The organism is Nocardioides pymetrozini, assembly GCF_046058985.1.
Classification (GTDB): domain Bacteria; phylum Actinomycetota; class Actinomycetes; order Propionibacteriales; family Nocardioidaceae; genus Nocardioides.
This window is the reverse complement of sequence record NZ_CP175556.1, coordinates 3,632,997-3,686,999: the sequence shown is the minus strand read 5'-3', so window position 1 is coordinate 3,686,999 and position 54,003 is coordinate 3,632,997. Positions and strand designations below refer to the sequence as shown.

General features: G+C 73.0%; 56 protein-coding genes and 1 tRNA gene (2 of these 57 running past the window's edge). 34 read left to right on the top strand and 23 right to left on the bottom strand.

Annotation, left to right across the window (positions count from 1 at the left end; translation table 11 throughout):
• Window positions 1-7: the end of an acetyl-CoA C-acetyltransferase gene (locus ACJ5H2_RS18080; protein WP_408896825.1), read on the top strand. 1,211 nt of this gene lie to the left of the window's left edge; 7 of the gene's 1,218 nt are visible here — the last part of the coding sequence; its start codon lies off the left edge, out of view; it ends in the stop codon at window positions 5-7.
• Between the two features lie 126 nt (window positions 8-133).
• Here the strand turns inward: ACJ5H2_RS18080 and typA are convergent, their stop codons facing one another.
• On the bottom strand, window positions 134-2,050 hold the full coding sequence (typA, locus tag ACJ5H2_RS18075; RefSeq protein ID WP_408896824.1) for a translational GTPase TypA: 1,917 nt from the start codon (window positions 2,048-2,050) through the stop codon (window positions 134-136).
• A 133-nt stretch (window positions 2,051-2,183) separates the two neighbouring features.
• Here typA and ACJ5H2_RS18070 point away from each other — a divergent pair, with 133 nt between their 5' ends.
• Complete coding sequence (locus tag ACJ5H2_RS18070) at window positions 2,184-2,885, top strand: aspartate/glutamate racemase family protein (RefSeq protein WP_408896823.1); 702 nt, start codon at window positions 2,184-2,186, stop codon at window positions 2,883-2,885.
• Window positions 2,886-2,902: 17 nt separating this feature from the next.
• Here the strand turns inward: ACJ5H2_RS18070 and ACJ5H2_RS18065 are convergent, their stop codons facing one another.
• The 4 genes from ACJ5H2_RS18065 to ACJ5H2_RS18050 are packed head-to-tail and all read right to left on the bottom strand — an operon-like array spanning window position 2,903 to window position 4,702.
• Window positions 2,903-3,187, bottom strand: coding sequence for a PqqD family protein (locus tag ACJ5H2_RS18065; RefSeq protein ID WP_408896822.1), 285 nt, complete (start codon window positions 3,185-3,187; stop codon window positions 2,903-2,905).
• Window positions 3,150-4,073: a hypothetical protein gene (locus ACJ5H2_RS18060; RefSeq protein WP_408896821.1), complete on the bottom strand. Its 924-nt coding sequence runs from the start codon at window positions 4,071-4,073 to the stop codon at window positions 3,150-3,152. The genes ACJ5H2_RS18065 and ACJ5H2_RS18060 overlap by 38 nt, the downstream gene beginning before the upstream one ends.
• Window positions 4,074-4,103: 30 nt before the next feature.
• On the bottom strand, window positions 4,104-4,535 hold the full coding sequence (locus ACJ5H2_RS18055) for a lasso peptide biosynthesis B2 protein (protein WP_408899648.1): 432 nt from the start codon (window positions 4,533-4,535) through the stop codon (window positions 4,104-4,106).
• Window positions 4,532-4,702, bottom strand: a complete 171-nt coding sequence (locus ACJ5H2_RS18050) for a hypothetical protein (RefSeq protein WP_408896820.1) — start codon at window positions 4,700-4,702, stop codon at window positions 4,532-4,534. Before ACJ5H2_RS18050 ends, ACJ5H2_RS18055 begins: the two co-directional genes overlap by 4 nt.
• A gap of 120 nt (window positions 4,703-4,822) precedes the next feature.
• On the opposite strand from ACJ5H2_RS18050, the gene ACJ5H2_RS18045 reads away from it, so the two are divergent.
• A complete protein-coding gene (locus ACJ5H2_RS18045) occupies window positions 4,823-5,926 on the top strand; it encodes a nucleotidyltransferase family protein (protein ID WP_408896819.1) in 1,104 nt (367 codons plus the stop codon).
• A gap of 12 nt (window positions 5,927-5,938) precedes the next feature.
• Here the strand turns inward: ACJ5H2_RS18045 and ACJ5H2_RS18040 are convergent, their stop codons facing one another.
• Window positions 5,939-6,679 carry an SDR family NAD(P)-dependent oxidoreductase gene (locus ACJ5H2_RS18040; protein ID WP_408896818.1) on the bottom strand — a complete coding sequence of 247 codons (741 nt, stop codon included), beginning with the start codon at window positions 6,677-6,679 and terminating at the stop codon, window positions 5,939-5,941.
• A gap of 154 nt (window positions 6,680-6,833) precedes the next feature.
• Between ACJ5H2_RS18040 and mshA the strand changes: the two genes are divergently transcribed.
• Genes mshA through ACJ5H2_RS18025 form a run of 3 tightly spaced genes read left to right on the top strand, consistent with a single transcriptional unit; the run spans window position 6,834 to window position 9,497 of the window.
• On the top strand, window positions 6,834-8,114 hold the full coding sequence (mshA, locus tag ACJ5H2_RS18035; protein WP_408896817.1) for a D-inositol-3-phosphate glycosyltransferase: 1,281 nt from the start codon (window positions 6,834-6,836) through the stop codon (window positions 8,112-8,114).
• Window positions 8,111-8,623: a YbjN domain-containing protein gene (locus ACJ5H2_RS18030; RefSeq protein ID WP_408896816.1), complete on the top strand. Its 513-nt coding sequence runs from the start codon at window positions 8,111-8,113 to the stop codon at window positions 8,621-8,623. The genes mshA and ACJ5H2_RS18030 overlap by 4 nt, the downstream gene beginning before the upstream one ends.
• A gap of 43 nt (window positions 8,624-8,666) precedes the next feature.
• Window positions 8,667-9,497 carry an oxaloacetate decarboxylase gene (locus ACJ5H2_RS18025; protein ID WP_408896815.1) on the top strand — a complete coding sequence of 277 codons (831 nt, stop codon included), beginning with the start codon at window positions 8,667-8,669 and terminating at the stop codon, window positions 9,495-9,497.
• 33 nt (window positions 9,498-9,530) lie between these two features.
• Here ACJ5H2_RS18025 and ACJ5H2_RS18020 read toward each other — a convergent pair whose 3' ends face one another.
• From ACJ5H2_RS18020 to ACJ5H2_RS18005, 4 genes are all read right to left on the bottom strand, one after another.
• On the bottom strand, window positions 9,531-10,358 hold the full coding sequence (locus ACJ5H2_RS18020; RefSeq protein ID WP_408896814.1) for a hypothetical protein: 828 nt from the start codon (window positions 10,356-10,358) through the stop codon (window positions 9,531-9,533).
• A 139-nt stretch (window positions 10,359-10,497) separates the two neighbouring features.
• Window positions 10,498-11,817 carry a hypothetical protein gene (locus ACJ5H2_RS18015; RefSeq protein WP_408896813.1) on the bottom strand — a complete coding sequence of 440 codons (1,320 nt, stop codon included), beginning with the start codon at window positions 11,815-11,817 and terminating at the stop codon, window positions 10,498-10,500.
• Window positions 11,818-11,935: 118 nt separating this feature from the next.
• Entirely contained in the window at window positions 11,936-13,117 is a 1,182-nt protein-coding gene (locus ACJ5H2_RS18010) for an RNA polymerase sigma factor (RefSeq protein ID WP_408896812.1), read from the bottom strand.
• On the bottom strand, window positions 13,114-13,527 hold the full coding sequence (locus ACJ5H2_RS18005) for a YciI family protein (protein ID WP_408896811.1): 414 nt from the start codon (window positions 13,525-13,527) through the stop codon (window positions 13,114-13,116). The genes ACJ5H2_RS18010 and ACJ5H2_RS18005 overlap by 4 nt, the downstream gene beginning before the upstream one ends.
• 176 nt (window positions 13,528-13,703) lie before the next feature.
• Between ACJ5H2_RS18005 and ACJ5H2_RS18000 the strand changes: the two genes are divergently transcribed.
• Window positions 13,704-14,690: a DMT family transporter gene (locus tag ACJ5H2_RS18000; protein ID WP_408896810.1), complete on the top strand. Its 987-nt coding sequence runs from the start codon at window positions 13,704-13,706 to the stop codon at window positions 14,688-14,690.
• On the opposite strand, the gene ACJ5H2_RS17995 is transcribed toward ACJ5H2_RS18000, so the two are convergent.
• Window positions 14,672-15,349 carry a response regulator gene (locus tag ACJ5H2_RS17995; protein ID WP_408896809.1) on the bottom strand — a complete coding sequence of 226 codons (678 nt, stop codon included), beginning with the start codon at window positions 15,347-15,349 and terminating at the stop codon, window positions 14,672-14,674. The two genes, ACJ5H2_RS18000 and ACJ5H2_RS17995, sit on opposite strands and share 19 nt — an antisense overlap.
• Entirely contained in the window at window positions 15,346-16,554 is a 1,209-nt protein-coding gene (locus ACJ5H2_RS17990; protein ID WP_408896808.1) for a sensor histidine kinase, read from the bottom strand. The genes ACJ5H2_RS17995 and ACJ5H2_RS17990 overlap by 4 nt, the downstream gene beginning before the upstream one ends.
• A gap of 122 nt (window positions 16,555-16,676) precedes the next feature.
• Here ACJ5H2_RS17990 and phoU point away from each other — a divergent pair, with 122 nt between their 5' ends.
• A complete protein-coding gene (gene phoU, locus ACJ5H2_RS17985) occupies window positions 16,677-17,330 on the top strand; it encodes a phosphate signaling complex protein PhoU (protein WP_408896807.1) in 654 nt (217 codons plus the stop codon).
• Window positions 17,331-17,455: 125 nt separating this feature from the next.
• Here phoU and ACJ5H2_RS17980 read toward each other — a convergent pair whose 3' ends face one another.
• From ACJ5H2_RS17980 to ACJ5H2_RS17970, 3 genes are read right to left on the bottom strand one after another with little or no spacing between them, the layout of a single operon-like run.
• Window positions 17,456-18,202: a phosphoglyceromutase gene (locus ACJ5H2_RS17980; protein ID WP_408896806.1), complete on the bottom strand. Its 747-nt coding sequence runs from the start codon at window positions 18,200-18,202 to the stop codon at window positions 17,456-17,458.
• Window positions 18,202-18,873: a hypothetical protein gene (locus tag ACJ5H2_RS17975; protein ID WP_408896805.1), complete on the bottom strand. Its 672-nt coding sequence runs from the start codon at window positions 18,871-18,873 to the stop codon at window positions 18,202-18,204. The genes ACJ5H2_RS17980 and ACJ5H2_RS17975 overlap by 1 nt, the downstream gene beginning before the upstream one ends.
• Before the next feature lie 53 nt (window positions 18,874-18,926).
• The gene (locus ACJ5H2_RS17970) at window positions 18,927-19,991 is read right to left on the bottom strand and encodes a UbiA family prenyltransferase (protein ID WP_408896804.1); all 1,065 of its coding nucleotides are present in this window, start codon (window positions 19,989-19,991) and stop codon (window positions 18,927-18,929) included.
• A gap of 231 nt (window positions 19,992-20,222) precedes the next feature.
• Between ACJ5H2_RS17970 and ACJ5H2_RS17965 the strand changes: the two genes are divergently transcribed.
• Together ACJ5H2_RS17965 and ACJ5H2_RS17960 are read left to right on the top strand one after the other, a co-directional pair.
• On the top strand, window positions 20,223-20,708 hold the full coding sequence (locus tag ACJ5H2_RS17965) for a CarD family transcriptional regulator (RefSeq protein WP_028654642.1): 486 nt from the start codon (window positions 20,223-20,225) through the stop codon (window positions 20,706-20,708).
• Between the two features lie 59 nt (window positions 20,709-20,767).
• Window positions 20,768-21,367, top strand: a complete 600-nt coding sequence (locus ACJ5H2_RS17960; RefSeq protein ID WP_408896803.1) for a 2-C-methyl-D-erythritol 4-phosphate cytidylyltransferase — start codon at window positions 20,768-20,770, stop codon at window positions 21,365-21,367.
• Here ACJ5H2_RS17960 and ACJ5H2_RS17955 read toward each other — a convergent pair.
• The 3 genes from ACJ5H2_RS17955 to ispF all read right to left on the bottom strand — a co-directional run bounded on the left by ACJ5H2_RS17955 (window position 21,364) and on the right by ispF (window position 23,769).
• A complete protein-coding gene (locus ACJ5H2_RS17955) occupies window positions 21,364-22,083 on the bottom strand; it encodes a 2-C-methyl-D-erythritol 4-phosphate cytidylyltransferase (RefSeq protein WP_408896802.1) in 720 nt (239 codons plus the stop codon). The two genes, ACJ5H2_RS17960 and ACJ5H2_RS17955, sit on opposite strands and share 4 nt — an antisense overlap.
• Before the next feature lie 25 nt (window positions 22,084-22,108).
• Entirely contained in the window at window positions 22,109-23,062 is a 954-nt protein-coding gene (locus ACJ5H2_RS17950) for an alpha/beta fold hydrolase (RefSeq protein ID WP_408896801.1), read from the bottom strand.
• Between the two features lie 209 nt (window positions 23,063-23,271).
• A complete protein-coding gene (gene ispF / locus ACJ5H2_RS17945; RefSeq protein WP_408896800.1) occupies window positions 23,272-23,769 on the bottom strand; it encodes a 2-C-methyl-D-erythritol 2,4-cyclodiphosphate synthase in 498 nt (165 codons plus the stop codon).
• Window positions 23,770-23,815: 46 nt separating this feature from the next.
• On the opposite strand from ispF, the gene ACJ5H2_RS17940 reads away from it, so the two are divergent.
• On the top strand, window positions 23,816-25,354 hold the full coding sequence (locus tag ACJ5H2_RS17940; RefSeq protein WP_408896799.1) for a molybdopterin-dependent oxidoreductase: 1,539 nt from the start codon (window positions 23,816-23,818) through the stop codon (window positions 25,352-25,354).
• 6 nt (window positions 25,355-25,360) lie between these two features.
• On the opposite strand, the gene ACJ5H2_RS17935 is transcribed toward ACJ5H2_RS17940, so the two are convergent.
• Window positions 25,361-26,611 carry a C39 family peptidase gene (locus ACJ5H2_RS17935; RefSeq protein ID WP_408896798.1) on the bottom strand — a complete coding sequence of 417 codons (1,251 nt, stop codon included), beginning with the start codon at window positions 26,609-26,611 and terminating at the stop codon, window positions 25,361-25,363.
• Window positions 26,612-26,715: 104 nt separating this feature from the next.
• On the opposite strand from ACJ5H2_RS17935, the gene cysS reads away from it, so the two are divergent.
• The 4 genes from cysS to ACJ5H2_RS17915 all read left to right on the top strand — a co-directional run bounded on the left by cysS (window position 26,716) and on the right by ACJ5H2_RS17915 (window position 30,891).
• Window positions 26,716-28,128, top strand: coding sequence for a cysteine--tRNA ligase (gene cysS / locus ACJ5H2_RS17930; protein ID WP_408896797.1), 1,413 nt, complete (start codon window positions 26,716-26,718; stop codon window positions 28,126-28,128).
• A 110-nt stretch (window positions 28,129-28,238) separates the two neighbouring features.
• Complete coding sequence (rlmB, locus tag ACJ5H2_RS17925; protein ID WP_408896796.1) at window positions 28,239-29,201, top strand: 23S rRNA (guanosine(2251)-2'-O)-methyltransferase RlmB; 963 nt, start codon at window positions 28,239-28,241, stop codon at window positions 29,199-29,201.
• Between the two features lie 8 nt (window positions 29,202-29,209).
• Window positions 29,210-30,712: a metallophosphoesterase gene (locus ACJ5H2_RS17920; protein WP_408896795.1), complete on the top strand. Its 1,503-nt coding sequence runs from the start codon at window positions 29,210-29,212 to the stop codon at window positions 30,710-30,712.
• A gap of 100 nt (window positions 30,713-30,812) precedes the next feature.
• Window positions 30,813-30,891, top strand: a tRNA-Gln gene (locus tag ACJ5H2_RS17915).
• Here the strand turns inward: ACJ5H2_RS17915 and ACJ5H2_RS17910 are convergent.
• The gene (locus ACJ5H2_RS17910) at window positions 30,880-31,515 is read right to left on the bottom strand and encodes a TetR/AcrR family transcriptional regulator (RefSeq protein ID WP_408896794.1); all 636 of its coding nucleotides are present in this window, start codon (window positions 31,513-31,515) and stop codon (window positions 30,880-30,882) included. The two genes, ACJ5H2_RS17915 and ACJ5H2_RS17910, sit on opposite strands and share 12 nt — an antisense overlap.
• Window positions 31,516-31,595: 80 nt before the next feature.
• Here ACJ5H2_RS17910 and ACJ5H2_RS17905 point away from each other — a divergent pair, with 80 nt between their 5' ends.
• The 13 genes from ACJ5H2_RS17905 to ACJ5H2_RS17845 all read left to right on the top strand — a co-directional run bounded on the left by ACJ5H2_RS17905 (window position 31,596) and on the right by ACJ5H2_RS17845 (window position 45,138).
• The gene (locus tag ACJ5H2_RS17905) at window positions 31,596-32,564 is read left to right on the top strand and encodes an amidohydrolase family protein (RefSeq protein WP_408896793.1); all 969 of its coding nucleotides are present in this window, start codon (window positions 31,596-31,598) and stop codon (window positions 32,562-32,564) included.
• Window positions 32,561-33,304 (top strand): SDR family NAD(P)-dependent oxidoreductase, encoded by a 744-nt coding sequence (locus ACJ5H2_RS17900; RefSeq protein ID WP_408896792.1) that lies wholly within the window; start codon window positions 32,561-32,563, stop codon window positions 33,302-33,304. Before ACJ5H2_RS17905 ends, ACJ5H2_RS17900 begins: the two co-directional genes overlap by 4 nt.
• Window positions 33,301-34,119 carry an enoyl-CoA hydratase/isomerase family protein gene (locus tag ACJ5H2_RS17895; RefSeq protein ID WP_408896791.1) on the top strand — a complete coding sequence of 273 codons (819 nt, stop codon included), beginning with the start codon at window positions 33,301-33,303 and terminating at the stop codon, window positions 34,117-34,119. The genes ACJ5H2_RS17900 and ACJ5H2_RS17895 overlap by 4 nt, the downstream gene beginning before the upstream one ends.
• Before the next feature lie 12 nt (window positions 34,120-34,131).
• Window positions 34,132-34,899, top strand: coding sequence for an SDR family NAD(P)-dependent oxidoreductase (locus ACJ5H2_RS17890; RefSeq protein ID WP_408896790.1), 768 nt, complete (start codon window positions 34,132-34,134; stop codon window positions 34,897-34,899).
• Entirely contained in the window at window positions 34,896-36,533 is a 1,638-nt protein-coding gene (locus tag ACJ5H2_RS17885; RefSeq protein ID WP_408896789.1) for a CocE/NonD family hydrolase, read from the top strand. Before ACJ5H2_RS17890 ends, ACJ5H2_RS17885 begins: the two co-directional genes overlap by 4 nt.
• 1 nt (window position 36,534) lies before the next feature.
• Window positions 36,535-37,335, top strand: a complete 801-nt coding sequence (locus ACJ5H2_RS17880) for an enoyl-CoA hydratase/isomerase family protein (protein ID WP_408896788.1) — start codon at window positions 36,535-36,537, stop codon at window positions 37,333-37,335.
• Entirely contained in the window at window positions 37,332-38,087 is a 756-nt protein-coding gene (locus tag ACJ5H2_RS17875) for an SDR family NAD(P)-dependent oxidoreductase (protein WP_408896787.1), read from the top strand. Before ACJ5H2_RS17880 ends, ACJ5H2_RS17875 begins: the two co-directional genes overlap by 4 nt.
• Window positions 38,088-38,155: 68 nt before the next feature.
• Window positions 38,156-39,673, top strand: a complete 1,518-nt coding sequence (locus ACJ5H2_RS17870; RefSeq protein ID WP_408896786.1) for an ABC transporter substrate-binding protein — start codon at window positions 38,156-38,158, stop codon at window positions 39,671-39,673.
• Between the two features lie 34 nt (window positions 39,674-39,707).
• The gene (locus ACJ5H2_RS17865) at window positions 39,708-40,694 is read left to right on the top strand and encodes an ABC transporter ATP-binding protein (protein ID WP_408896785.1); all 987 of its coding nucleotides are present in this window, start codon (window positions 39,708-39,710) and stop codon (window positions 40,692-40,694) included.
• Window positions 40,691-41,686 (top strand): ABC transporter ATP-binding protein, encoded by a 996-nt coding sequence (locus ACJ5H2_RS17860; protein ID WP_408896784.1) that lies wholly within the window; start codon window positions 40,691-40,693, stop codon window positions 41,684-41,686. The genes ACJ5H2_RS17865 and ACJ5H2_RS17860 overlap by 4 nt, the downstream gene beginning before the upstream one ends.
• Window positions 41,683-42,627: an ABC transporter permease gene (locus ACJ5H2_RS17855; RefSeq protein ID WP_408896783.1), complete on the top strand. Its 945-nt coding sequence runs from the start codon at window positions 41,683-41,685 to the stop codon at window positions 42,625-42,627. The genes ACJ5H2_RS17860 and ACJ5H2_RS17855 overlap by 4 nt, the downstream gene beginning before the upstream one ends.
• Entirely contained in the window at window positions 42,627-43,472 is an 846-nt protein-coding gene (locus ACJ5H2_RS17850) for an ABC transporter permease (RefSeq protein ID WP_408896782.1), read from the top strand. Before ACJ5H2_RS17855 ends, ACJ5H2_RS17850 begins: the two co-directional genes overlap by 1 nt.
• Window positions 43,473-43,533: 61 nt before the next feature.
• Window positions 43,534-45,138 carry an AMP-binding protein gene (locus tag ACJ5H2_RS17845; protein WP_408896781.1) on the top strand — a complete coding sequence of 535 codons (1,605 nt, stop codon included), beginning with the start codon at window positions 43,534-43,536 and terminating at the stop codon, window positions 45,136-45,138.
• Between the two features lie 20 nt (window positions 45,139-45,158).
• Here ACJ5H2_RS17845 and ACJ5H2_RS17840 read toward each other — a convergent pair whose 3' ends face one another.
• Entirely contained in the window at window positions 45,159-45,338 is a 180-nt protein-coding gene (locus ACJ5H2_RS17840) for a DUF5999 family protein (protein ID WP_408896780.1), read from the bottom strand.
• Between the two features lie 251 nt (window positions 45,339-45,589).
• On the opposite strand from ACJ5H2_RS17840, the gene ACJ5H2_RS17835 reads away from it, so the two are divergent.
• Genes ACJ5H2_RS17835 through ACJ5H2_RS17810 form a run of 6 tightly spaced genes read left to right on the top strand, consistent with a single transcriptional unit; the run spans window position 45,590 to window position 52,122 of the window.
• Window positions 45,590-46,330 (top strand): ABC transporter ATP-binding protein, encoded by a 741-nt coding sequence (locus tag ACJ5H2_RS17835; protein WP_408896779.1) that lies wholly within the window; start codon window positions 45,590-45,592, stop codon window positions 46,328-46,330.
• Window positions 46,327-47,661: an FtsX-like permease family protein gene (locus ACJ5H2_RS17830; RefSeq protein ID WP_408896778.1), complete on the top strand. Its 1,335-nt coding sequence runs from the start codon at window positions 46,327-46,329 to the stop codon at window positions 47,659-47,661. Before ACJ5H2_RS17835 ends, ACJ5H2_RS17830 begins: the two co-directional genes overlap by 4 nt.
• A complete protein-coding gene (locus ACJ5H2_RS17825; RefSeq protein WP_408896777.1) occupies window positions 47,658-48,899 on the top strand; it encodes a histidine kinase in 1,242 nt (413 codons plus the stop codon). Before ACJ5H2_RS17830 ends, ACJ5H2_RS17825 begins: the two co-directional genes overlap by 4 nt.
• Window positions 48,896-49,570 (top strand): LuxR C-terminal-related transcriptional regulator, encoded by a 675-nt coding sequence (locus ACJ5H2_RS17820; RefSeq protein WP_408896776.1) that lies wholly within the window; start codon window positions 48,896-48,898, stop codon window positions 49,568-49,570. Before ACJ5H2_RS17825 ends, ACJ5H2_RS17820 begins: the two co-directional genes overlap by 4 nt.
• Before the next feature lie 47 nt (window positions 49,571-49,617).
• Complete coding sequence (glmU, locus tag ACJ5H2_RS17815) at window positions 49,618-51,108, top strand: bifunctional UDP-N-acetylglucosamine diphosphorylase/glucosamine-1-phosphate N-acetyltransferase GlmU (protein ID WP_408896775.1); 1,491 nt, start codon at window positions 49,618-49,620, stop codon at window positions 51,106-51,108.
• 33 nt (window positions 51,109-51,141) lie between these two features.
• Window positions 51,142-52,122, top strand: coding sequence for a ribose-phosphate diphosphokinase (locus ACJ5H2_RS17810; protein ID WP_408896774.1), 981 nt, complete (start codon window positions 51,142-51,144; stop codon window positions 52,120-52,122).
• 118 nt (window positions 52,123-52,240) lie between these two features.
• Here ACJ5H2_RS17810 and ACJ5H2_RS17805 read toward each other — a convergent pair whose 3' ends face one another.
• A complete protein-coding gene (locus tag ACJ5H2_RS17805) occupies window positions 52,241-53,413 on the bottom strand; it encodes an ATP-binding protein (RefSeq protein WP_408896773.1) in 1,173 nt (390 codons plus the stop codon).
• An 85-nt stretch (window positions 53,414-53,498) separates the two neighbouring features.
• Window positions 53,499-54,003, bottom strand: the 3' portion of a protein-coding gene (locus ACJ5H2_RS17800; RefSeq protein ID WP_408896772.1) for a maleylpyruvate isomerase family mycothiol-dependent enzyme. 131 nt of this gene lie beyond the right edge of the window; only the last 505 of its 636 coding nucleotides appear in the window; its start codon lies beyond the right edge, outside the window; it ends in the stop codon at window positions 53,499-53,501.

Here is a 54,003-nt window from a genome sequence, read left to right as displayed (position 1 = left end):
CAGCTGAGGAGCGGCCCGCCGGCCGGTCCGTGCGCGCAGCGGGTCCCGAGAACGCCAGACCCCGCCCCGGGAAGCCCGAGGCGGGGTCTGGAAGGTGTGCGTCGGCCGGCGCGGCCGGGTCACCCGAGCCGGGTCACTTGTTCGCCTTGCGCGCGCGGCTCGCGATCTTGGCGCGCTCGTTGGCGTCCAGGATGACCTTGCGGATGCGGACGGTCTCGGGCGTGATCTCCACGCACTCGTCCTCGCGGCAGAACTCCAGGCACTGCTCCAGCGACAGCTTCTTCGGCGGGATGAGCTTCTCGAAGTTGTCGGAGGTGGCGGAGCGGATGTTCGTCTGCTGCTTCTCCTTGGTGATGTTGACGTCCATGTCGTCGGCGCGGGAGTTCTCGCCGACGATCATGCCCTCGTAGACCTCGGTCGCGGGCTCGACGAACAGCACTCCGCGCTCCTGCAGCGAGGTCATCGCGTACGCCGTCGCCGCGCCCGCCCTGTCGGCGACGAGCGAGCCGGAGTTGCGCGAGCGGATCTCGCCGGCCCACGGGAAGTAGCCCTCCGAGATGTGGTGGGCGATGCCCGTGCCGCGGGTCTCGGTGAGGAAGTCGGTGCGGAAGCCGATGAGACCGCGGGCGGGCACGACGAACTCCATCCGCACCCAGCCGGTGCCGTGGTTGGTCATGCCCTCCATCCGGCCCTTGCGGTTGGCGAGCAGCTCGGTGATCGTGCCGAGGAACTCCTCCGGCGCGTCGATGGTGAGCCGCTCGAAGGGCTCGTGCACCTTGCCGTCGATCTCGCGCGTGACCACCTGCGGCTTGCCGACGGTGAGCTCGTAGCCCTCGCGGCGCATCTGCTCGACCAGGATGGCGAGGGCCAGCTCACCGCGGCCCTGCACCTCCCACGCGTCGGGGCGCTCGGTCGGGAGGACGCGGAGCGAGACGTTGCCGATGAGCTCGGAGTCGAGGCGGTCCTTGACCAGGCGGGCCGTGACCTTGTGGCCCTTGCCGCCCTTGCCCACCAGCGGCGAGGTGTTGGTGCCGATCGTCATCGAGATCGCCGGCTCGTCGACGTGGATGAGCGGCAGCGCGACCGGGTTCTCCGGGTCGGCCAGGGTCTCGCCGATGGTGATGTCCGGGATGCCCGCGACGGCCACGATGTCGCCGGGGCCGGCGGACTCGCCGGGCTTGCGCTCGAGGCCCTCGGTGACGAGGAGCTCGGTGATCTTGACGTTCTTCACGCCCCCGTCGCGCTGCATCCACGCGACCTGCTGGCCCTTCTTGAGGGTGCCCTGCTTGATGCGCAGCAGGGCGAGGCGACCGAGGAACGGGGAGGCGTCGAGGTTGGTGACGTGCGCCTGCAGCGGCGCGCCCTCGACGTACTCCGGCGCGGGGATGGTCTCCAGGATGGTGCGGAAGAGCGGCTCGAGGTCGTTGCCCTCGGGCAGGCTGCCGTTCTCCGGCTTGGTCAGCGAGGCGATGCCGGCCTTGCCGGAGGCGAAGACGACGGGGAAGTCGAGCGCGTCCTGGCTGTGGTTCTCGTCGAGGAGGTCCATGAACAGCTCGTAGGTCTCGTCGACGACCTCGTCGATGCGGGCATCGCCGCGGTCGGTCTTGTTGACCACCAGGATCACGGGCATGTCGGCGTTGAGCGCCTTGCGCAGGACGAAGCGGGTCTGGGGGAGGGGGCCCTCCGAGGCGTCGACCAGCAGGACGATGCCGTCGACCATCGAGAGCCCACGCTCGACCTCGCCGCCGAAGTCGGCGTGGCCCGGGGTGTCGATGATGTTGATGACCATGCCGCCGGCGGCGTCCGCGCCGAGCATCTCCTGCGCCGAGGGGCCGCGGTAGTGGACCGCGGTGTTCTTCGCGAGGATCGTGATGCCCTTCTCGCGCTCCAGGTCGCCGGAGTCCATCACACGCTCGGCGACGCCCTCGGCCTGGTGCGCGGTGAACGCTCCGGCCTGGTGGAGCATCGCGTCGACGAGGGTCGTCTTGCCGTGGTCGACGTGGGCGACGATGGCGACGTTGCGGAGATCGGTGCGACGAGTCTGGGACACGACGGACCAGCCTATCCGCGAGCGGCCCTACTCCCCGCATCCTCAGCGGGACTGCGGGCCTCATCCTTCTCATCTGCTGAGCAGGACCCGGGGTGGCGTTGGAACCCGCGCGCGGGTGCGCGAGACTGCACCAATGCAGACCATCGGCCTTGTCGGCGGCATGTCCTGGGAGAGCAGCGCGGCGTACTACGAGGCGTTGAACCGCGGCGTCGAGGAGAGGCTCGGCGGACTGCACTCCGCGCGCACCGTGCTGGCGTCGGTCGACTTCGCCGAGGTCACCGAGCTCCAGGAGGCCGAGGACTGGGACGGCGTCGCGGCCATCCTGCGCGAGGCCGCGGTCTCCGTGGAGCGCGCCGGCGCCGACTTCCTCATGCTCTGCACGACCACCTTCCACCGGGTCGCCGAGCAGGTCCAGGACGCCGTCTCGATCCCGCTGCTCCACCTCGGCGACGTCGTCGCCGAGGCCTGCACGGCCGAGGGCGTCGAGAGCGTCGCCCTGCTCGGCACCAAGTTCGCGATGTCGCGGACCTTCTTCACCGACCGGATCGCCGGCCACGGCCTCGAGGTGCTGGTCCCCGACAGCAGGCACCACGACGAGCTCAACCGGATCATCTACGACGAGCTGGTGCACGGGAAGGTCGTCGACGACTCCCGCCGCGCCGTCGTCGGCATGATCAGCGAGCTGTGGGACGCCGGCGCCGGCGGGGTGATCCTCGGCTGCTCGGAGCTCGAGCTGCTCATCCGCCAGGCCGACTCCGAGATCCCCGTCTTCCCCTGTACGACGCTGCACGTGACCGCCGCGCTGGACCGGGCACTGGAGCGGGCGCTGGGCTGACGGTCACTGGTGGGCCGTCAGGACGCGGCCAGGACCATCCGCCGCTCGCGCAGCTGCCCGAGGAAGGCCGCGACGTCGTCGCGGCAGCCGTCGGCGCTGACGTCGTACTCCGCGGCGACCAGCGCGCACAGCTCGGCGAGGTCGTGCGGCTCGGCGAGATGGCGCCACAGGCTGGCGGCCACGCCCTTCACGGCGTAGTACTCGCCTTGGGCCAGGCCCATCATCACGAACTCCTCGCCCATCTCGACGGCGTGCAGGGCGGAATCACGCACCCACCGCTCGGGTCGTTCGGCTCGGCGCATGCTGGGTCTCCTCTCGGTCGATGTCGGCCAGGATCGCGTCGGCGGACGCGGCCACGCTGTCGATGCCGCGCGGGCGGTCGATCCGGCTGAGCCGCGCGGTGCGGGCCAGCGCGGCGCTGCGGGCGAGGTGGGTGCTCCGCAGGTCGCCGACGAGGATCTCGTTGCGGTAGCTGTGCTCGTGGAGGCTGGTGAAGACCGCCGCTCCGGTGACCGGTACGACGCGCAGCGGGCCGTCGTACCGGTCCAGGACGTAGACCCACCGGACCGGCACCGGCGCCAGCTCCGCCGCCCGCTCCAGAGGCACGTGGAACTTGGCGAACGCGTCGTCGACCCGGCGCAGGCCGGTGGAGGGCAGCCCGAGTCGGTCGAGGGCGTCCTGCCACAGCTTGATCCGCGGCCACCCGGGGAGCGCGCGACCCGCGTCGTCGACAGGCACGACGTCGTCGCTGAGCACGACGTGGCCGCGTCGGTGCATCTCGGCGGCGAGCGTCGACTTTCCCGCGCCCGAGCGCCCGAGGACGACGGCGCAGGAGTCGCCCACGACGAAGGCGTTGCCGTGGAGCACGAGGAGGCCGCGCTGCGTGAGGACCGCGCCCAGGGCCGAGCCGAGCAGGAACAGCCGCACGGCGTCGGCGGCCGCGCCGTCCACCGGCTCGACCGTGATGCGTGTGCCCCGCTCGCAGACGTAGCGGGCGACCCCGGGGACGTCGATGCCGATCCGGTCACCGTCCGCCCACAGGCCTCGCGGCAGCCGGACGGCCGTCGCGGAGGGCGGCTCGACCGCGCCGCGCCGGACCACGACGTCGGCGCGCCCGGGCGTCCGCACCTGGCCGAGCTCGGGCAGGGGGAGCTCGCTGTCGACGAGGAGTCCGTAGGCGGTGTACATGGCGGGTGCGTGGCGGGTTCTCAGGCGGGCTCAGGGCTGCCAGGTGAAGGTGCCGACCGGGGTCCAGGCGCGGGTGGTGCCGCCGGTGACGACGACCTCGCCGACCGTGACCCACGCGTGGGCCCGCAGCTCGCCGGCGTCACCCCGGCGCAGGCCGAAGACGACCGAGTGCGGCACCCGGGCGCCGCGCAGCAGGATGCGCGCGGTCAGGGCCTGCGGATAGCAGTCGGACGTCCAGGGAGTCCGTCCGGCGGCGTACCCGATGGCCCGGCCGACCGCCCCGGCGTGGGCGAGCTGGTCTCGCGTCACGTCCGGAGGCGCCAGGGGCCCCACTCCGCCCGGGGCGGCCGGCTCGCCCAGGAGGCGTCGTACCGCACCGAACGGCAGAGCGGCCGTCAGCAGCCGGGTGGCGCCCAGCAGGCACCAGGCGGCGGCAGCGGCACAGCCGAACCGGAGGGTCAGCTGCCCAGCCCGAGGGTGATGTCGATCTCGATGTCGGCACCGATGTTGATGTCCTGGGTGGCGGTCAGGCTCAGGGTCTCCAGGACGGGGGCAACGTAGGTGAGGCGCATGTGGGCTCCAGTGGGTTGCAGGACGGAGAGGAGGGAGTCGCCGAGTCGCTCCGTCATGGGTGCAACGCCACTGTGCGCCCGCAGGGCACGGTGCCGCAGGCGGTTCGCCGGAGATTTAACTTTCACCAACTGTCGGTTCCGCCGCACGGCGCGGGGGACGCGTGCCACGCTCGCGAGGTGGGTGCCGACGCTCTCGACCTGCTCCGCCGGCTGGTGAGCGCTGCCCTGGACGCCGAGGAGGGGCGACCGGTCGGGCCGGCCCGCCTCGGCGAGGCGGAGCCGCGCGCGCTCCTCGACGTCGTCCGGCGCCACCGCGTGCCGGAGCTGCTGGGCTCCCGCGCCGGCGAGCTCGGCCTGCCGGCGGAGGTGACCGCGGTGCTCGACGCGATGGTGGAGGGCGACCGCCAGCGCCGCCTGGTGCACGCCCTCGAGACCGTGCGCGTCGAGCGCCTGCTGGACACGGCCGGCATCGCGTCGCTCGTGTTCAAGGGCGTCCCGCTCGCGGTGCTCACGACCGGCAGCGCGGACGCGCGCGGCGCCGGCGACGTGGACGTGCTGGTCCGGCCCGCCGACGTCGCATCCGCGCACGCCGTGCTCACCCGCGCGGGCTGGGCACTGCACGAGCGCGGCCGGGTCGAGCCCGGCATGTGGGCCTGGCGCCACGTGCTGCGCTGGGGGCACTCGCTGACCTATCTGGGTCCCGGCGTCGACGTCGACCTCCACTGGCGCCTGGACGCGGTGCCCGGGGCGCAGCCCCCGGCGCACGCGCTCCTGGCCCGTCGTACGACGGTCGAGGTCGGTGGCGCACCCGTCCCGACCCTCGCTCCGGTGGACGCCTTCCACCACCTGGCCGGACACCGCGAGGGGTGGACGTGGCTGCGCACGCTGGTCGACCTGCGCCGTCTGGCCCGCGACCCGGCGGTGTTCGACCGCGAGCTGACCGCACCCGCGCTCACCTCGCTGGCCGCGGCCCGCGCGAGCGTCGGCCTGCCGGCGTCCGTGCCTCCGCGTGTGCTCGCCGCGCTCGACCGGGTGCCGGACGCCGCGTTGGCGCGGGTGCGGGTCACCCACGAGGGCGCCGTCGGCGCCTTCGGCGGCGCGGGCGCGGTCCGCGAGCTGCGCCACGGCCTGGCGTCGTCGCGGGGCCCGCGCGACCTCGGGCAGGTGGTGATGAGCGCCGTGCTGCCGGCGCACGCCGCGCTGCCGGTCCGCTCGACGACGGCGTGGGGAGGCGTGCCCCGCGCGCTCGCACTGCGCGCCCGGCGGCTCGCGGGCCGCTGAGCGTGCAGTCGGCTAGATCCGGTGCACCTTGTGCTGGGCGGCCTGGGCACGGGGCTTGATGACCAGCTCGTCGATGTTGACGTGGGGCGGGCGGGTCGCGACCCAGGTGATCGCGTCCGCGACGTCGTCGGCGACCAGCGGGTCGGGCACGCCTGCGTAGACCGCGTCGGCGCGCGCCTGGTCGCCACCGAACCGGGTGAGTGCGAACTCCTCCGTGCGGACCATCCCGGGAGCCACCTCGCAGACCCGCACCGGCTGGTCGAACAGCTCCAGGCGGAGCGTCTCGGTGACCACCTTCGTGCCGTGCTTGGCTGCGGTGTAGCCCGCACCGCCCTCGTAGGCGATGCGTCCCGCCGTCGAGCCGACGTTGACGATGACGCCCGCGCCGCTGGCGACCAGGGCGGGGATCAGGGCCTTCGTCACCCGCATCAGGCCGAGCACGTTGACGTCGTACATCCGGCGCCACTCGTCGGGGTCCGCCTCCGCGACCGGCGCGAGACCGAAGGCCCCGCCAGCGTTGTTGACCAGCACGTCCAGCCGGGGCCCGGCCGCGGCGGCCAGTGCGGCCACGGAGTCGGGGTCGGTCACGTCGCAGGCGACGGCGCGCCCACCGATCTCCGCGGCGAGCGCCTCGATCCGGTCGGCACGACGGGCGGCGCAGAGCACCGTGAAGCCCTCCCGGGCCAGGTGGCGGGCGGTGGCGGCGCCGATGCCGCTGGAGGCGCCGGTCACGACGGCGGTGCGGGTGGTCATGACCCCATCCTCCACCGTCCACACCGTGGGAAGCCCGCGGGGATCGGGAATGCTGGGCACGGTGATGCCGTTGACCGATCAGCCGGCAACAGGTGTCCGGCGGCGGATGCCGGGCACCGGGGTGTCCGGGCGGCGAGAGGCAGCGGGAGGTCCGATGGGGGAGACGGCGATCGGTCGTGTCGCGATGATCAGCCTGCACACCTCCCCGCTCGACCAGCCGGGCACCGGTGACGCCGGTGGCATGAACGTCTACGTCGTCGAGCTGGCGCGCCGGCTGGCCGGCTGCGGCATCGAGGTCGACATCTTCACCCGCGCGACCAGCTCGCGCCTCGACCCCGTCGTCCCCGTCCGCGACGGGGTCACCGTGCACAACGTGCACGCCGGGCCCTTCGAGGGGCTCACCAAGGACCAGCTGCCCGGCCAGCTCTGCGTCTTCGCCCGCGAGGTCCTGCGCGCCGAGGCCGCGCAGCCCGCGGGCCACTTCGACGTCGTCCACTCGCACTACTGGCTCTCCGGCCAGGTCGGCGCACTGGCGCGCGACCGCTGGGGCGTGCCGCTCGTGCACTCGATGCACACCATGGCGAAGGTCAAGAACGAGGCGCTCGCCGCCGGCGACAGCCCGGAGCCGCAGGCGCGGGTGATCGGGGAGGAGCAGGTGGTGGAGGCCGCCGACGTGCTCATCGCCAACACCGACCTCGAGGCCAAGCAGCTCATCAACCTGTACGACGCCGACCCGGGGAGGGTCGAGGTGGTCCATCCCGGCGTCGACACCGAGGTCTTCCGTCCGCTCACCCCGGCCGAGCGCTCCCGGGCGCGTCGCGAGCGCGCGCTGGCGGACGACGCGCTGGTGCTGCTCTTCGCCGGCCGGATCCAGCCGCTCAAGGCTCCCGACGTGCTGCTCCGGGCGGTCGCCGAGCTCCTGGTGCGGCGCCCGGACCTGCGCTCGCGCCTCGTCGTACCGGTCGTCGGAGGGCCGTCCGGAAGCGGCCTGGAGCGGCCCACCGCGCTGGCCAACCTCGCGGCCGAGCTCCGCATCGACGACGTCGTCCGCTTCGTGCCGCCGGTGCCGCAGCACGACCTCGCGGGCTGGTACGCCGCCGCCACGCTCGTCGCGGTGCCGTCGTACAACGAGTCCTTCGGGCTCGTCGCCGCGGAGGCCCAGGCGTCCGGCGCGCCGGTCGTCGCGGCTGCGGTCGGGGGCCTGACCACCGTCGTCCGCGACGGACGCAGCGGCCTGCTCGTCGAGACCCACGACCCGCACGACTGGGCGGTCGCGCTCGAGCGGGTCGTCGCCGACCCCGCGCTGCGCGACCGGCTCGCCGACGGCGCCTTGACGCAGGCGCGGCAGTTCTCCTGGGAGGCGACCGCGGCCCATACGGTGGAGGTCTACGAGCGCGCCCACGCGCTCCTGCGACAGGAGGCCCGCGTCGGATGACGACCCAGCCCGGCACGACCAGCGCGACCGACGTGGTCCGCGCCTGGCTCCAGGACAACGAGATCGAGTTCGACGAGACCGAGGGCGGGACCTTCAGCTTCGCCCTGCCCGGCGAGAAGAAGCTGCAGACGCCGGTCCGTCTCGACGTCGGGCCGCACGCCCTGGGTGTGCACGCGTTCGTCTGTCGCCGTCCGGACGAGGAGTTCGAGCGGGTCTACCGCTGGCTGCTCGAGCGCAACATGCGGATGTACGCCGTCGCCTTCGGCATCGACCACCACGGCGACATCTACCTCGACGCGCGGCTCCCGCTGTCCTCGGTGACCTCCGACGACCTCGACCGCCTGCTCGGCTCGGTGCTCGACTACGCCGACTCGGCGTTCAACACCATCCTCGAGCTCGGCTTCGAGTCGTCGATCCGCAAGGAGTGGGCATGGCGGATCGAGCGGGGCGAGTCCACGGCCAACCTGGAGGCGTTCCGCGGCTGGCTGGAGGCCGACGCGCAGGGCTGAGGGCGGCACGGGGGCTGTCGGTGCGACGCCCTAGCGTCGCGGCATGACCACCATCGCCGAGCGGCGCGCCGCGTTCCGAGCTCTCCACGAGGGCGGCTGCTTCGTCCTCCCCAACCCGTGGGACCGCGGCTCCGCCCGCTATCTCGAGCATCTCGGCTTCGCTGCACTCGCGACCACCAGCTCCGGCGCCGCCTGGAGCCGCGGCCGCGCGGATGGCTCCGCGACCCGCGACGAGGCGCTCGACCACCTCGCCGACATCGTCGCCGCGACCCGGCTGCCGGTGAACGCCGACTTCGAGAACGGCTACGGCGACGGTGTGGACGAGGTCGGCGTCAGCGTGGCCCTGGCGGTGGAGACCGGCGTCGCGGGCCTCTCGATCGAGGACGCGGTCGGCGGGGTCCCCTACGACCTCCCCGTCGCGGTGGAGCGGCTGGCCGCCGCACGCGACGCGATCGACGCCAGCGGGCACGACGTCGTCCTGGTGGGCCGTGCGGAGGGCTTCATCGTCGGCCGCCCGGACCTCGCCGAGGTCACCGAGCGGCTGCAGGCCTATGCGGCGGCCGGCGCCGACTGCCTCTACGCGCCCGGCGTCAGCGACCCCGCGGACATCGCGGCCGTCGTGACGGCCGTCGCGCCGAAGCCGGTCAACGTGCTCGTCGGCGGCCCGAGCCCGCTGACCCTCGCCGCGGCGGCCGAGCTCGGCGTACGCCGGATCAGCGTCGGGGGCGCCTTGGCGAGGGCGGCGTGGGGCGGCTTCGAGCGCGCGGCCGCCGGCCTCGTCGAGGGCAGGTTCGACGGCTTCGCCGGCGCTGCCCCGGGCGCCGACCTCAACGCGCTCTTCGCGGACCCGCCGGAGGCGGACCAGCTCGGCTGATCCGCCTCCGAGGGTGGTCCCGGCCTCGGCCGGTCAGCGCACCCGCCACTTCACGACGGCGGGCGTGCTCTCGACCTGGCCGGACAGTCCGACCGAGCGGACCCGGACCTTGTGCTTGCCGGGCTTGAGCCTCTTCAGCTTCAGCGGGGAGGAGCACGCCTTCCAGGCCGACCTGTCGACCTTGCACTGGAAGCTCACGTGGCCCTTGTCCGCGACGAACCCGACCGTCGCCCGGTGGCTCCTGGTCGAGCTCCGCGGACGCTGGGTGATCGTCGTCTCGCCGGGGGCGTCGTCGGTGGTGATGGTCAGGGCGAACCCGCTGGTGAGCTGGCCCACGAAGCCGCCGAGGTCGTCGGAGGCGTGCAGGGTCCAGGTGCCGTTGGCGTTCGAGCCGTCGAAGGCGGACAGGCTGTCGGCGAACGTCGTTCCGGGCGGCGGAGTCTCCGCGGCGTCGTTGTTCGTCGGCCGGTAGGACCCCGCCGGGCACGCCGCGCTGTCGGGCATGGCGACCGCGGCCTCGTCGTCGACCGTGAAGACCGCCCCGGTCAGCGGACTGGTGTTGGTGCCGCACACGTCGGACATGAGGCGCACCACCTTGGTGGATCCCGGTGCCTGGATCGACAGGTCGAGATCGCGCGGCCAGCCGTGCGTGACCCCGTTGAGGACGACGTCGACGTCGGTGATCGGCCCGGCGAGGCCGGTGACGTTGACGGTCGCGGCGGTCGTGCCGTTGTCCGGCACGTTGACCACGAGCGGGTAGCTGACGGTGCGGACCGCGGCCGACGCGGGTCCGGCGGAGGAGAGGCCGGAGAGGCCTCCGAGGGTGATGACCCCTGCGGTCATCAGGGCGAGACGGCGCATGGCAGAACCTTTCGAGGGGGGATGCTGACGTGCTTCTCGGACCCCCGGGCCCCGCTGCCTGATACCGCGAAATGCGCCGGAGGCGGACCGGCCGAGCCGGTCCGCCTCCGGGACGCGCGCGCTGGGCGCCGTCGCGATGTCAGCGACGCACCCTCCACTTGACGACCGCGGGCGTGGTCTCCAGGTTGCCCACCTTGTCGATCGCGCGGACCTGCACCTTGTGCTTGCCCACCTTGAGCTTCTTGAGCTTCAGCGGGGACGCGCACGGCTTCCAGGCCTTCTTGTCGACCTTGCACTGGAAGCTGGCTCCGGCCTCGTTGGCGACGAAGGCGATGGTCGCCTTCCGCTTCGTCGTCGACTTCTTCGGCCGCTTGACGATGGTGGTCTCGGGAGCACCGTCGATCGTGATGACCAGCTGCGGCGGGTCCACCACGAAGCCTGAGTCGCTCCCCGTGTCGTCTCGGACGAAGAGCCGCCAGGTCCCGTTGGCCGGCTCGCCGTCGAAGGCGCTCAGCGCGGTGTTGTAGGGCCCTCCCGGGGCGGGCGCCGGGTACACCGGGTCGTTGGTCAGGAAATTCGTGGGTCGGACCCGGCCCGAGGTGCAGGTCGGGCCGTCGGGCAGGCCTCCCGCCGCCTCGTCGTCGAAGGTGAGGCTCACGTTCGTCAGTCGCGCCGAGCCACACGCGTCCGACATGACCTCGACGGCCTTCCCCGAGGGGCTGACGAGCAACACGTCCACGTCGTCGGGGAACGAGTGGTAGAAGCGGTCGATGCGAAGGTCGACATCGGCGATCTTGCCGGGGGTGCCGACGACCATCTGGTACGGATAGGGGTCGGCGAGCCCGGAGGACGACTCGCCGACGGAGAGCACGACTGAGGCCGGGCCGGTGTTGATGAGCAGCTCGAAGCCGTTGGCGATGCTGCCGCCGAAGCCGACCAGGTCGTCGTAGACGTGGATCCTCCAGGTGCCGTTCGCGTTCTCACCGTCGAAGGCGCTCATGGAGTCCTCGACCAGCGTGCCCGGCAAGGAGAGGGGCCCCGAGGCGGCGGGGTCGGAGGCGCCGAAGTTCGTGGGCCGTACGTTGATGGGATTGCAACCGGTGAGGGAGTCGTCCGTCATCGGGGCGGCTGCCTCGTCGTCGAAGTTCCACTGGTAGGCGACGACGTCGTCGCCGCCGCAGGCGTCGGACATGAGCATCACGAAGGTGCCCTCGGGCGACTCGAGCAGGAGGTCCAGGTCGTCGGGATAGGTGTGCGACACGCCCTCGACTCGGGCATTGATGTCGGTGATCACGCCGCCGAGCCCCGCAACGGAGATGGTGGACGCGGAGAGGCCGTTGTCGGTCACGGCGATCGGGGTGGGATTGGACGGATTGCGCACGGCGGCGGGCGCAGGCGCTGGGAAGGCGAGCGCGCCGGCGACCAGTGCGCCGACTGCGACAAGAGGGATGCGACGCATGGCTGCTCCTGGAGAGAGTGCGAGCCGGCAGCCGGGAGTCCGTGGTCGAGGTCTGCCGGGGGATCACCTCCGTGTGTAGTCCTCCGGCGCACCTCGTGTGACCCAGATCACTTTTTCTTTACCGAGGGTCTCGGCGTGGCTTCGACGCTCCGCTCCGCAGACGTGCCGCCTGGCGGGTCAGATGTGCCCGCTCCGCGAGGTTCGTCGCACGCTCCGCTGCGCATGCGTAGCGGCGGGCCGCCTCCTCGACGTCGCCCGCGCGCTCGAGCAGCCAGGCGGCGACGGCGTCACGCCGGGGCAGGTCCTCGGGCAGGCCCTCGACCTGGCGCAGACCCGCGAGAGGCCCGTCGACCTCGCCGACGGCCACCGCGCGGTTGAGCGCGACGACCGGGCTCGGGGCGAGCCGCAGCAGCTCGTCGTACCACTCCAGGATCTGCGGCCAGTCGGTCTCCTCGGCGCTCGCGGCGTCGTCGTGCAGGGCGGCGATCGCGGCCTGGGCCTGGTACTCGCCGAGAGCGTCGCGGGCGAGCGCAGCCTGCAGCACCTCCACGCCCTCGGTGATCATCGCACCGTCCCAGAGCGAGCGGTCCTGCTCGGCGAGGGGGATCACGTCGCCGTGCGGGGTACGCCGAGCCCGGCGCCGTGCGTGGTGCAGCAGCATGAGGGCGAGCAGGCCGTCGACCTCGGGGTCGTCGGTCGCGGCGGCCAGCTGGCGGGTCAGCCGGATCGCCTCCTCGGCCAGGTCGACGGTCCCGGTGAAGCCCTCGTTGAAGACCAGGTAGAGCACCCGCAGCACCGCACCCACCTCGCCGGGCCGGTCGAAGCGCTGTCCGCTGACGGTGCGCTTGGCCCGGGTGATCCGCTGGGCCATGGTGGCCTCCGGCACCAGGAACGCCTCGGCGATCTGGGCCGTGGTCAGACCGCCGACGGCGCGCAGGGTCAGGGCGATCGCGGAGGCGGGCGTCAACGCCGGGTGGCAGCAGCGGCTGAGCAGGAGCAGGGTGTCGTCGGCCTGCTCCGCGGGCCCCGGATCCGGCTCGAGGTGGACGCGGAGCTCGCGGCGCTCCCGTGCGTACGCCGAGCGCTGGGCGTCGACGAGCTTGCGCCGCGCCACCGTCACGAGCCAGGCGCGGGGCTGCTCCGGCCGGCCCTCGGGCCAGTGCCGCAGCGCCTCGACCAGCGCCTCCTGGACGGCGTCCTCGGCCGCCGCGAAGTCGGCTCCGCGGCGGACGAGGACGCCGAGCACCTGGGGGGTGAGATCGCGCAGCAGCTCACCCAGGTCCTCGCCGGTGGAGGTCATTCCGTGACGACCGGGGGCTCACCGTAGAACGGGCGCACCTCGATCCACTCGTGGATCGGCCTGCCCCCGGGGCCCGGGGCCGACGACAGCCGCGCGGCTGCCTCGTAGGCCCGCTCCTGGCTGTCGACGTCGATGACCATCCAGCCGGCGATCAGGTCCTTGGTCTCCGCGAAGGGCCCGTCGGTGACCGGCGGGCGGCCCTCGCCGTCGTACCGCACGAAGGTGCCCTCGGGGGAGAGCGCCTGCTCGTCGACGAACTCGCCGCGCTCGCGCAGCTCGTCGGCGACCTGGCGCATGAAGTCGATGTGCGCGCTGACCTCCTCGGGCGTCCACTGGTCCATCGGGACGAGGTCGTCCTTGGCGATCGCGTGGTCGCTGCGGTAGTGCTTGAGCAAGAGGTACTTCGCCATGGTGGTCTCCTCAGGTCCGAGACGGCCATCTTGCCGCCTTCATCCCTGGGACGGAGCCGCCGACGGGTTCTCGACATCGTGTGCGAGATCTTCGGGAGATCTTTCTGGCGGGCTTTCGCGCCGCGTTGTCCGAAACTCGCGCGACCGCTGTCGGTGCCGATCCCTAGAGTCGGCTCGTGACGAAGCGTGGATGGTCGCTGTTCCTGGCGATGTGCCTGATCTGGGGCCTGCCCTACCTGTTCATCCGGATCGCCGTCGACCATGTCTCGCCGGCGAGTCTGGTCTTCCTCCGCACCGCGCTCGCAGCCCTGGTCCTGCTGCCGCTGGCGCTCGTGCGCCGCGAGGTCGCACCCGCGCTCGCCCGCTGGCGACCGCTCGCGCTCTTCGCGGCGATCGAGATCATGGTCCCCTGGGTGCTGCTGGGCCACGCCGAGCAGCGGATCTCCTCGTCGCTTGCCGGCCTGCTCGTGGCGGCCGTCCCCCTGTTCGGTGCGCTCGCGTTCCTGGTCACCACCCACGCCGAGCGGTTCAGCGCCGCGCAGACGGGCGGACTGGTCCTCGGCTTCGCCGGGGTGGCCTTCCTGGTCGGCCTCGACGTCGGCCACATCGACCTGTTGGCCGTGGTCGAGATGCTGGGCGTCGCGGTCTGCTACGCCACGGGGCCGCTCATCCTGGTCCGCTACCTGGAGGACGTGTCCGGGCTCGGGGTGATGGCCTGCGCGCTGACGATGACGGCCGTGGTCTACGCGCCGTTCGGGATCGTCGACCCGCCCACCGGCCTCCCGGCGGAGGCATGGGTGAGCATCGCCGTCCTGGCGCTGGTGTGCACGGCGCTGGCGTTCGTGATCTTCCTCGAGCTGATCAAGGTGGCCGGCCCGACGCGCTCGACGATCATCACCTATGTCAACCCGGCCGTCGCGATCCTGCTCGGCGTGCTCCTGCTCGACGAGAGGCTCACCGCCGGCATGCTCGTCGGCTTCCCGCTCATCCTCGTCGGGTGCGTGGTCGCGACCGGCGGGCGCGCCGCCACAACCGCCAGCACCGAGCCGGCAGCCGAGGTCGCGGTCTGCGCGGAGCCGGAGCCCGACGCCGCGGCGGCTCGGGAGCGCGGGCCCGAGCCCGGCCCGGAGCCGTCCGGCCTCGCTCAGACGTCGAACTTGTAGCCCAGACCGCGCACCGTCACGAGGTACTTCGGCTCGCTCGGCTCCGGCTCGAGCTTGGCCCGCAGGCGCTTGACGTGGACGTCGAGGGTCTTGGTGTCGCCGACGTAGTCCGAGCCCCACACGCGGTCGATCAGCTGCCCGCGGGTGAGCACGCGACCGGGGTTGCGCAGGAACATCTCGAGCAGCTCGAACTCCTTGAGCGGCAGGCGCTGCTCCGCGCCGTCCACGGTCACGACGTGACGCTCGACGTCCATCCGCACCGGCCCCGCCTCCAGGGTGTCCGGCAGCAGCTCGTCGCCGACCCCGCGGCGCAGGACGGCGCGGATCCTCGCGACCAGCTCGCGAGGGGAGTAGGGCTTGGTGACGTAGTCGTCGGCGCCGAGCTCGAGCCCGACCACCTTGTCGACCTCGTCGTCCTTGGCGCTGACCATGATGACCGGCACGTTGGACGTCTGCCGGATGGTGCGGCAGACCTCGGTGCCGGGGATGCCCGGCAGCATGAGGTCGAGCAGCACGATGTCGGCGCCGTTGCGGTCGAACTCCTTGAGCGCCTCGTTGCCGTCGGCCGCGATCGCCACCTCGAACCCCTCCTTGCGGAGCAGGTACGCGAGGGCGTCGCTGTAGCTCTCCTCGTCCTCGACGACAAGTACGCGGGTCATGCTTCCTCCTGATCATTCGCACGTCCGGCCGGTGCTTCCGGGGTGGACGCGATCGGCGCGAGCCGCAGGTAGGGCCCGTCCGCCTCGTGGTGGGGGTGCTGCGGGAGCAGCAGGGTGAACGTCGAGCCCTGCCCCTCCACCGACCAGACCCGCACCTCGCCGCCGTGGGTGGCGGCCACGTGCTTGACGATCGACAGCCCCAGGCCGGTGCCGCCGGTCGAGCGGTGCCGTGCCGGGTCGACCCGGTAGAACCGCTCGAAGATGCGCTCGACCTCGGCCTGGGGGATCCCGATGCCCTGGTCGATCACGGAGATCTCCACGTTGGGCCCGACCCGCTTGCGGGTCACCACCACCCGGGAGTTCGGCTCGGAGTAGGCGACGGCGTTCGCCACCAGGTTGGAGACGGCGGCGCCGACCTGCTTCTCGCTGCCGAGGACCTTCAGGCCCGCCTCGCCCTCCGCGATCACCTGGATGTCCTTGGCGCTGGCGTTCATGTCGACGAAGTCGACGGCGGAGGCCACCACGTCGTCGATCGAGACGGGGACGGGGGAGTCCAGCGGCTCGTCGCCCTGCAGCCGCGAGAGCTCGATGATCTGCTGGATGAGCCTCGACAGGCGGTCGCTCTCGGTGAGCATCCGCGAGGCGAAGCGGTACACGGCGTCGGGATCGTCGGCCGCATCCTGGACGGCCTCGGCGAGCAGCCGCATCGCACCCACCGGCGTCTTGAGCTCGTGGCTCACGTTGGCGACGAAGTCCCGCCGTACGGCGTCGACCTGGCGCTCGCGGGTGCGGTCCTCGACCAGCGCCAGGACCAGCCGCGAGCCGAGCGGGGCGACGCGGGCCGTCACGTGGCGCGGCGTACCGGCGGCGCGCGGGACGATCAGCTCGGTCTCGCGGATCTGCCCGTCGCGGCGGACCTGACGGATCAGCTCGCCGAGCTGGTCGGAGAGCAGGGTGGTGCCGCGGACGAAGCCCATCGCGTACGCCGGAGCCGAGGCCTTCACGACCGCGTCGGACTCGTCGACGACGACCGCGCTGCTGCGCAGCACCGACAGCACGGCCGCGACGCCCTCAGGTAGCAGCGGCTCCTCCGGGACCCGGTAGACCCGCTGCTGACGGTCGCTCAGATGCCATGCGAGCATGGCGCCACCGGCCACGAGGGCGCCGAGCAGCGCGGCCACGAAGGCCTGCGTCGTCGGATCCACGTCTCGATCGTACGGCGCGCGCGGGGCCGGGCTCAGAATCGCGAGGGCTCTGCTTCGCGATGTTCATCCCCCGTTCACCGCACCTCGCTTGATGGACACCTCGCCTCCGTAGGGTCGGGACCATGCGTGACGCCTATACCGACCAGCTCGACGCGATCTTCGACGACCTGGCGGGCATCTCCCGCCGGGTGCAGGTCGCGGTCGGCGAGGCCACCGAGGCCCTGATGACCGGCAACTCGACCCTCGCCGAGAAGGTCATCAGCAACGACGCCGAGATCGACCGCGCCCGCGAGCGGGTCGAGGACTCCGCGTTCGCGCTGCTGTCGCTCCAACAGCCGGTCGCCGGCGACCTGCGCACCGTCGTCGCGGCGCTCCGGATGGTCGCCGAGCTCGAGCGGATGGGCGACCTGTCCGTGCACGTCGCCAAGATCGCGCGCCTGCGCGTCCCCGACGTCGCCGTCCCCGACGAGGTCCGCCCCACCATGGAGCGGATGGCCGAGGTCGCCGAGGACATGGTCGGCCGGGTCACCGAGGTCATCGCCGGCCGCGACGTCGAGGCCGCCATCGCGCTGGGCCGCGACGACGAGGAGATGGACCAGCTGCGCCGCCGCAGCTTCACCGAGCTCCTCGGCGACGAGTGGACCCACGGCGTCGAGGCCGCCGTCGACATCGCCCTGCTGGGTCGCTACTACGAGCGGATCGCCGACCACGCCGTCTCGGTCGCGAACCGGGTGATCTTCGTGGTCACGGGGCATCACCCGGCGCCGGCTGCGTGATCGGGCGGGGAGACAGTTTCACCGGCCGGCCGGAGAAACTGTCTCCTGGACGATGAAACTTCATCGTCCCAGCGTGAGTTTCTCCGGCCAGCCGGTGAAACTTGTGCCCCCTGGGACTCCTGGGATCAGCGCCCCTGGTTCGCCACAGCCGCCGCGGCGGCGGCGGCGGCCTCGGGGTCGAGGTACCGGCCACCGGGGACGGTGGGGGCGAGGGTGTCCTCGTCGAGCTCGTAGACCAGGGGCATCCCGGTGGGGATGTTGAGGCCGGCGATGTCGGCGTCGCTGATCTGGTCGAGGTGCTTGACGATCGCGCGCAGGCTGTTGCCGTGTGCGGCGACGAGAACGGTGTGGCCGGCGCGCAGGTCCGGCACGATCCCGGCGTCCCAGTAGGGGAGCAACCGGTCGATGACCTGCTTGAGCGCCTCGGCGCGAGGCAGCTCCTCGCCGAGGTCGGCGTAGCGGGGGTCGCCGGCCTGGGAGTACTCGTCGTCGTCGGCCAGCGGCGGGGGCGGGGTGTCGAAGGAGCGGCGCCAGAGCATGAACTGCTCCTCGCCGTACTCGTCCTTGATGGCCCTCTTGTCCTTGCCCTGGAGTGCGCCGTAGTGGCGCTCGTTGAGGCGCCAGGAGCGGCGGACGGGAATCCAGTGCCGGTCCGCCGCGTCGAGAGCGAGCGCGGCCGTGTTGATCGCGCGGCGCTGGAGGGAGGTGTGGACGACGTCCGGCAGGATGCCGGCCTCGCGCAGCAGCTCACCGCCGCGGACCGCCTCGCCGCGGCCCTTCTCGGTGAGCGCGACGTCGACCCAGCCGGTGAAGAGGTTCTTCGCGTTCCACTCGCTCTCGCCGTGGCGGAGCAGGACCAGCGTGAAGCTCATCAGTGCGCGCCCCCGGGAGCCGGGATCTCGTCCGCGCACGTGAAGGTGGCGTCGCCGCCCTCCTCCGCGTGCCCGGTCTCCGCGTGCCCGGCTTCCGCGTCGCCGGTCTCCGCGTGCTCGGTCTCCGCGCTCTCGTCGGCGTGCGCGGCCTGGTCGCCGGCCTTCGTCTCGTCGTCGTGGGCGGCGGACTTGCCCGCGCTGGCGACCTCGGTCGGGACCTGGGTGTACTGGAAGCAGGGCTTGACGACCGGCACGTCGAGGCTGAGCGTCGTCCCGTCGCTGAAGGTCAGGTCGAGCGGCACGAACTGGCCGGCGGTGAAGTCGCCGCTGAGCGGTACGGCGGTCGCGGTGGCCAGGTTGACGGTGGCGCGGCCCGCGACCTCGATCGGCTCGAACTCGCCGGCGGTGATGCCCTCGGGGGAGGAGATCTCCTCCAGCGCCGCGCTCTCGCGCAGGTTGTTGGCGAGCGAGCCGATCAGCCGGCCCTCGCCCTCCGCGGTCGCGAGCACTCGGATGCCGAGTGCGTCGACGTCACCGCTGCGGTCGTTGACCCCGGCGGCGATGGTGTTGACCCGGTCGGTGGGGTAGTCGAAGCCGCACCCACTGAGGGCGGCGGCGGGTGCGACCGCCAGCAGCAGTCCGGCGAGCGCGGATCGGCGCAGGTGGGGCATGTCAGCAGGCCTCCGGGTCAGGTCGGTTCGAAGCGCGCTCACTCTAGCGTTGCTCAGCGGCTGAGTCCGACCCGGGCACCGACCACGGCCAGCGCCACGACGACGCCCACGGTGAACAGGGTCGAGAGCGCGAGCAGCCGGGTCGCACCGAGCTTGAGGCCCAGCTTCAGTGGCAGATAGGTCCAGCCGTCCTCGTGGTCCGCCACCAGGCCCCACACCGCGCGCATGAAGTGGATGCCGATGCCCAGCAGTGCGGCGAGCGCGACGATCGCGGGCTCCGGTGGGCTGCCCACGGCCTTGCCGCCCCAGCCGCCGTAGGACAGGTACGCCGGCAGGAGCGCGAAGGACGCCGCCCACGACCACCAGGACAGGAAGCCGGTCCGGAGCACGATGTTGCCGAGCATCGCCACGGCCACCGATGCCACGTAGAACGCACCGGCGCGCACGCCGGTCGTGGTGGCCAGGGGGATGAGGAGCAGGAAGGCGACGACGATCGCGTACCAGGCCGTCCCGACCTCGAGCCGGCCCGCCGCGATCGGCTTGCCGGTCAGCCCGTGGGCCTGGTCGCGCTGCCGGTCGACGATGTCGTTGTGCCAGCCCAGGATCGTCTGGCCCACGAGCACCGTCACCAGGACGACGCCGGCCTCCCGTGCGGGCCGGCCCGCGACCGCCGCGACCAGGCCCATCGCGAGCGCCGTGGTGATCGCCTGCTTGGCATGGGCGGCCTGCAGCAGCTGCAGCGGTACGACGTCCGCGGGGTTGCGGCCACCGAAGAGCCAGCCGCTGAGCCCGGACCGGTCCGGGACGTGCGGCAGCGGGGGACGCTCCAGGTCCTCCTCGCCGGCGTACTCCGCGTCCTCGCCGGCGTACTCCGTCTCTCCGTCGGCGGCCGCGTCCTCGGCCACCTCGGTCTCCGCGACGAGCTCGGCCGCCAGCTCCTCCTCGCCCGGCTCGTCGACGTCGACGGTCGCGACCGCCTCCGCGTCGTCCAGGGCGCCCGCGGGCAGGTCGGAGGACGGGTCGGGCTCGTCGACCGTCAGGTCGACCTCGTGGGCCTCCTCGGACGGGGTCCCCTCCCCGGCAGAGCGGCTGCGCCGCCAGCGCTGCATCTTCGCCATGGCGAGCAGTATTGACCACTCCCGACCCTGGTGGGGGCGGGCCCGCCGATCGGGCGCCACCGTGGCCCCGCCGGACGCCGCGTGACCTGCCCCACAGCTCCGCCCGGCGGCGCCACCACACCTCCGGTCACTTGTCAAGCCGCCGATTGTGCCCCTGACCTGCGCAAACGCATTCGGAGGGTCGTCGAACCCGTGGTAAGATAGGTCACCCTAGGAAGGGGTTTTGCTCATATGACTTTCACCGTCGGCGAAACGGTCGTCTACCCCAATCACGGGGCCGCTGTCATCGAGAACATCGAGATGCGGACGATCAAGGGCCAGGAACGGCAGTACCTCGTGCTTCGGATTGTCGCCCAGCAGGACCTCGTGGTCCGCGTGCCGGCCGACAACCTGGACCTCGTGGGTGTTCGGGATGTCGTGGACAAGGACGGGCTGGACAGGGTCTTCGGGGTGCTCCGCGCGGAGCACGTCGAGGAGCCGACCAACTGGTCGAGGCGCTACAAGGCGAACCTCGAGAAGCTCCACAGTGGCGACGTCATGAAGGTGGCCGAGGTCGTGCGCGACCTGTGGCGCCGGGAGCGGGACCGCGGACTGTCGGCAGGCGAGAAGCGCATGCTCGCCAAGGCCCGCCAGATCCTGGTCTCCGAGCTCGCGCTCTGCGAGAACACCAACGAGGACAAGGCCGAGACCATCCTCGACGAGGTGCTGGCGAGCTGAACGCTCGCGGGTCCTCCTGACCAGTAAGACAACGCGACGGCGTCATACGGTGGGTTCCGATGAACCCGCATCCGTATGACGCCGTCGACCTTTTCGCCCCCGTCGCCGGGATGATCGTGGAGGAGGGCCGGGGTGCTCTGCCCTTCCACCTGATCCACGGCGAGTCCCTCGTCGCCACCGCCGCGTGGGCGGTCGGCGAGGCCGGCGTCGACCTCCTCGACCAGACCGTCCCGTGGGACGTCCTCGTCGAGCGTGGCGAGCCGCTCCTCCTGCACGACCCGCTGTGCCCGATGACGCCGCCGGAGTTCCTGCGCCGCTGTGCCGAGCGCGCCGACGTCGAGGACCGCATCGTCGTCGGCGTACGCCCGGTCACCGACACCGTCAAGGAGCTGCGGGCCGACGACGTGGTCGGCTCGAGCGTGGACCGTGACGCGCTGGTCGCGGTCTGCTCGCCCGTGGTGCTGCCCGCGTCGGTCGTGGCGGACCTCCTCGGGGGCGGCGGCGCACTGCCCTCGACGGACTTCGTGGAGCTGGTGACGGCTCTGCGCGGCCGGTACGGCGGGGAGCGGGTGCTCCTCGTCGAGGCGCCGCCCGAGGCGCGCCGCGTCGCCTCGGAGGCCGATCTCGCGGTCCTCGCCGCCCTGACCGACCCTCGCTAGAAGCCCGACTCGGCGAGCAGCCTCGCGGCGAGCCGGAGGTCCTCGGCGAAGGTGACCTTGACGTTGCCCGGGTCTGCGGGGACGGCGCGCACGTCGTGTCCGGCGGGCGCGAACTGGGTGAAGGCGGCCGCGGTGTCCGTGCCGTCGAAGCCCGCCTCGGCGGCCGCCCGGTAGGCCGCCAGCAGAGGAGCGGCGCGGAACGCCTGCGGGGTCGCCACGCCGACCAGCCGCGTGCCGGGACCGCCCGGAGACGGTGCGGCGGCGGCGTCTCGCGGCAGCAGGCCGGCCAGCTCGTGGGCGGGGACGGCGCCGCCGTACGCGCGGGCGGTGGCGATGGTGGCCGCGAACAGCTCGAGAGGGGCCAGGGGGCGAGCGCCGTCGTGGAGGACGACCACGTCCACGCTGCCGTCCGCCACCCGGCCCGCCAGGGCCGCCAGCGCGGCCTGCTCGGAGTCCTGACGGCTGGCACCCCCCTCGACCAGCAGTACCTCGCGGTCCGCGATCACGGGGAGCAGTGCCGCACCGACGTCCGCTCGCTCGCCCGCGCGGTGGACCACGACGACCGGGTCCACGCCGGGCACGGCGAGCGCGGTGCGGACCGACCAGGCGAGCACGGGTCGACCCCGCAGGGGGAGCAGGATCTTGTTGACCTCCGCACCGACCCGGGTGCCACTCCCGGCGGCCAGTACGACGACGGCGGCGGTCGGTGCGGTCATCCCGCGAGGGTAGCCAGTCGCCCGCTCAGGAGCGGGCCCGGTGCCGCCCCGTCCGGCCCTCTGCCTGGCTCCCGCCGTCGACGGGGAGCCGGGAGAGCGCGCGGTCGACCAGCGCGAACAGCTCGCCGCTCACCAGCTCGCGGCGCTCGAAGGGCAGGTAGTGCCCGGCGTCGGGCGCGACGAGCAGGCGGGCGCCTCGGATCCCGCGGGCGATCTTGCTCGCGTGCTCGGGCGGCGTGAGCAGGTCGCGGGTGCCGACCAGGACGGTGGTGGGGATGTCGTCGAAGGCCGACAGGGTGCCGATGCGGTCGTGCGTCATCATGTCCCGGAAGAAGCCGGACATGGTCTCGGGCCAGGCATGGACGAGCTGGTCCACCACATGGGCGACGTCGCGCGAGCGGGCCGGGCGGCCGAAGAGGAAGCGGCGGGCCACCTGCCGCTCGATGGTCGGGAACTTCTCGCGGCGGCTCAGGCTGAGCATCCGCGACCGGTTGGCCAGCAGGAACGGCAGCCGGTCACGCAGCACCGCTCCCGCGACCACCGGCAGGCCCAGCGTGACCTTGTTGAGCTCGCCGCTGGTCGTGCTGACGAACATCGCGCCCACGATCCGCGGCATCAGGTCGGGGCGCTCCTCGGGGATGGCCGTGATCGCCATCCCGCCGACGGAGTGGCCGGCGACGACGAGGGCACCCTCGGGCGCGCAGGTGTCCACGACCAGGCCGAGGTCACGGGTCAGGTGGGGGATCGTGCAGGACGACTCCGGTGCGCGGTCGGACCGACCATGCCCGCGGTGGTCCCAGGTGACCACCCGGATGTCGCGCCCGTAGCGCCCCAGCAGGTCGGTGACCTGGTAGTGCCAGTCCGACTCCTCCGCGGTCCAGCAGTGCGAGAGGAGCACCGTGAGCGGCGCATCGGACCGTCCGCGCACGGTCACATGGAGCCGCAGCCCGTCCTCGGTGATCACGGTGTGGTCCGCCATGCACTCCCCCTACCTCTCCCGCTGGCCGCCCCACCCTGCCACGGTCTCACTCACGACGGCAGGTTCTTGCGACGACGTGTCGCACTATAGGCGCGAGGTGTGAGCTCGGGGGTCCCGAGGTGTGACCTGTGGGGCCCCTCAACGCACACCTCGGGGCCCCTCAACGCACACCTCGGGGGCCCTCAACGCACACCTCGGGGCCCCACAGCTCACACTGCGGCGGTGAGGAGGGCGGTGGCGATGGCGGCCACGCCCTCGCCGCGGCCGGTCAGGCCCAGGCCGTCGGTGGTGGTGGCCGACAGCGACACCGGCGCCTCGAGTACGCCGGACAGCGCGGCCTCGGCGTCCGCGCGGCGGGCGCCCACGCGGGGTCGGTTGCCGATCACCTGCACGGCCACGTTCACGATCGCGAAGCCGGCGGCCTCGACGCGCCGCCGGGTCTCCCCGAGCAGGGCGGCGCCGCCGGCGCCCGCCCACTGCGGCTCGGCGGTGCCGAAGTTGCTGCCGAGGTCGCCGAGGCCGGCGGCCGAGAGCAGGGCGTCGCAGGCCGCGTGCGCCGCGACGTCCGCGTCGGAGTGCCCCTCGAGCCGGACGTCCTCGTCGGGCCAGGTGAGCCCGCCGAGGGCGAGCGGTGGGTCCTGTGGTCCGCGGGGGACGAGGCGGTGGACGTCGGAGCCGATGCCGATGCGCAAGCCTGCGGAGTTCACGGCCCGATCATGCCTGAGCGGCGCGAGGTGGGGGAGAATCGGTCGAATGAGGACCTCGCGCGCCTGGTGGCCGCCGGCCGGCGTGCTTGCCGGCGCGGGCGGCCTGGCGACCAGCTACGCCGTCGCGGAGCTGCTGCACGTGCGGGACTCCCCGGTCGTCGCCGTCGCCGAGGGGGTCATCGCCCTCACCCCCGGCAAGGTCGCGAAGTGGGCGATCGACACCTTCGGCACGGACGACAAGCTGGTGCTGATCCTCGGCATCCTGGCGATCCTCGTCGTGGTCTTCGGCCTCATCGGCCGCTGGGCGCATCGCCGGTGGTGGGCGGCGGCGAGTGGGTACGCCGTACTCGCGGGCGTCGCGGCGCTCGCCGTCCTCACCAAGCCCACGCCGAGCCTGATCGACCTCGCGCCCATCGTCGTCGGGCTGCTCACCTGGCTGGTGGCGCTGGCCCTGCTCGCCGAGTGGCTGCGCCGCTGGGAGCTCGTCGAGGACGGGGACGACCCGGCGGCGGAGCCGATGCACACCCGGCGGCACTTCTTCCTCGTCGCCGGCGCGGTCGCGGCGGTGGCGGCCGCGGGCGGGCTGGTCGGGCGGGTGGCCAGCAGCGCCCGGCGCCGAGCCGAGCAGAGCCGGCGGCTGCTGCGGATCGAGGGGGTCACCGCACCCGCCGTCCCCGACGGCGTCGTCGTCGGGGTCGAGGGCGTCTCCCCGTGGCAGACGCCGAACGACGACTTCTACCTCATCGACACCGCGATCATCAGGCCCACGATCGCGCCGGCCGACTGGGAGCTGCGGATCCACGGGATGGTGGAGCGGGAGATCCGCCTGTCGTACGCCGACCTGGTCCGCCGGGAGATCACCGAGGACTGGATCACGCTGAGCTGCGTGTCCAACGAGGTCGGCGGCGAGCTCGTCGGCAACGCCTGGTGGAGCGGCGTCCGGCTCGCCGCCCTCCTGGCCGAGGCCGGCCCACGCGAGGGGGCCGACGCGGTGCTGCAGACCTCGGAGGACGGCTGGACCTGCGGTACGCCGCTCGCGGCGCTGATGGACGAGCGCAACGCGATGCTGGCAGTGGCGATGAACGGGGAGCCGCTGCCGATCGAGCACGGCTTCCCGGTGCGCACGATCGTGCCGGGGCTCTACGGCTACGTGTCGGCGACCAAGTGGGTGGTCGACATGGAGGTCACCCGGTTCGCGGACATCACGGCGTACTGGACGGACAAGGGCTGGGCCGAGCACGGCCCGGTGAAGCCGGCCTCGACGATCGAGGTCCCCGGCGACGGCGCGGACGTCCCGGCGGGGGAGCTGGTCTGCGCGGGCGTGGCCTGGTTCCAGCACACCGGGATCGCGGCCGTCGAGGTGCAGGTGGACGGGGGCCCCTGGCGCCGCGCCTCCCTGGCCGCCACGCCGAACGTCGACACGTGGGTCCAGTGGCGGGCCGTGGTGGACCTCCCGCCGGGCGAGCACCTGCTCCGGGTCCGGGCCGTGGACGCGGAGGGCCGCACCCAGACGGGCGTGGTCGCCGACGTGCTGCCCGACGGTGCGACCGGGTGGCACACGATCGGCGTCACCGCGAAGGCCTGAGTCAGCTCACCAGTTGCCGCCGGGCGCCGCCGGCAGCGGGTGCGCGGGGTCGCGGATGACATAGGCCATGCCGCCGGACGCCTGCAGCCAGAGCCGCTCGAGCTGGCCGCGGGCGTAGACGCGGCGCACCGCGTCGTTGCTGCCCGCTGCCGGGTCGTTGACGATGACGTCCCCCGTCGCGGTGAACCCGACCACGACGAGCAGGTGCCCGGCCGAGGACGAGATGGGCGCGCCCGTGAGCTCGCCGCGGCCGAAGGCCAGCGAGATGACGGGCGGGATCCCGGCCTTCACCAGCAGCTCTGCGTCGGTGAGGTCGCGCAGCCGCGTCACGAAGGCCTCCCCGGTGCGGCGGGCGGCGAAGGCGGTGTTGAAGGGCCAGTTCCCCGTCCCGTCGTACGCGTGGTCGTAGGTTCCTCGGGCGGTCGCGTCGACCCACGGGTCCGGGTGCCCGGCCGGCACCCAGCCGTAGGAGCCGGGGCCGGGCAGGCGGCCGTAGTAGCCGAGCACCATCGCCGTCGACGTCGGCGAGCACCAGGCCTCCCCGCCGCCTCCCCACTGCGGGTAGTGCCCGGAGTGGGTCATCTGCGAGTAGCGCGGCACGGCGAGCTCCACGCCCCGCGCGACGCCCGGTGCGGAGACCGGTCCGGCCGTCGCCGGCAGCCGGGAGGTCATCGCGGTGGCGAGCGCGACGCGGGGCAGCTTGCGGCCGCGCTCGCGGTGCGCCGCGATCCTGATCCGGTACGACGACAGGCCGGCGCTCTTCCAAGTGTCGGTCGCGACCCGCGTCCCGTCGTCTCCCTGGGCGCCGCCCGAGCGGCGGCGCACGACCTTGTCCTGTGCGGCCCACCGCGCGAGGACGTCCCAGGAGGTCTTGGCGCCCGTGGCGCTCCGGCCGCGGACCTGGACCTCGATCCAGCTGGACCCGGGCGTGCGGGCCGACCACGACGCGATCAGCTCGGTGAAGTCGAAGCCGGGGGAGACCCACCTGCTCGTCCATCGCGCGACCTGGTAGGTCCGGCCGTACTTCGCCCGGCTGCCGGCGGGCTTCCAGGGCCCGGGGGCCGCGAAGCGCTCGAGGTCGACCTTGCGGTCGGTCACCGCGGCCGCGCTGACCGCGGCGCCGGCGACGCGTTCGGTGGCGGGGCGCTCGGCGGTGGGGCGGGCGAGAGCGACCGCGGCGAGGCCGGAGACCAGGCAGGCCGCGAGGGCGAGGGGCAGGACGCTCGTGACGAGGCGACGGGGGAAGGAACGGCGCACTGCCCCACGGTACGTCACATCCGTCACACGGGTCACACCATGGCCGGGCCGCCCGCGCGTGCGAGGATGCGCGGCCCGCCCGCGCCGATCCCTAGACTGACCGGGTGACCATCCGGCTCTACGACACCGCCACCCGCGAAGTGCGTGACTTCGTGCCCCTGCGCGAGGGCAAGGTCGGCCTGTACGTGTGCGGCCTGACGGTCCAGAGCGAGCCCCACGTCGGTCACGTGCGCTCCGCGGTGAACTTCGACGTGCTCCAGCGGTGGCTGCGCCACCGCGGCTTCGAGGTCACCTTCATCCGCAACATCACCGACATCGACGACAAGATCCTGGCGAAGTCGGCCGAGCAGGGCCGGCCCTGGTACAACCTCGCCTACGCGATGAAGATCGAGCTCGACAAGGCCTATGCCGCGCTCAACGTGGCCCCGCCGACGTACGAGCCGGCCGCCACGGGCCACATCCCCGAGATGGTCGTTCTCATCGAGCGGCTCATCGAGCGGGGCCACGCGTACCCGGCCGAGGACGGCTCGGGCGACGTGTACTTCGACGTCCGCTCGTGGCCGCAGTACGGCGAGCTGACCCATCAGGGCGTCGACGACATGGAGCCGGCGGCCGACGCCGACCCGCGCGGCAAGCGCGACCCGCGCGACTTCGCCCTCTGGAAGGGCCGCAAGGAGTCGGAGCCGGAGACGGCCAGCTGGCCGAGCCCGTGGGGCCCGGGCCGTCCCGGCTGGCACATCGAGTGCTCCGCGATGGCCGGCAAGTACCTCGGCGACGCCTTCGACATCCACGGCGGCGGCGTCGACCTGCGCTTCCCGCACCACGAGAACGAGCAGGCCCAGTCCCGCGCGGCCGGTGGCGCGTTCGCGTCGTACTGGATGCACAACGCGTGGATCACCACGGCCGGCGAGAAGATGAGCAAGTCGCTGGGCAACACCCTGAGCATCCCGTCGATTCTCGAGCGCTACCGGGGCGCCGAGCTGCGCTTCTACGTCGTGGCGGCCCACTACCGCTCCCACGTGGAGTTCTCGTTCGAGGCCCTCGACGAGGCGGCGGTCGGCTACCGGCGGATCGAGGCCTTCCTCGAGCGCGCCGGCGCCGCGACCGACTCCGTCGGCCAGCGCGGTGACCTGCCCGAGGCGTTCGCGGCGGCCCTCGACGACGACCTCGGTACGCCGGCGGCGGTCGCCGTCCTCTACGACACCGTGCGCGAGGGCAACCGCCAGCTCGCCGCGGGCGAGGACGTCACCGCCACCGCGCGCGCGGTGGCGGCCATGCTCGACGTGCTCGGCGTGCACCCCGCCGACCCGGCGTGGGCCGGCGCCGGTCGCTCGGACGCCGAGGATCGGCTCCGCTCCGCGGTCGACGCCCTCGTGGCCGGCCTGGTCGAGGAGCGCGCGCAGGCCCGCGCCGACAAGGACTGGACTCGCGCCGACGCCATCCGCGACCGGATCAAGGCGGCGGGCATCGAGGTCACCGACACCCCCGACGGACCCACCTGGAGCCTCGGTGGTTGAGGTGCCGCGAGCGAGGAACGAGCGAGGGGCCTCCGCGGTGGTTGAGGTGCCGCGAGCGAGGAACGAGCGAGGGGCCTCGAAACCCCGTGACCTGAACGGAAGCCGCAACCATGCCCGGTAACTCGTCCCGCAAGGGCGCGATCCGCAAGACCAGCAAGAAGCCGACGGCCGGCTCCGGCGGGCGCGTCCGCCGTGGCCTGGAGGGGCGCGGCCCGACGCCGAAGGCGACCGAGCGGGAGTACCACAAAGCCCACAAGATCGCCGAGGCCAAGAAGCGCGCCGAGGCCAAGAAGGGGCGCGGCCCCCGGCGCAAGACCGGTGGGGACGAGTGGATCGCCGGGCGCAACCCGGTGGTCGAGGCGCTGCGCGAGCGGGTCCCCGTGACGTCGGTGTACGTCGCGGAGGGCGCCGAGCGCGACGGTCGGCTGCGCGAGGTGTTCCGCCTGGCCGCCGAGCACGGCATCGGGCTGCTCGAGGTCAGCCGCGGCGAGCTCGACCGGCTCACCGACGGCGCGGTCCACCAGGGCCTCGCGGCGCGGATCCCGGCCTACGAGTACGCCCACCCCGACGACCTGCTCGACGCGGCCGACCAGGCGGGCGAGAAGGCGCTGGTCGTCGTGCTCGACTCGATCACCGACCCGCGCAACCTCGGCGCGATCGTGCGCAGCGCGGCCGGCTTCGGCGCGCACGGCGTCGTGATCCCCGAGCGCCGCGCCGCCTCGATGACCGCGGCGGCCTGGAAGACCTCGGCCGGCGCAGCGGCGCGCTGCCCGGTCGCGCAGACGGTCAACCTGACCCGGCAGATCAAGGCCTACCAGGAGGCCGGCTGCTTCGTCGTCGGCCTCGCCGCCGACGGCGACCTCACCCTGCGGGAGCTGGTCGCCGACGACGACCTGGCGCGCGGGCCCCTCGTCCTGGTCGTCGGCTCCGAGGGCGAGGGCCTGTCCCGTCTCGTCGCGGAGAGCTGCGACCGCCTGATGTCGATCCCGATGGCCGGAGTCCTGGAGTCCCTCAACGCCGGCGTCGCCGCCTCCGTCGCGCTGTACGCCGTCGCGGAGGCCCGCGCCCGCTGACCGCTGCCGTGCCCGCGCCTCGCCGTCTCCTCCGGGTCCTCGCGTACGCCGGGGCCTGGGTCGTGCTGTCCGCGGCGATCGCGGCGGCGATCTTCGTCAACAGCGAGCGCACCGTCGAGATCGCCAGCCACGAGGCGACGATCCGCCCCAACCTCACCGGCGAGGTCGTCGCCCGGATGGGACCGGTGCTGCCCGACCTGCGGATGCCGTCCGGCTCCCGGGTCGGCCTGGAGGTGGAGCTCGGGAAGACGGATGCGGAGACGCTCGAGGAGCTGACCGGGCGGTATGCCGCGATCGCCTCGCAGCCCGAGGGCCAGATCGCGGTCGCGGAGCGCGTGGTGGTCGCCATGGCGCTGGCCGCGGCGGTGCAGGGCGCCGTCCTGGGATCGGTGCCGCTGCTGGTGTGGGCGGCCGTGGGCCGCGCCCGCCGACGCGAGCTGTACGGCGCGCTGCGCACGCCGACCGGGTTCGCGGTGTCGGGCCTGGCGGTCGTGCTGGCCGTCGCCGCCGTCGTACCGCTGGGATGGGGGCGCACCGAGCCACCGCGCGAGCACTGGACCCCGCTGCACGACTTCCTCGGCCCCGCGGTGCCCCTCCCCGACGAGCTCGCCGACGTCGAGGTGATGGGCGACGCGACGACGGCCCAGTCGCGGCGACTCATCGAGAGCGGGATCAGCAGCTACCAGAAGAGCCTGGAGTTCTACTCCCAGGCGGCGGACGAGGCGGCCGACCTGGAGCTGCGCCAGCCGGAGGACGGTGAGACGGTCGTCGTCCTCGTCTCCGACCGGCACGACAACGTCGGCATGGACAAGGTCGCGCGCGCCATCGCGGACGCCGGCGGCGCGACCGCCGTGTTCGACGCGGGCGACGACACCTCGACGGGCAGCCGCTGGGAGGCGTTCTCGCTCGACTCCCTCGCCGCGGCCTTCGACGACTTCGACGGGCGCTGGGCGGTCGCAGGCAACCACGACAGCGGCGGCTTCGTCCGCGAGTACCTGGAGGAGCGCGGCTGGACCTACTTCGACGACGAGGTGGCCGAGGGGCCGGGAGGCTCACGCATCCTCGGGCTCGACGACCCGCGCTCCAGCGGACTCGGCGACTGGCGCGACCAGACCGGCCTCAGCTTCAGCGAGGTCGCCGAGCTGCTCGGCGACGCCGCGTGCGCCGCCGACGAGGACGGCGAGCGGGTCAACACGCTGCTCGTCCACGACGCCAACATCGCCAAGCCCGCGCTCGAGCGCGGGTGCGTCGACCTGGTGCTCGGCGGGCACGTGCACGTGCAGACCGGCCCCACCGCGGTCACCGCCGAGGACGGCCGGGTCGGCTACACCTACACGCTCGGGACCACCGGCGGCGCGGCGTACGCGATCGCCATCGGCAGCAAGCTGCGCCGTCCCGCGAGCATCGGGTTGGTGACCTACCGCGAGGGCCGTCCGGTCGGCATCCAGTCGATCACGCTGCAGCCGAACGGCCGCTACGAGGTGGACCCGTGGGCGGAGCTCATCTACTGAGACCGCCGCGGCGGTTCGCTGAGGGCTTCCCGGGGAGGGACGCGATCCGCCCCCCGTTCGTCGGGTACGCCGGGCGCCGGGCCTAGGCTTGTCCCCGCAATCCCCGGTTGGTCTGCCGGCAGGGCCCGCCTGACTTTGAATCAGGACAAGCGACGTAGGTTCGACTCCTACCCGGGGAGCTCCGAGCCCGTCGTGTCGGCGCCGACCATCTGGGTGACCAGCTCGACGTGCTGGCGGGCGAGGTCCGTGGCGTTGAGCCGGCCGCTGGGCCGGAACCACTTGCCCGCGTTGATGCACAGGTCGAGGATCGACTTGGCGGTGATGTCGGTGTCGACGCCGACCGCGGCGAGGGTGAACTCGCCGTCGGCGATGCCGCGCCGGAGGCAGTCCTCGAAGAGGCGCCGGATCCGCTTCTGCTGCTCGAGGACGTCGGCGGCCCGGTCCGGCGGCAGGTGTCGCCACTCGGTCTGGCTGACGAGGCCCTCGAGCTGGCGCTCGGAGTGGAAGAGAGAGATCGCGCCGACGAGGGCGCGCAACTGTGCGGTCGCGTTGTCGGCTGCAGCGCTGTGGGCGCGCAGGAGGGACTCAACGGAGTCGTTGAGCGATCGCATGAGGATGGCGTAGAGCACGTCCTCCTTGGACCCGAAGTGGTTGTACAGCGATCCCGCGGTCACGTTGCAGGCCTGCATGATCTGGCGGACCGACGTCGCCGGGTAGCCATTCGTGAAGAACAGTTCCGTAGCCACGTCGAGTACGCGCTGGGCCGTGTCCGTGTGGCGGGCGTCGGTCTTTGCGGATCTCACGAGACCAGCGTACTCGATATATGAACGTTTGTTGACGTACCTCGTAGCGGACTGGTAAACAAACGTTCATGCATTCTGTGATGCCGTTCACTCGGCAGCCAGCGGCGGTCGACCTGTGCGACGTCGTGCTGGGCCGCGCGGGTTGGCGGGCGTACCTGGGCGCCCTCCTGGGTGCCGCGCCGCGGTACGGCGTGGTGTTCGCTCCGCGCTTCGCCGCTATGTCGGGTCGCACCACGCGGCAGATCGTCACCGCCCTGGCCGAGGACCGCGACGCTGCGATCGAGGACCTGGCCGAGGTCGCGGCACGGGTCTTCGACCCTGAGGCCCGAGTCGCCGAGCTCGAGGAACACGACATCGTGCAGGTCATCCACGGTGGCCCGTGGCCGTGCGAGGACGGCACGATGAACGACCACGTCGCCGCGATCGCCCGACGATGCGACCGCTTCGTGCCGTGGGCTGGCGTCTCGCTGGCGGACCCGGGGGCGGCGCTGGCCGAGGCGACCCGGGCGGTCGACGAGCTCGGGATGACCGGCCTCTCGGTGATCCCGTTCCTGGACGGCGTGGACCCCCGCGACCCGGATCTGGCGGACCTGTGGGCCTTCGCCGCCGACCGCGACCTGCCGGTCTGGGTCCACAGTGGGCAGAGCTTCTCCGCCGCGCCCATGGCGATCAGCAGTCCGCAGGTGATTGACACCCTGGCCGTCCGTCATCCGCACCTGCGCATCGTGCTCGGCCACGGTGGCTGGCCCTGGGTGCTCGACGCCATCGCCCTCCTGCAGCGCCATCCCCAGGTGTACCTGGAGTTCTCCTCGCACCACCCGCGGACGATGGCCGCCGCCGGCTCCGGCTGGGAGCCGCTCTTCCTCCACGGATCGCGGTCGGTGCGCGATCGGATCCTCTTCGGCTCGACGAGCTGGACCCACGGCCAGGGACCGGCGGCGGTCGTCGCGTCCGCGTCGCACCTCCCGATCAGCTCCGAGGTCCGCGAGGCGTGGCTGCACGGCAACGCAACCCGGTTGCTGACGCGCGACCCGGAGCCGGTCCGATGAGCCCGGCGAGCCCGATCGCCCGGCGCCGCGTGGTCGTCACCGGCGCTCTCGGCGGGATCGGCTCGGCGGTCACGGCGCGGCTGCTCGCCGAGGGCGCTCGGGTGCTGGCCGTCGACCACCCCGACGTCGTACGCAGCGACCCGGGTCCGGCGGCGCCGGACCGGCACGTCCTCGGCGTCGACCTGCGCGACCCCGCTGCCTCCGGTGAGGTCGCCCGGCAGGCCGCCGAGCGGCTCGGCGGGCTCGATGGCCTCGTCAACAACGCCGGGGTCGAACTGCGGGCGCCCATCTCCGAGCACGTCGACGAGCGCTGGGACGCCGTCCTCGACGTCAACCTGGGGGCTCCCTTCCGGCTGGCCCGCGACCTGGCCGACCTGCTGGCGAGCGGCCGCTCGGCCGCGGTCGTCAACGTCTGCTCGATCGCGGTGACCGGCTTCGCCGGACAGATCGCGTACGACGCCAGCAAGGGCGGCCTGCTGACCCTGACCCGTTCCCTGGCGGTCGAGCTCGGCCCCCGGGGCGTCCGCGCCAATGCCGTCTGCCCGGGGTTCATCGACACGCCGATGCTCGACGAGGGCGCGCTGCGCCCGATCGCCGAGCGCGTCGCCCGGACCTTGCCCCTGCGCCGTCTGGGCCGCCCCGCCGACGTGGCCGGCGCCGTCAGCTGGCTCCTCGGCGAGGACGCGGGCTACGTCACCGGCCAGTCCCTTTTCATCGATGGAGGAATGAACCGCTCATGACGACACTGCACGAAGAGCCCGCACTCTCGACCTTGCGGACGCACGAGCCGCGTCCGGGCGTCCGGTGGATCGTGTTGAACCGCCCGGAGCGGCTCAACGCGATCGACCGCGCTCTCGGCGAGGAGCTGTACGCCGTCCTCGAGCGGGCGCTCGCGGACCGCGCGACGCGGGTCGTGGTGATCACCGGCGAGGGCCGGTCCTTCTGTGCCGGCGACGACCTCGGCGCCGTCGAGGAGCACCTACGCGGAGAGTACGAGCGCTCACCGGTGATCGGCACGACGCCGGACCCGATGTACCTGCGCATCATCGAGATGCTGGTGACCAGCCGGGTCCCGGTGATCATGGCGGTCAACGGCGACGCCGCCGGTGCGGGCGCCGAGCTGGCCTGCGCGGGCGACGTGCGGATCGCGAGCTCGCGGGCTCGCCTCGGCAGCGCGCTGCTCAACGTCGCCCAGGCCGGTGGCCTGGTGATGATGTCGCGGCTCGTGGGCGCCGCCCGCGCCACCGAGATCTACCTGTCGGGCGCGCTGCTCGACGCGCACGAGGCCGAGCGCCTGGGCATCTTCACCAAGGTGGTCGAGCCGGAGGACCTCGTCGGCGCCACGCTCGCCGAGGCGGAGCGGCTCGCGAGTGCGCCGACCGCGGCGATCGGCCTGTTCAAGGAGCTGCGCGAGCAGACGATCGGGCAGCCGGTCCAGCAGGCACTGCGCCTGCAGAACGCCGTCCACATCCGCAACAACGCCGAGGTCGAGGACGCGCTCGAGGGCGCCACGGCCTTCATCGAGAAGCGCCGTCCGCGCTTCGCCGGGAAGTAGGGAGACACCGCCATGGGCGAGAACATCTTCGGACGTTTCAACGGGCACGTCGTCGTCGTGACCGGCGCGGCCTCCGGCATCGGCGCCGCGTCGCTGGCGCTCTTCGAGCGCGCCGGCGCCACCGTGGTGGGCCTGGACCTGCGCGAGGGGACCGGCATCCGGGCCTGCGACGTGTCCGACCCGGCCGCGGTCGACGCGGCGCTGCGGGCGGTGGTGGCCGAGCACGGCCGCCTCGACGTGGTGCACGGGAACGCGGGGATCAGCATCCCCGGCCGTCCGCACTCGATCACCGACGACGACTACCGCCGGGTGATGGGCGTGTGCTGCGACGCGAACTTCTATCTCGTGCGCTCCGGCGTGCCTCACATGCGCGAGCGCGGCGGGGTCTTCGTCTTCACTGCCTCGATGTGCGGCGTGGGGGCGACGCCGCGCTCCTCGGTCTACAACATGGCCAAGCACGCCGTGATCGGCCTGACCCGCTCGGTTGCGGTCGACTACGGCGCCCAGGGCATCCGGGCCGTGGCCATGGTCACCGGGCCGACGCACACCGCGATGGCCGACGAGCTGTGGCCCGAGGACGGCGTGGCGCGCACCGGGTTCCTGCGGGCGACACCGGCCGGACGACTCAGCCGACCCGAGGAGCAGGCCCGCGCGGCGGTCTTCGCGGCGCTCCCCGAGTCGTCGTACATGAACGGCGGCGTGATCACGGTCGACGGAGGCGCGACCGCGGGCTGGAACGAGATGGGCCTGGGGATGCTCTCGACGGCGGCCCCGGCATGAGCACCGGCTTCTGGCTCGGCGACGTCGTGACGCCGATGCGCGACGGCGTCGCCCTGCAGGCCGACGTGTGGCACCACGACGAGCCCCGCCCCGCGGTGCTCTTCCGCACGCCCTACGGGCGCCGCGCGATCACCTCCGACGTCCTTCGGCCGGTCGACTGTCTCCACGGCGGGTTCGCCGCTGTCTGCCAGGACACCCGGGGCCGGTTCGGCTCGGACGGCGACTGGCAGCCGATCATGTGGGACCAGGAGGCGCTCGACGCCTACGACACCGTGGAGTGGGTCGCACGCCAGGAGTGGTGCGACGGCCGGGTGATCCTCGCCGGCACGTCGTACGGCGGGATCGTGTCTTTCCTCGGAGCCGCTCAGCGCCCGCCGAGCCTGGCCGGCGTGGCAGCGGCGATGGTGACCTCGGGCAGTCGCGACGTGCGCGAGCTCGGTGGGGCGATGCGCCTCGAGCAGGTCGTCAGCTGGCTCCTCTACATGGCCGCGGACTGGGTGCGGCGCCGACCGCAGGACGCTGACGCCGAGACGGTCGCCACCCTGCAGGCGCTGCTCCTCGACCCGGAGCCGGCCCTGGCAGCGCTGCCCCTTGCCGAGGGCCCGTTGGCGCGCCTGCGCGGCTTCCCGATCGACGTCCCCGCGCTGCTGGCCGGTCGGGTGCCGACCACCCCCGAGTGGGAGCCGGCCGCCGTCGAGGTGCCGGTGTTCGTCACGACCGGGTGGTTCGACGTCTTCGCCTCCGCCACGATCGACGCGTTCCGCGACGCCGTCGAGGTGCATCCCGAGCTGCCGCACCGACTCGTCGTGGGTCCGTGGGCGCATACCGGACCGCTGCCGCACCACACCGGCGAGCTGAACTTCGGCGTCACCGCCTCCGCGGGCGCGGCGGCGGTGCCGGCGCAGCAGCTGGCGTTCTTCACGGACCCCGCGGCAGCCGGGCCGCGACACGAGGTGAGGTACTTCCTCATGGGCGCCGACCAGTGGCGCACGGCCGACGCCTGGCCACCGCGTGGCACACGGACCGAGGTGCTGCATCTGGCCCCGACCGGCGGGCTCGGCCGCGAGGCGGCGCCGGCCGGTGCCGTCGACACCTACGAACACGACCCGCTCGACCCGGTGCCGAGCCGCGGCGGCCGCGTCATCCACCTCGGGCGGTCCACGCCGGGCCCGATCGACCTGCGCCGGCAGCTCGACCGCCCCGACGCGCTCCGCTACCTGACCGCGGAGCTCGACGAGCCGCTCGACGTCGTGGGCGGCGTCCGCGCGGACCTTAGGGTGTCGGTGAGCCAGCCGGACGCGGACCTCGTCGTCCGCCTCGTCGACGTCCGTCCCGACGGCCGCGCGTACCCGGTCGCCGAGGGCGTGGCCCGGCTGAGCCACGTGCTCGGACGCCTCGCGGACGGCGCTCCAACCCGGGTCCGGGTCGACCTGGGGTACACGGCGCAGCGCTTCGGGCGCGGCCACCGGCTGGGTCTGCTCGTGACCGGCAGCGCGTTCCCGCACCTCGACCGCAATCTCAGTACCGGCGATCCCTCGAGCACCTCCGCTGAGGCCCGCACCGTCGTCGTCGAGCTCCACCTCGCCGACTCGACGCTCTCCGTCGGCGTACACCCCCAGGAAGGAGCGCGCTGACATGCCGCTGTGGAGCCTCACCCGGGCCGGCGGTGTGGTCGAGCTCGTCTACGACAACCCGCCTCGGAACTTCCTCACCTTCGCCGCACTCATCGAGCTCGGCGCGCACCTCACCGCGCTCGCGGACGACCCCGGCACCGCCGTGGTCGTCCTCGCGAGTGCCGACCCGGAGCGCTTCGTCGCGCACGCCGACCTCGATGAGCTGGCCCGGCTGGCCGACGGTCCGGTGCCGGAGGCGCGGGCGTGGTACACGACGATGCGCCTCATCGAGACGATGCCGCAGCCGGTCGTCGCCGCCATCGACGGCCAGGCCTGGGGCGGGGGACTGGAGCTGTCGCTCGCCTGCACCCTGCGCTGGGCGAGCCCGCGAGCGCACTTCTCCGCGATCGAGACCGCGCTGGGCATCATCCCCGGCGCGGGCGGGTCGCAACGCCTGATCCGGCTGATCGGGCGCGGCCCCGCGACCGATCTGGTGATCACGGGCCTGCGGGTCGACGCCGCTCACGCCGAGCGGCTCGGGATCGTCAGCCGGGTCATCCCCGGCGACTTCCGAGCCGAGGTGCTGGCCGCCGCGACCGACCTCGCGCGCCTGCCGCGCGCCGCGGTGGCCGCGGCCAAGCGGGTCGTGCGCGAGGGCGCCGAGCTGGACCTCGCCGCCGCACTGCGACTGGAGGGCGGGACCTTCGGGGAGCTGCTCGCGACTCCCGAGTCGCTGGGCCTGCAGCGCGCCGCCCGGGAGCGGTACGCCGCCGCGCCGGTCGATGCCCCGGTCGACCTCGCCGGGCTCGGGGAGCCAGCATGAGCGGCGTCGCCGTCGTGACCGGCGCGAGCCGGGGGATCGGCCGTGCCGTCGCCGAGCAGCTGGCACGGGACGGCTTCGACCTCGCGGTCGGCTACTTCGCGCGGTCCGAAGCCGCCGACGAGGTGGTGAGGGTCGCCGAGGGACACGGGGTCCGCGCGGCGGCGTACCAGGTCGACGTGCGCTCGCCGGAGTCCTGCCGGCGGCTCGTGGCCGATGCCCGCGCCGCGCTCGGACCGGTGCGCGCCGTCGTGTCCAGCGCGACCGGCTTCGGCGCGGAGCATCCCGGTCTCGGCAGGTCGCTGGGCGTCGCCCTGGAGGTGTACCACGAGATGTTCACCGCCCGCGTCGGCGCGCTGCTGAGCCTGGTCGACGCCGCCGGTGCCGACCTGGACGGCGGCGGCCGGATCGTCGCGGTCACGAGCACCGGGACCTGGCGTCACGTCCCCGGCTATGCGCCCATCGCGGCATCGATGGCCGCGGTCGAGAGCGTCGTCCGCTACCTGGCCGCCGAGCTCGGGCCACGCGGCATCACGGCCAACACCGCGGTCGGCGGCGTCGTCGACACCGACGCCCTCGCCGAGATCACCAGCGATCCCGAGCGCCTCATGGAGGCCGTGCGCCGCGCCACGCCCCTGGGGCGGGTCGGCCGCGCCGACGACATCGCGGCGGTCGTCGGCTTCCTGTGCAGCGCGTCCGCGGACTGGGTGACCGGCCAGTCCCTCATCGCAGACGGGGGCAACGCGCTGCGCTGACCGCACGACGGCTCGGGCCGGACTCGACAGATCCCAGCGCGCCGAGCGCTGTCAAGGAAGGAAGACACATGCGGAAGCTCATGACACTCAAGCGAGCGGGCGCGGCCGCGGCCATCGCCCTCACGCTCACCCTCACCGCCTGCAGCGGCGACGGCGAGGGCGGCGGGGACGAGCGCCTGGACGTCGCCGTACCGGCCGACGCGTCCTCGCTCGACCCGATCCTCGGCAGCGCCGGTGGCGACCATGTGATGCTCTACCCGATCTACGAGACGTTGATCGGGTTCGACGCCGACATGGCACCGCAGCCTGCGCTGGTCGAGTCGTGGTCGCAGGCGAGCCCAACGGAGCTGACCCTCGTCCTGCGCGAGGGGCTGACCTTCCACGACGGCACCGCGCTGGACGCCGAGGCGGTCAGGTTCAACCTCGAGCGTGCCCGCGGCGAGGGCTCGAACGTCGCCGTCGACCTCGCCGCGATCAGCGAGATCCGGGTCGACGACCCGCTCACGGTCACGCTGGAGCTCGCCGAGCCGGACGCCTCGCTGCTCATGGTGCTCTCGGACCGTGCCGGCATGATGGTCTCGCCCGCCGCGGTTGAGAAGAGCGGCGGCGACGTCAGCGACAACCCGGTAGGCGCGGGACCGTGGTCCCTTGTCGAGTGGAAGCGCGGCCAGTTCCTGCGCGTCGAGCGGTTCGGCGGCTACTGGGACGCCGACGCGGCGCGCGTGCCCGAGCTCCAGTTCAACATCGTCGCCGACCCCACCACCCGGGCCACGTCCTTGCGCTCTGGCAAGCAGGACGTCGCCCTCGGCTACGCCCCGTCGGACGCGGCCGAGCTGGACGGTGACTCGGACGTCCAGCTGGTCCGGACGCCGCGACTGTGGGTCGACCAGGTGTACTTCGACCTCGGCTCGCCGGAGCTGAAGGACGTGCGCGTGCGCCGGGCGCTGAACCTCGCGATCGACCGCGACACGATCGTCAAGAGCGCCTACTTCGACCTGGGCAGTCCGGCCTCGAGCCTGTTCCCCGACGACTACTGGGCGGCGAACGACGAGCTGACCTACGAGTTCGACCCCGACCAGGCGCGCGCGCTGCTGGCCGAGGCGGGGGCGTCGGACCTGTCCTTCGACATGCTGCTGAGCGCCGACGCGGGCACCGTCCGGATGGGGGAGATCCTCCAGCAGCAGTGGGCCGACGTGGGCGTCACGGTCAACCTCAAGCCGCTGGAGGGTGTCCAAGCGGTCAACGCCTACTTCGTCGACCACGTCGAGCCCGCGCTCCTCTCCGCCTTCACGGGCCGGCCCGACCCCAAGATGGCGTTCGACGTGCTCTTCTCGGGCAGCAGCTTCTACAACGTCTCCGGTCTCGCGACGCCGGGTCTGGGCGAGGCGCTGGAGAGCACCGACAGGTCGCTCGAGAGCGACCAGCGGGCGCCCGGCTTCCGCGACGCCGCGGCCGCGGTCTTCGAGAACGCCTCGTTCCTCCCGATCTCCTTCCCCGACAACCTGATCGCGCTGGGCGAGGACGTCTCCGGCTTCGAGGACAACCTCCTCGGCAAGCCGAAGTTCCTCGGCGTCTCGCTGGACTGACCAGAGCGACACGAACGACAAGCAGGGTGTTGACATGAGTGGAGCGTTGCTCAGCGTCGATCGTCTCGACGTCTTCTTCGGCATGCACGGAACGCAGGTCCAAGCACTGCACGGCGTCTCCTTCGACGTAGCGCCGGGAGAGGTCGTGGGCCTGGTCGGCGAGAGCGGGAGTGGCAAGACCGTCACCTCGCTGGCGCTCATGGGCCTCCTGGACCCGCGTACCGCGCGGGTCCAGGGGGAGGCGCACCTGAATGGCGAGCCGCTGTGGGACGACCGCGGCCGCCTGCGACCGCACGCGGAGGTACCGATGGCGATGGTCTTCCAGGAGCCGATGACGGCACTGGACCCCGTCTTCCGGATCGGCCACCAGCTCGTGGAGACCCTCCGGCGCCGCCAGGGCCTGACCAGGCGGCAGGCGGCCGAGCGTGCCGCCGAGCTGCTCGACCAGGTCGGCATTCCCGACCCACGAGCCCGCCTGCGGGCCTACCCGCACGAGCTCTCGGGCGGCATGCGGCAGCGGGTCGTGATCGCGCTCGCGCTGGCCTGCTCGCCCCGGTTGCTCATCGCGGACGAGCCGACGACCGCAGTCGACGCGACGATCCAGGCCCAGCTGCTCGAGCTCATCTCGGGCCTGGCCCGTGACGAGGGGATGGGGGTGGTGTTCGTGACCCACGACCTCGGTGTCGTCGCGCAGATGTGCCACCGGATGATCACGATGTATGCCGGCCGCGTGATCGAGTCCGGCGCGGTCGGCGACGTCCTCGCCCGACCACTCCATCCCTACACGTCCGGTCTACTCGCCGCACGTCCCGGGCCGCGACACCGCGGCGGCCGGCTGCCGACGATCCCCGGCTCCGTACCTGGCCCGGGCCGGGCCGCCGAGGGATGCGTCTTCGCCGACCGGTGCGCGCACGCCGGACCCGTCTGCGCCGGGACTCCCGAGCTGCGCCCGGTGGCGGGCGGCCGAAAGGTCCGGTGCGTCCGCGCCGACGAGCTGCGGCTGGCCGGGAGCAGGGCATGAACGTGCTGATGCGGCTCGACGACGTCTCGGTGCGCTTCCCCGTCGGACGTCGGCGCAGCGTCTCCGCCGTCGACGGGGTCAGCCTGGACGTCGTCGCCGGCCAGACCCTCGGCCTGATCGGCGAGAGCGGGTCGGGCAAGTCGACGCTGGCGCGCGCCATGCTGGGTCTGGTGCCGGCGGCCGGCGGCTCGGTCTCCTGGCAGGGAGAGGACGTCGCCCGGATGGCGCGGCAGCGCCGCCGCGACTTCACCGCCGAGGTGCAGATGGTGTTCCAGGACCCGCACAGCGCGCTCGACCCGCGCCGGCGTGTGCATCAGAGTGTCCGCGAGCCGCTCGACGTCCTGGGCCGCGGCACCCGCGCCGAGCGCGACGACCTGGTCCGTGCCGCCCTCGCCGACGTCGGGCTGCCCGCCCACCTGCACGCCCGCTATCCCCACCAGCTCAGTGGCGGCCAGAAGCAGCGGGTCAACATCGCTCGGGCGCTGGTGACCCGGCCGCGGATGCTGGTCTGCGACGAGTCCGTCGCCGCTCTGGACGTGGCACTGCAGGCGGAGATCCTCAACCTGCTCGGCGACCTGAAGGACGAGTACGACCTCACCGTCGTGTTCATCAGCCACGATCTCGGCGTCGTCGGCCACATCGCCGACCGGGTGGCCGTGATGTACCTCGGCCGGCTCGTGGAGACCGCCGCCGCCGACGTACTCCTGGACGCCCCGCGCCACCCCTACACCGAGGCCTTGCTCTCCGCGCGCCCGGACGTGCACGCGGCGGGTGTCAGCAGGCGCATCATCCTGCGCGGTGACGTGCCTAGCCCGCTGGCGCCGCCACCCGGGTGTCGCTTCCATCCGCGCTGCCTGCACGCCGCCCCCGCCTGCGCGACGGAGACGCCCGCGCTCCTCCCTCTCGAGGACGGCGGCGCATCGGCCTGCCTGCGTGGTGCGGAGCTCTACGAGCCACGTCCGGTGGACGCCACGACGGGAGGGAACCGGTGAGGATCGCGTCCGCGGTCGGCTCCCGACTCGTCTGGACCGTGCCCACCCTGCTGCTGGCCACGCTGGTCGCCTTCCTGCTGCAGCAGCTGATCCCCGGCGACCAGGCGGTGGCGCTGGCCGGCGAGTACGCCACCGACGAGAAGCTCGCCGCCATCCGTGCCGACCTCGGACTCGACCGGCCGGTACTCGCCCGCTACCTCGACTGGGTCGGTGGCGTGGCCACCGGCGACCTCGGGACGTCGTACCGCACCGGGCAGCCGGTGTCCGAGATCGTGCTCGACCGACTCCCGGTCACCCTGCTGCTGACTCTCTTCGCGCTACTGGTCGCGATCGTGATCGGCGTCCCCAGCGGCGTCGCCGCCGCACAGCGGCCGGGCAGCTGGGCCGACCGGCTGTTCACCACGGCGGCCACCGCGGGTATCGCGATCCCGAACTTCTGGCTGGGCATGATGCTGATCGCCGTCTTCGCGCTGCACCTGGGCTGGCTGCCCGGGCCGGGCGGCGTCGACGTCGCCGACGATCCTGCGAACGCGCTCCGCGCGCTGGTCCTCCCGTCGATCGCGCTGGGCATGGTCGGCTCGGCCGAGATCTGCCGCCAGGTGCGCTCGGCGATGATCGAGAGCCTGGGCTCCGACTATGTGCGGACCCTGCGGGCCTCGGGCCTGCCCCGGCGGTCCGTCGTGTGGCGCCACGCGCTGAAGAACTCCAGCCTGCCGCTGGCGACGATCCTGGGGATCCAGGTGTCACATCTCGTCGGTGGCGCCGTGGTGGTCGAGGCGGTCTTCGGTCTGTCGGGCATCGGCTCGCTTGTCGTGGAGGCGACGAACCAGCGCGACTACGTCGTCATCCAGGCGGTGGTGCTGCTGGCCGCGGTCATCGTGCTGGCCACCAACCTGGTCGTCGACATCTCCTACCGCCTCCTGGACCCGAGGATCTCCTGATGTCGACGACTCTCAGCAGGCCCGCGCGCACCGCGCCTCGCACCTCGGCGGTGGTCTGGCTCAGCTACGGCATCCTCGTCCTGGTCGCGGTGGTCGTGGTCCTTGCCGACGTGCTGGCCCCCCACGCGCCGAACCATCAGGACCTCAGCTCGGTTCTCCTCGGCCCCAGTGCAGAGCACCCCCTGGGCACCGACGACCTCGGCCGCGACGTGCTCAGCCGGCTGTTGCACGGCACCCGGGTCTCGATACTCGCCGCCCTGCTAGCGGTCGGCATCGCGATCGCCGTCGGCTTCCCCCTCGGCATTCTCGTCGGGTACGCCGGCGGCTGGCCCGACGCGATCCTGATGCGGCTGCTCGACACGGTGATGGCCTTCCCCGCCCTCGTCCTCGCCATCGGCATCACCGCGATGCTGGGGCCCGACATCACCACGGCCATGATCGCCGTCGGTGTCGTGCTCACCCCCGTGGTCGTGCGGCTGACCCGGGCCCAGACGATGGCCGTGGCCGGCCAGACCTACATCGAGGCGGCGTCCTCGTTCGGCGCCCGCGGCGTGCGCCGGATGATCCTGCCGCACGTGGTCCCGAATGTCGTCCAGCCGATCGTCGCCCAGCTCGCCGTCCTCATGGGCTTCGCCCTGATCGCCGAGGCGAGCCTGAGCTTCCTGCAGCTCGGCGTCCAGCCGCCCACGGCGTCCTGGGGCACGATCCTGGCGCGCTCCTATGGCTTCCTCGAACGAGCGCCGATGAGCATCTTCGTCCCGGGCGCCGCCATCGCGATGACCGTCTTCGCCCTCAACATCGTGGGGGAGGAGGTCCAGCGCCTCCTGGACCCCCGCCGCCGGTGAGCGCGCGCCGTGCGCGCCGCCCACACGACCTGCATGATCGACAACGAAGACGGGAGATCCCATGAGCTCGAGTTGGCTGACCAGCGGTGTGGCCGTGCTGCCGCAGGCACTGCGGACCCGCGCGGCCGAGCACCCCGACCGCACCCTCGTCGTGTTCGAGGACGGCCGGGAGTGGACCTACGCCGAGGCGCTGCGCGAGGCGGAGAGCGTCGCCCTGGCCCTGCGCGGCCTCGGCGTCGCCCAGGGCGACCGGGTCGTCTCGTGGCTGCCTACGGGGTCGGACGCGCTGCGCGTCTGGTTCGGCGTCAACCTGCTCGGGGCCGTGCTCGTGCCGCTCAACACCGCCTACCGCGGCGGTCTGCTGGAGCACTCCCTGGCTCTGTCGGACGCGTCCGTGGCGGTGGTGCATGCCGAGCTGGTCGAGCGCCTGGCGGCGGTCGACCATGCCCGACTGACCGACGTCGTCGTGGTGGGCGGACCAGGCGCGGTCGAAGGGCTGCGGATGCACGACGCGGCGGTTCTGGACGGTGCGGCCGCGCCGGTGCCCGCCGCGTGGCCGGAGGTCATGCCGTGGGACCCGTACGCCGTCGTCCTGACCTCGGGCACGACGGGGCCGTCGAAGGGCGTCGTGTGCTCGTACGCGCAGCTCTCCGCCTGTGCGGAGGCGGCCTTCGCTGGCGACTTCGGCGCCGACGACCGCTATCTCGTGACGCTCCCCTTGTTCCATGCCGGCGGGACGATCGGGGTCAACGCAGCGGTGGTGCTGGGCGGCAGCATCGTGCTGACATCGGGATTCCGGACCGGGGACTTCTGGGAGCTCGTCCGCGCCACCGAGCCGACGCACGTGACGCTGCTCGGCGTGATGGCGACCTACCTGAGCAAGCAGGCGTCGTCGGCCGTCGACCGTGAGCACTCCCTGCGACGGGTGTTCATGATCCCGCTGTCGGACGCCGCGACCTTCGCGCAGCGGTTCGGCGTCGAGGTCGTGGCGATGTACAACATGACGGAGCTGTCGATCCCGATCATCTCCGGCCCCAATCCGTCCGCGGACGGCACCTCGGGCCGGGCCCGCCCGGGGATGGAGGTCCGGATCGTCGACGAGCACGACGTCGAGGTGCCGGACGGGACGGTCGGGGAGCTGGTGGTGCGCGGCGACGCGCCGTGGACGATCGCGACCGAGTATCTCGGTCGGCCGGAGGCGACGGCCGCGGCCTGGCGCAACGGCTGGTTCCACACCGGCGACGCCTTCCGGCGGGTCGGCGGCGAGTACTTCTTCGTCGACCGGATGGGCGACACGATCCGCCGGCGGGGTGAGAACATCTCGTCGTTCGAGGTCGAGAACGAGATCGTCGCGCACCCGAGCGTGTCCGAGGTCGCCATCGTGGCCACGCCGAGCCCGGACGGCGAGGACGAGGTCCTTGCGGTGCTCGCGCCCGCACCCGGCAGGTCGATCGACGTCGCAGAGCTGGTCGAGTTCATCCGACCGCGGATGGCGCACTTCATGGTTCCGCGCTACTTCCGGGTGCTCGACGAGCTCCCGAAGACGCCGACCAGCAAGATCCAGAAGCACAGCCTGCGCGCAGCGGGGATCACGCCGGACACGATCGATCGCGAGAGTCTGGGGATCACGATCCGCCAGGACCGCATCGGCGAGCGGCGCCGATAGCGATCGCGCCGGACCCTGGGTCAGGCGGACCGCCGCAGCGCCCGCACGCGTCCCTCAGGCGTGAGGTAGGCGCCGTCGTCGAACAGGATCACGCCGTTGCAGAGCCGGCACCAGCCCTGCTCGCTGTGGTCGGCGGTCACGTGGGCCGTGCAGCAGTCGGCGGCACCGGCGTCCGGGCACCGGGGTGAGTGGTCACACATCGTCGTGCTCCCTTCGGGTCGTTTCTTCACATCTCTCGTGATACGCCTCATCGGCCGCAGATGCACCCGCTTTCGCGGAACTGTGGAAAGAATCGACGGCCGCGCGCGGTCCTGACCGGGCGCCTGGGGTGGGGAAAACCCCACCCGGCACTGGCAGTCCAGGCCCATCGAGCGCGGCCTCCGTCGCTCCTAGCGTCGTCGACGTCAGCTACCGCGCCCCGGGACGCCCCGGGACCGACCCAGGAGCAGCCATGTCCGCCTTCGCGCTCGAGGTCTCCGACCTCACCCGCACCTACGGCAGCGGCGACAACACCGTCACCGCACTCGCCGGCATCGACCTCGCCTTCGCCCGGGGCAGCTTCACGGCCGTGATGGGCCCGTCCGGGTCCGGCAAGTCCACCTTCCTCGCCTGCGCCGCGGGACTCGACCGGCCCACCAGCGGGCGGGTCCTGGTGGGCGGCACGGACGTGACCGACTGGGACGAGGACCGCCGCACCCGCCTGCGGCGTGAGCGGATCGGCTTCGTGTTCCAGGGCTTCCACCTGCTGCCCTATCTCTCCGCTGCCCAGAACGTCGCCCTGCCGAGCCGCCTCGCCGGGCACCGGCCCGACCGGCAGCGGGTGCGCCATCTCCTCGAGCGGGTGGGCCTCGCCGACCGGGCGCACCACCTGCCGGGGAGCCTCTCGGGAGGCCAGCAGCAGCGGGTCGCGATCGCGCGCGCGTTGCTGACGTCTCCGGACGTGCTTCTCGCAGACGAGCCGACCGGCGCCCTGGACTCCGCGACCGCCCGCCAGGTCCTCGGCGTGCTGCGCGACAGCGCTGTCGATCTCGGGCAGACGGTGGTGATGGTGACGCACGACCCCGTTGCGGCGTCGTACGCCGACGAGGTGGTGTTCCTCGTCGACGGCCGGGTCGCGGGGCGGATGGCCCGGCCCACGGCCGACGCGGTCGCGGGTCAGCTGGCCCACCTCGACGAGCTGGTGTCCGCATGAGCGCCATGGGCGGGCTCGCCCTGCGCAGCCTGCGCCAGCGGCCGCGCACGGCGCTGGCGACCTTCCTCGCGGTCCTGCTCGGCACCCTGCTCATCGGCTCGTTCGCCACCCTCGCCGAGTCGGCCGGAGGCGCTCCGGCGCCCGACGACGGCACCCTGGTCATCCTCGGCGCCGTCGTCGGCGGGTGGGGTGCGATGATCGTGCTCTTCTCCGTGGCGTCAACGGTCGGCATCACCACCGGCCAGCGAGCCGGCGAGATCGGGCTGCTGCGCACCATCGGCGCCACGCCGCGCCAGGCCCGCCGCCTCATCGCCCGCGAGACCGCTGTGATCGCGGTGACCGCGGCGCTGCTCGGGGCGCTGGGCGCCTCGCTCGCCGGGCGCCTGCTCTTCGGGCTCATCCGGTCCGGCGGGCTGGTCTCCCAGCGCACGGACTACGACGCCGGGCCCGCGTCCGTGGGCGCCGCGGCGCTGCTCGTGCTCGCGGTCTCCGCGCTGGCCGCCGCCGTTGCCGCGCGGCGCGCGACCCGGGGGCCGGCGGGAATGGTGGCACGCGACAGCGGCGCGGAGCACGGCCGGATGCGCTGGTGGCGGGTCACCATCGCCCTGCTGCTGGTCGGCTACGGCCTTGCCATGGCCGTCATCACCGTCACGGTGACCGCACACGACGACGACCCCTACGCGGCGATGTCCACCAGCGGGTCGAGCTCGATCCTGGTCGGGGTCGGCCTCGCCGTCCTCGCCCCCGTCCTGCTGCGCTGGGGCGCCGGACCCGCCCGGCTGCTGGCCGGCCGGTCGGCGACGGCCCACCTGGCGTCGTACAACACGGCGCGGCGGGCCCACCTGCTCTCCGGGGTGCTGGCGCCCGTCATCGTGCTCACCGCGGCCGCCGCCGGCACGCTGATGCTCGTCGACATCGACCGGCGCTCGCTGCCGGCGGGCACCCCGGACAGCGACACGATCACCCTGCTCAACAACGTGGTCGTGGGCATGGTCTCGCTGTTCGCGGCGATCATGGTGGTCAACGCCTTCGTCGCCACGCTCGCCCACCGTCGGGAGGAGCTGCGCCGGCTGTGGCTGCTGGGCGCCACGCCGCGCCAGGTGCGCGGCTCGGTGGTGGCGGAGGCGGGTGTGGTGGCCGCGGTCGGCGTCGTCCTCGGGGTCCTCGCCGCGATGACGACCGTGGTCCCGTTCGCCGTCGCCCGCGACGAGGGCGTCGTACCCGACGGCGGGCTGTGGCTGCTCCCGGCGGTCGTCGCCGGCGTGGTCGTGCTGACCCTCGCCTCCGCGCGCGGTGCCGTGCGGAGCGCCACGGCCGAGGCGCGGCGATGACAGACTGGGGCGCGATGGACGTGCTGGCCCCGATCCGACGCCTGCCCCCGACGCCGGTCGACGAGGCGGGGCTGCGGGAGCGACTGCGTCTCAGCCTGGTCTCGGCCGGCTACGCGGTGTCCTTCGTGCCCGGGCTCGCGCTGGCGATCCTCACCCTGCTGTGCATCCCGCTGGGCCTCGTCGGGGTGGGCTTCGCGCTCGCGCTCGGCGTCGTCCCCGCCACGGCGGCGCTGACCCGGCTGCACCGGACCCTCAGCGGACGACTGCTCGGCGAGTCGATCGACGCCGGCTACGCCGCTCCCCGGGGTGCGGTCCTGGTGCGCCCGGCGCACTGGGTCCGCGACCCGGCCCGCTGGCGCGACTTCGGGTTCCTGTGCTTCGCGGCGACGGGCGGCTTCGTGCTGTCGATGCTCCCGGTCGCCCTGCTCACCACTCCGGTCACCTGGCTGGTCCTGGCCTTCACGGCGGGCGACTGGGCGTGGGTGCTGCTGGTGGTCCTCAGCGGTCCGCTCCTGCTGACCTGGTGGGTGACGACCGAGCCGCTGGTCCGGGCCCGGGCCCGGACCGAGCGGGCCATCCTCGGCCACGACCGGGTGGCGGCCCTCGCCGAGCGGGTCGAGCAGGTAGAGGAGTCGCGGGCCGAGACACTCGACCACTCCGCCGCGGAGGTGCGGCGCATCGAGCGGGACCTGCACGACGGCGCCCAGGCCCGGATCGCGTCGGTCGGGATGAGCGTCGGCCTGGCCGAGAAGCTGCTGCAGACCGACCCGGAGGCCGCGGCGGCACTGCTGCGGGAGGCGCGGGAGACGACGATGGACGCCCTCGACGACCTGCGCGCCGTGGTCCGCGGCATCCATCCGCCGGTGCTCGCCGACCTCGGCCTGGCCGGCGCGGTCGAGGCGCTGGCCCTCGCCCTGCCCGTCCCGGTCGCGGTCGCGGTCGACGTGCCCCGCCTCCCGGCCCCGGTCGAGTCGGCCGCCTACTTCGCGGTGGCCGAGTGCCTCGCCAACACCGTCAAGCACGCCGACGCGGGACGTGCCTGGGTCCGCGGCCAGTACGACGGTCAGCGGCTGCGCCTCGTCGTCGGGGACGACGGCCGGGGCGGCGCGGACCCCGGCGGGTCGGGGCTGGTCGGCGTCGTGCGACGGCTCGGCGCCTTCGACGGCACGGTGACGGTCCAGAGCCCGGCGGGCGGCCCGACCACGGTCCGGATGGAGGTGCCGTGCCTGCCCCGATGAACGCAGCGAGCCCGGACGCCGCTCGGCCGCTCCGGGCCGTGCTCGCCGAGGACCAGGCGCTGCTGCGTGTGGGCCTGACCCGGATCCTCGAGTCGGGAGGGATCGAGGTCGTCGAGGCCGTCGACAACGCGCCCTCCCTCGCCCGGGCGCTCGGCCGCGACGACCTCGACATCGCGGTCGTCGACGTACGGCTGCCGCCCACGCACACCACGGAGGGCCTCGAGGCCGCCACCGCCGCCCGGGCGGCCCGGCCGGCGTTCCCCGTGCTCGTCCTCAGCCAGTGGGTCGAGCCCCTCTACGCCCGCGACCTTCTGGCCAGCGGGGAGGGCGCGATCGGGTACCTGCTCAAGGACCGGGTCGCCGACGTCGACGGCTTCCTGGCCGCCGTCCGTCAGGTCGCCGGCGGGGGCACCGTGCTCGACCCGGAGGTCGTCGCCGCTCTGGTGAGCGCGCGAAGCCGGCCGCTCGACCGCCTCACCGACCGCGAGCGCGAGGTGCTGACGCTGATGGCCGAGGGACGGTCCAATGCGGCGATCGCCGCGCGCCTGGTCGTCACCGAGAAGGCGGTCGGCAAGCACATCAGCAGCATCTTCACCAAGCTCGACCTGCCGCAGGCGTCCGACGACAACCGGCGGGTCCTGGCGGTCCTGGCCTGGCTGGACGGGCGCTGAGCCCGGCGTCGGTGGAGCGATGGCGCCGACGATCTAGGGTGGCGGGCGTGAGCGAGCTGACCGTGATCGTCCTCGCCGCCGGTGGCGGCACCCGCATGAAGTCCAAGACCCCGAAGGTCCTGCACCGCATCGGCGGGCGGTCCATGATCGGCCACGTCCTGGCTGCGGTCGGAGCCCTCGAGCCCGCCCGGGTCGTCACGGTCGTGGGACACCAGCGCGAGCTCGTCGGCCCACACGTCAGCGAGCTGCGCCCCGACGCCGTCCTCGCCGTGCAGGAGGAGCAGCTCGGCACCGGTCACGCCGTCCGCGTCGCCCTGGAGGCGCTCGACGACGCCCCCCGGGAGGGCACGGTCCTCGTCGCGTACGGCGACACCCCCCTCCTCGAGGGGGCGACCCTGCGCGCGTTCACCGAGGCGCACCGCGCCGCGCGGGCGGCGGTCAGCATTCTCAGCGGCATCGTGGCGAACCCCTTCGGATACGGCCGGATCGTGCGCGACGACGACGGCACGGTGCGCGCCATCGTCGAGGAGAAGGACGCCTCCGAGGAGGAGCGGGCGATCACCGAGATCAACTCGGGGATCCTCGCCTTCGACGCGGCGTTCCTCGCCGACGCCGTCGGGCGCATCGGCAACGACAACGCCAAGGCGGAGTACTACCTCACCGACGCCGTGGGCATTGCCCGCTCCGCCGGGCTCGTGGTCGCCGCGCACCCGGTCGACGACGCCCTGCAGACGGAGGGGGCGAACGACCGGGTCCAGCTCGCCGAGCTCGGCCGTGAGCTGAACCGTCGCATCGTCGAGCGGTGGATGCGCGAGGGCGTCACGGTGATGGACCCAGCGACGACGTGGGTGGATGCGGAGGTGGTGCTGGCGCCGGACGTCACGCTCCTGCCGGGCACCCAGCTGCTCGGCGCGACCGTGGTCGCCGAGGACGCGGTGGTCGGGCCCGACACCACGCTCGAGGACTGCGAGATCGGCGCCGGCGCGCGCGTCGTACGGACCCACGGGCAGCTCGCCGTCATCGGCGCCGGAGCCTCGGTCGGGCCCTTCGCCTACCTGCGGCCCGGCACCGAGCTCGGCGCCGACGGCAAGATCGGCACCTTCGTCGAGACCAAGAACGCCCGGATCGGCGAGGGCGCCAAGGTGCCCCACCTGTCCTATGTCGGCGACGCCGAGATCGGGGAGGGCACCAACATCGGCGCCGGCACGATCTTCGCCAACTACGACGGCGTCGCCAAGCACCGCACGGTCGTCGGCCGGCACGCCCGGACCGGCTCGAACAACACCTTCGTCGCGCCGGTCAGCATCGGCGACGGAGCCTCCACCGGCGGCGGGACCGTCGTACGCCGCAACGTGCCCGCAGGCGCGCTCGCGGTGAGCACCGCGCCCCAGCGCAACCTCGAGGGCTGGGTCGCCTCGCGCCGCGCGGGCACCGCCCAGGCGGCCGCCGCCGAGGCCGCTGTGGCCGGCGCCACGGGTGAACAGTCCGAAAACGGACCCGGACTTGGGGACGACCCGGCGGAGCGGGCAGAATCCTAGGTACCACCTTCGTCGACCTGGGGAGCCACGCGCGTGAGCGGTCTGAAGCGGACGACCGAGAAGAACCTGATGGTCTTCTCCGGAAGGGCACACCCGGAGCTGGCCGACGAGGTCGCCCAGATCCTCGACCAGGAGCTCGTCCCGACGTCGGCCTACGAGTTCGCCAACGGCGAGATCTACGTCCGCTACGAGGAGTCGGTCCGCGGCTGCGACGCGTTCGTCATCCAGAGCCACACCACTCCCATCAACGAGTGGATCATGGAGCACCTGATCATGGTCGACGCGCTGAAGCGCGCCTCCGCCAAGCGGATCACCGTGGTCATGCCCTTCTGGGGCTACAGCCGCCAGGACAAGAAGCACCGCGGTCGCGAGCCGATCTCCGCGCGCCTGATGGCCGACATGTTCAAGTCCGCCGGCGCCGACCGCATCATCACCGTCGACCTGCACGCCGACCAGCTCCAGGGCTTCTTCGACGGCCCCGTCGACCACCTGATGGCGCTGCCGGTCCTCACCGACCACATCAAGCAGAAGTACGGCGACCAGCAGCTCGCCGTGGTCTCCCCGGACGCCGGCCGGATCAAGGTCGCCGAGCGCTGGTCCGCCCGCCTCGACGGCGCCCCCCTGGCCTTCATCCACAAGACCCGCCGCACCGACGTCGCGAACGAGGTCGTCGCGAACCGCGTGGTCGGCGACGTCAAGGGCCGCATGTGCGTCCTGACCGACGACATGATCGACACCGGCGGCACCATCGTGAAGGCCGCCGACGCGCTCATGGCCGAGGGCGCCGCCGGCGTGATCATCGCCGCCACCCACGCGATCCTCTCCGAGCCCGCCGTGGACCGGCTCAAGAACTGCTCCGCGACCGAGGTCGTCATCACCAACACCCTCCCGGTGCCGCCGGAGAAGCAGTTCGACAAGCTCACCACGCTCTCCATCGCCCCCCTCGTCGCCCGCGCCATCCGCGAGGTCTTCGAGGACGGCTCGGTCACGTCGATGTTCGACGGGCATGCCTAGCTAACGGTGTTCACGACCTGACGGCTGTGTGTCGTTTGTCTGCGGTTTGGGACCAATCCACGGCATTCGGGCCCTCACACATGCGGTTTGGGACCAAACCGCACCCCTTCGCCGGCGCTCACGCGTCGTCGCGTGAGCGCACATAGGCCCCGAACCCGGGGAGGGTGAAGCGGACCAGGCCGTGGCCGACGGGCTCGATGACGCCCTTCTCGATCAGCCGCTCGCGGGGGACGCTGATGGCGCGTGAGTCGACGCCCATGCCGGCTGCGATGGCGGCCCGGGTGACGTTGCCGTCGCCCGCGGCGGCCATCGCGGCGAGGAAGCGCTGCTCGAGCCGGGTCGCCGCGCCCCACCGGGCGCGGTGCATGGCGGTGAGCTGGTCGCGCGCGACCGGGAGACCGCGCCGTACGGCGGTGAGGGTGAGCCGGGACCCGGCGTCCGGCGACGCGGCGTCCCAGGTGGTGCTGCCCAGCAGCTGCAGCAGATAGGGATAGCCCCGCGACTCCGCGACGACGGCGTCGAGGGCCGCCTCGGACCAGTGGACACCCTCCGCCTCGGCGGGGCCGAGGAGGGCGGCGCGCGCGTCGACGTCGGACAGGACGTCGAGCGACACGAAGCTGCTCCGCTCCCCGAAGGTGGCCGCCCGGGTCAGCGCCTCCGGGGTGACGGGCAGGCCGGCGCCGACGGTGGCGAGCGGGTTCTCGGTGCGCTCGCCGTCGAGGTTCTGCAGGGTGTTGAGCAGGACCGCCATCTCGTCGGCCGAGGCCGTGTGCAGCTCGTCGAGCAGGAGCAGCAGCCCGGCCCCGCCGTGCTGGCGCACCGCTGTCGCGGCCTCGTGCAGCAGCGCCTCGAGTACGCCGATCGCGGCATGTGGGGGAGCGGCGGTCTCCCGGCGCGCCATCTCCGCCTGGACCTTCGCGCCTGGAAGCCCCACCTCGACGGTCAGTCGCTCGAGCTGGCCGCGCCAGCGGCTGCCGGCGGCGCCGGCCGGCAGCGCGTCGGCCCGCTCGAGCGCCCGCGCGATGCTGTGCGCGATCTCGGCGAGTACGGGCTGCTGCCGGGAGCAGGCGACCCAGGCCGTGACGAACCCGGACTCCACGGCACGCCGCTGCCCGGCGCGCAGCAGCGAGGTCTTGCCGATCCCGCGGGGCGCATGGAAGACGAGGAGCGGCCCGCCGAGCTCGCCGTACGTCGCGACCCGGGCCAGCAGCCCCTCGATCCGCCGCATCTCGACGGCGCGCCCGGCAAGGATCCGCGGCACCTGACCGGGTGTGTACGGATTGCTCGGCATGCGCGCCTCCGCGACGTGATACGGATTTATACTTTGGCGAAGTATAAAACGGTATCCGCCGGTCCGTCACCCCTTCCGGACGGCCTCACCCCCGCGACGGTACGGCGGCCAGGCCCTCGCCACTCACCAGGTCCGGGTCCGGCGCGCGTCCCGAGGCCAGCATGAGCAGCTCCTGCATCGGCCCGGTCACGCTCGGGCCCTTGCCGCGCTGCCAGTCGATGTCCGTCGCGACCAGGCGCACGCTGCGCAGGAGGCGCGAGGTCCCCATGAGCGGCGCGAGCCGGCGCACGCGGTCGGCAGCGACGGCGGCGGCGTCCGGCGCCATCGCGTGCCGCCGGCCGAGTGGGCGCGCGATGTCCTGGTGGTGCAGCAGGGCATCGATCAGGGGCTCCACGGACGTGGTCGTCGGCACGTGGCGGGTGCTGGTCGCGTACCTCTCGAAGTCGCCCAGGATGCTCTCGCGCGTCTCCCGTGCGCCGAGCCGCTTGACCTCGCGGAAGATCATCGCGTTGTAGCCGCGACCGAGGTTGCGCGCCATCATGCCGGGCAGCTGGCCCCAGCCGACCTGGGGCGTGGAGATGACGTGCGCC

Bases quoted from the DNA above. Each gene is read 5' to 3' on its own strand.
- ACJ5H2_RS18070 (WP_408896823.1), top strand. From the start codon at position 2,184: ATGCAGACCATCGGCCTTGTCGGCGGCATGTCCTGGGAGAGCAGCGCG.
- ACJ5H2_RS18065 (WP_408896822.1), bottom strand. From the start codon at position 3,187: ATGCGCCGAGCCGAACGACCCGAGCGGTGGGTGCGTGATTCCGCCCTG.
- ACJ5H2_RS18060 (WP_408896821.1), bottom strand. From the start codon at position 4,073: ATGTACACCGCCTACGGACTCCTCGTCGACAGCGAGCTCCCCCTGCCC.
- ACJ5H2_RS18050 (WP_408896820.1), bottom strand. From the start codon at position 4,702: ATGACGGAGCGACTCGGCGACTCCCTCCTCTCCGTCCTGCAACCCACT.
- ACJ5H2_RS18040 (WP_408896818.1), bottom strand. From the start codon at position 6,679: ATGACCACCCGCACCGCCGTCGTGACCGGCGCCTCCAGCGGCATCGGC.
- mshA (WP_408896817.1), top strand. From the start codon at position 6,834: ATGGGGGAGACGGCGATCGGTCGTGTCGCGATGATCAGCCTGCACACC.
- ACJ5H2_RS18030 (WP_408896816.1), top strand. From the start codon at position 8,111: ATGACGACCCAGCCCGGCACGACCAGCGCGACCGACGTGGTCCGCGCC.
- ACJ5H2_RS18025 (WP_408896815.1), top strand. From the start codon at position 8,667: ATGACCACCATCGCCGAGCGGCGCGCCGCGTTCCGAGCTCTCCACGAG.
- ACJ5H2_RS18020 (WP_408896814.1), bottom strand. From the start codon at position 10,358: ATGCGCCGTCTCGCCCTGATGACCGCAGGGGTCATCACCCTCGGAGGC.
- ACJ5H2_RS18015 (WP_408896813.1), bottom strand. From the start codon at position 11,817: ATGCGTCGCATCCCTCTTGTCGCAGTCGGCGCACTGGTCGCCGGCGCG.
- ACJ5H2_RS18010 (WP_408896812.1), bottom strand. From the start codon at position 13,117: ATGACCTCCACCGGCGAGGACCTGGGTGAGCTGCTGCGCGATCTCACC.
- ACJ5H2_RS18005 (WP_408896811.1), bottom strand. From the start codon at position 13,527: ATGGCGAAGTACCTCTTGCTCAAGCACTACCGCAGCGACCACGCGATC.
- ACJ5H2_RS17995 (WP_408896809.1), bottom strand. From the start codon at position 15,349: ATGACCCGCGTACTTGTCGTCGAGGACGAGGAGAGCTACAGCGACGCC.
- phoU (WP_408896807.1), top strand. From the start codon at position 16,677: ATGCGTGACGCCTATACCGACCAGCTCGACGCGATCTTCGACGACCTG.
- ACJ5H2_RS17980 (WP_408896806.1), bottom strand. From the start codon at position 18,202: ATGAGCTTCACGCTGGTCCTGCTCCGCCACGGCGAGAGCGAGTGGAAC.
- ACJ5H2_RS17975 (WP_408896805.1), bottom strand. From the start codon at position 18,873: ATGCCCCACCTGCGCCGATCCGCGCTCGCCGGACTGCTGCTGGCGGTC.
- ACJ5H2_RS17970 (WP_408896804.1), bottom strand. From the start codon at position 19,991: ATGGCGAAGATGCAGCGCTGGCGGCGCAGCCGCTCTGCCGGGGAGGGG.
- ACJ5H2_RS17965 (WP_028654642.1), top strand. From the start codon at position 20,223: ATGACTTTCACCGTCGGCGAAACGGTCGTCTACCCCAATCACGGGGCC.
- ACJ5H2_RS17960 (WP_408896803.1), top strand. From the start codon at position 20,768: ATGAACCCGCATCCGTATGACGCCGTCGACCTTTTCGCCCCCGTCGCC.
- ACJ5H2_RS17955 (WP_408896802.1), bottom strand. From the start codon at position 22,083: ATGACCGCACCGACCGCCGCCGTCGTCGTACTGGCCGCCGGGAGTGGC.
- ACJ5H2_RS17950 (WP_408896801.1), bottom strand. From the start codon at position 23,062: ATGGCGGACCACACCGTGATCACCGAGGACGGGCTGCGGCTCCATGTG.
- ACJ5H2_RS17940 (WP_408896799.1), top strand. From the start codon at position 23,816: ATGAGGACCTCGCGCGCCTGGTGGCCGCCGGCCGGCGTGCTTGCCGGC.
- rlmB (WP_408896796.1), top strand. From the start codon at position 28,239: ATGCCCGGTAACTCGTCCCGCAAGGGCGCGATCCGCAAGACCAGCAAG.
- ACJ5H2_RS17905 (WP_408896793.1), top strand. From the start codon at position 31,596: ATGCCGTTCACTCGGCAGCCAGCGGCGGTCGACCTGTGCGACGTCGTG.
- ACJ5H2_RS17900 (WP_408896792.1), top strand. From the start codon at position 32,561: ATGAGCCCGGCGAGCCCGATCGCCCGGCGCCGCGTGGTCGTCACCGGC.
- ACJ5H2_RS17895 (WP_408896791.1), top strand. From the start codon at position 33,301: ATGACGACACTGCACGAAGAGCCCGCACTCTCGACCTTGCGGACGCAC.
- ACJ5H2_RS17890 (WP_408896790.1), top strand. From the start codon at position 34,132: ATGGGCGAGAACATCTTCGGACGTTTCAACGGGCACGTCGTCGTCGTG.
- ACJ5H2_RS17885 (WP_408896789.1), top strand. From the start codon at position 34,896: ATGAGCACCGGCTTCTGGCTCGGCGACGTCGTGACGCCGATGCGCGAC.
- ACJ5H2_RS17880 (WP_408896788.1), top strand. From the start codon at position 36,535: ATGCCGCTGTGGAGCCTCACCCGGGCCGGCGGTGTGGTCGAGCTCGTC.
- ACJ5H2_RS17875 (WP_408896787.1), top strand. From the start codon at position 37,332: ATGAGCGGCGTCGCCGTCGTGACCGGCGCGAGCCGGGGGATCGGCCGT.
- ACJ5H2_RS17870 (WP_408896786.1), top strand. From the start codon at position 38,156: ATGCGGAAGCTCATGACACTCAAGCGAGCGGGCGCGGCCGCGGCCATC.
- ACJ5H2_RS17865 (WP_408896785.1), top strand. From the start codon at position 39,708: ATGAGTGGAGCGTTGCTCAGCGTCGATCGTCTCGACGTCTTCTTCGGC.
- ACJ5H2_RS17860 (WP_408896784.1), top strand. From the start codon at position 40,691: ATGAACGTGCTGATGCGGCTCGACGACGTCTCGGTGCGCTTCCCCGTC.
- ACJ5H2_RS17850 (WP_408896782.1), top strand. From the start codon at position 42,627: ATGTCGACGACTCTCAGCAGGCCCGCGCGCACCGCGCCTCGCACCTCG.
- ACJ5H2_RS17845 (WP_408896781.1), top strand. From the start codon at position 43,534: ATGAGCTCGAGTTGGCTGACCAGCGGTGTGGCCGTGCTGCCGCAGGCA.
- ACJ5H2_RS17840 (WP_408896780.1), bottom strand. From the start codon at position 45,338: ATGTGTGACCACTCACCCCGGTGCCCGGACGCCGGTGCCGCCGACTGC.
- ACJ5H2_RS17835 (WP_408896779.1), top strand. From the start codon at position 45,590: ATGTCCGCCTTCGCGCTCGAGGTCTCCGACCTCACCCGCACCTACGGC.
- ACJ5H2_RS17830 (WP_408896778.1), top strand. From the start codon at position 46,327: ATGAGCGCCATGGGCGGGCTCGCCCTGCGCAGCCTGCGCCAGCGGCCG.
- ACJ5H2_RS17825 (WP_408896777.1), top strand. From the start codon at position 47,658: ATGACAGACTGGGGCGCGATGGACGTGCTGGCCCCGATCCGACGCCTG.
- ACJ5H2_RS17820 (WP_408896776.1), top strand. From the start codon at position 48,896: ATGAACGCAGCGAGCCCGGACGCCGCTCGGCCGCTCCGGGCCGTGCTC.
- ACJ5H2_RS17805 (WP_408896773.1), bottom strand. From the start codon at position 53,413: ATGCCGAGCAATCCGTACACACCCGGTCAGGTGCCGCGGATCCTTGCC.